This window comes from Pseudoalteromonas piscicida (assembly GCF_002208135.1).
Lineage (GTDB): Bacteria > Pseudomonadota > Gammaproteobacteria > Enterobacterales > Alteromonadaceae > Pseudoalteromonas > Pseudoalteromonas piscicida_A.
This window is the reverse complement of record NZ_CP021647.1, coordinates 934,901-992,571: the sequence shown is the minus strand read 5'-3', so window position 1 is coordinate 992,571 and position 57,671 is coordinate 934,901. Positions and strand designations below refer to the sequence as shown.

General features: G+C 43.3%; 51 protein-coding genes and 4 pseudogenes (1 of these 55 cut by a window edge). 35 read left to right on the top strand and 20 right to left on the bottom strand.

Features of this window, described 5'->3' with window-relative positions; translation table 11 throughout:
- Positions 1 to 194: 194 nt before the first annotated feature.
- The 3 genes from B1L02_RS22865 to B1L02_RS22855 are packed head-to-tail and all read right to left on the bottom strand — an operon-like array spanning position 195 to position 5,587.
- Positions 195 to 1,970: an FAD-binding oxidoreductase gene (locus B1L02_RS22865; protein WP_088533007.1), complete on the bottom strand. Its 1,776-nt coding sequence runs from the start codon at positions 1,968 to 1,970 to the stop codon at positions 195 to 197.
- The gene (locus B1L02_RS22860) at positions 1,963 to 3,726 is read right to left on the bottom strand and encodes an alpha-keto acid decarboxylase family protein (protein WP_088533006.1); all 1,764 of its coding nucleotides are present in this window, start codon (positions 3,724 to 3,726) and stop codon (positions 1,963 to 1,965) included. The genes B1L02_RS22865 and B1L02_RS22860 overlap by 8 nt, the downstream gene beginning before the upstream one ends.
- Positions 3,713 to 5,587: a flavin monoamine oxidase family protein gene (locus B1L02_RS22855; protein ID WP_088533005.1), complete on the bottom strand. Its 1,875-nt coding sequence runs from the start codon at positions 5,585 to 5,587 to the stop codon at positions 3,713 to 3,715. The genes B1L02_RS22860 and B1L02_RS22855 overlap by 14 nt, the downstream gene beginning before the upstream one ends.
- A 635-nt stretch (positions 5,588 to 6,222) precedes the next feature.
- Here B1L02_RS22855 and B1L02_RS22850 point away from each other — a divergent pair.
- Genes B1L02_RS22850 through B1L02_RS22840 form a run of 4 tightly spaced genes read left to right on the top strand, consistent with a single transcriptional unit; the run spans position 6,223 to position 9,693 of the window.
- Positions 6,223 to 7,083 carry a hypothetical protein gene (locus B1L02_RS22850; protein WP_088533004.1) on the top strand — a complete coding sequence of 287 codons (861 nt, stop codon included), beginning with the start codon at positions 6,223 to 6,225 and terminating at the stop codon, positions 7,081 to 7,083.
- A gap of 57 nt (positions 7,084 to 7,140) precedes the next feature.
- Positions 7,141 to 8,349 (top strand): cysteine desulfurase family protein, encoded by a 1,209-nt coding sequence (locus B1L02_RS22845; protein ID WP_088533003.1) that lies wholly within the window; start codon positions 7,141 to 7,143, stop codon positions 8,347 to 8,349.
- A gap of 49 nt (positions 8,350 to 8,398) precedes the next feature.
- A complete protein-coding gene (locus B1L02_RS24860; protein WP_223192135.1) occupies positions 8,399 to 8,638 on the top strand; it encodes a hypothetical protein in 240 nt (79 codons plus the stop codon).
- A complete protein-coding gene (locus B1L02_RS22840; RefSeq protein ID WP_232003202.1) occupies positions 8,614 to 9,693 on the top strand; it encodes a pyridoxal phosphate-dependent aminotransferase in 1,080 nt (359 codons plus the stop codon). Before B1L02_RS24860 ends, B1L02_RS22840 begins: the two co-directional genes overlap by 25 nt.
- Before the next feature lie 78 nt (positions 9,694 to 9,771).
- On the opposite strand, the gene cueR is transcribed toward B1L02_RS22840, so the two are convergent.
- Both cueR and B1L02_RS22830 read right to left on the bottom strand, forming a co-directional pair.
- Positions 9,772 to 10,182 (bottom strand): Cu(I)-responsive transcriptional regulator, encoded by a 411-nt coding sequence (gene cueR, locus B1L02_RS22835; protein ID WP_010369762.1) that lies wholly within the window; start codon positions 10,180 to 10,182, stop codon positions 9,772 to 9,774.
- 5 nt (positions 10,183 to 10,187) lie between these two features.
- Positions 10,188 to 12,566, bottom strand: coding sequence for a heavy metal translocating P-type ATPase (locus B1L02_RS22830; protein ID WP_088533002.1), 2,379 nt, complete (start codon positions 12,564 to 12,566; stop codon positions 10,188 to 10,190).
- 192 nt (positions 12,567 to 12,758) lie between these two features.
- On the opposite strand from B1L02_RS22830, the gene B1L02_RS22825 reads away from it, so the two are divergent.
- The 5 genes and pseudogenes from B1L02_RS22825 to B1L02_RS22805 all read left to right on the top strand — a co-directional run bounded on the left by B1L02_RS22825 (position 12,759) and on the right by B1L02_RS22805 (position 19,798).
- Positions 12,759 to 12,974 (top strand): heavy-metal-associated domain-containing protein, encoded by a 216-nt coding sequence (locus B1L02_RS22825; RefSeq protein ID WP_223192138.1) that lies wholly within the window; start codon positions 12,759 to 12,761, stop codon positions 12,972 to 12,974.
- Positions 12,975 to 13,274: 300 nt separating this feature from the next.
- Positions 13,275 to 14,299, top strand: a pseudogene (locus B1L02_RS22820) (DUF4150 domain-containing protein).
- The gene (locus B1L02_RS22815; RefSeq protein ID WP_232003201.1) at positions 14,296 to 18,141 is read left to right on the top strand and encodes a hypothetical protein; all 3,846 of its coding nucleotides are present in this window, start codon (positions 14,296 to 14,298) and stop codon (positions 18,139 to 18,141) included. The pseudogene B1L02_RS22820 and the gene B1L02_RS22815 overlap by 4 nt, the downstream one beginning before the upstream one ends.
- 73 nt (positions 18,142 to 18,214) lie before the next feature.
- The gene (locus tag B1L02_RS22810) at positions 18,215 to 19,162 is read left to right on the top strand and encodes a hypothetical protein (RefSeq protein ID WP_088533001.1); all 948 of its coding nucleotides are present in this window, start codon (positions 18,215 to 18,217) and stop codon (positions 19,160 to 19,162) included.
- Between the two features lie 33 nt (positions 19,163 to 19,195).
- Complete coding sequence (locus tag B1L02_RS22805; protein ID WP_088533000.1) at positions 19,196 to 19,798, top strand: hypothetical protein; 603 nt, start codon at positions 19,196 to 19,198, stop codon at positions 19,796 to 19,798.
- A 257-nt stretch (positions 19,799 to 20,055) separates the two neighbouring features.
- Here B1L02_RS22805 and B1L02_RS22800 read toward each other — a convergent pair whose 3' ends face one another.
- The gene (locus B1L02_RS22800) at positions 20,056 to 21,315 is read right to left on the bottom strand and encodes a metallophosphoesterase (RefSeq protein ID WP_088532999.1); all 1,260 of its coding nucleotides are present in this window, start codon (positions 21,313 to 21,315) and stop codon (positions 20,056 to 20,058) included.
- Between the two features lie 99 nt (positions 21,316 to 21,414).
- Positions 21,415 to 24,203: pseudogene (locus B1L02_RS22795) on the bottom strand (TonB-dependent receptor).
- A gap of 349 nt (positions 24,204 to 24,552) precedes the next feature.
- Here B1L02_RS22795 and B1L02_RS22790 point away from each other — a divergent pair.
- Both B1L02_RS22790 and B1L02_RS22785 read left to right on the top strand, forming a co-directional pair.
- Entirely contained in the window at positions 24,553 to 25,461 is a 909-nt protein-coding gene (locus B1L02_RS22790; protein WP_088532998.1) for a GGDEF domain-containing protein, read from the top strand.
- Positions 25,461 to 26,453, top strand: a complete 993-nt coding sequence (locus B1L02_RS22785; RefSeq protein WP_088532997.1) for a helix-turn-helix domain-containing protein — start codon at positions 25,461 to 25,463, stop codon at positions 26,451 to 26,453. Before B1L02_RS22790 ends, B1L02_RS22785 begins: the two co-directional genes overlap by 1 nt.
- Before the next feature lie 21 nt (positions 26,454 to 26,474).
- On the opposite strand, the pseudogene B1L02_RS24855 reads toward B1L02_RS22785, so the two are convergent.
- Positions 26,475 to 26,690 (bottom strand): annotated as a pseudogene (locus B1L02_RS24855) (hypothetical protein).
- Positions 26,691 to 26,849: 159 nt separating this feature from the next.
- Between B1L02_RS24855 and B1L02_RS22775 the strand changes: the two are divergent.
- The 14 genes from B1L02_RS22775 (at position 26,850) to B1L02_RS22710 (ending at position 39,481) form a co-directional block, all read left to right on the top strand.
- Positions 26,850 to 27,299 (top strand): hypothetical protein, encoded by a 450-nt coding sequence (locus B1L02_RS22775; RefSeq protein WP_088532996.1) that lies wholly within the window; start codon positions 26,850 to 26,852, stop codon positions 27,297 to 27,299.
- A 146-nt stretch (positions 27,300 to 27,445) separates the two neighbouring features.
- Positions 27,446 to 28,276, top strand: a complete 831-nt coding sequence (locus B1L02_RS22770; RefSeq protein ID WP_088532995.1) for a DUF692 domain-containing protein — start codon at positions 27,446 to 27,448, stop codon at positions 28,274 to 28,276.
- Positions 28,269 to 29,054 (top strand): DNA-binding domain-containing protein, encoded by a 786-nt coding sequence (locus B1L02_RS22765; RefSeq protein WP_088532994.1) that lies wholly within the window; start codon positions 28,269 to 28,271, stop codon positions 29,052 to 29,054. The genes B1L02_RS22770 and B1L02_RS22765 overlap by 8 nt, the downstream gene beginning before the upstream one ends.
- Before the next feature lie 207 nt (positions 29,055 to 29,261).
- Positions 29,262 to 29,462 (top strand): hypothetical protein, encoded by a 201-nt coding sequence (locus tag B1L02_RS24850; RefSeq protein WP_088532993.1) that lies wholly within the window; start codon positions 29,262 to 29,264, stop codon positions 29,460 to 29,462.
- Positions 29,463 to 29,871: 409 nt separating this feature from the next.
- Positions 29,872 to 31,737, top strand: coding sequence for a S8 family serine peptidase (locus B1L02_RS22755; protein ID WP_088532992.1), 1,866 nt, complete (start codon positions 29,872 to 29,874; stop codon positions 31,735 to 31,737).
- 93 nt (positions 31,738 to 31,830) lie between these two features.
- Entirely contained in the window at positions 31,831 to 32,673 is an 843-nt protein-coding gene (locus tag B1L02_RS22750; protein ID WP_088532991.1) for a helix-turn-helix transcriptional regulator, read from the top strand.
- 64 nt (positions 32,674 to 32,737) lie between these two features.
- Complete coding sequence (locus B1L02_RS22745; RefSeq protein WP_088532990.1) at positions 32,738 to 34,843, top strand: TonB-dependent siderophore receptor; 2,106 nt, start codon at positions 32,738 to 32,740, stop codon at positions 34,841 to 34,843.
- A gap of 148 nt (positions 34,844 to 34,991) precedes the next feature.
- Entirely contained in the window at positions 34,992 to 36,125 is a 1,134-nt protein-coding gene (locus tag B1L02_RS22740) for a PepSY-associated TM helix domain-containing protein (protein ID WP_088532989.1), read from the top strand.
- A 63-nt stretch (positions 36,126 to 36,188) separates the two neighbouring features.
- Positions 36,189 to 36,905 carry an aspartate/glutamate racemase family protein gene (locus tag B1L02_RS22735; RefSeq protein ID WP_088532988.1) on the top strand — a complete coding sequence of 239 codons (717 nt, stop codon included), beginning with the start codon at positions 36,189 to 36,191 and terminating at the stop codon, positions 36,903 to 36,905.
- A 374-nt stretch (positions 36,906 to 37,279) separates the two neighbouring features.
- Entirely contained in the window at positions 37,280 to 37,504 is a 225-nt protein-coding gene (locus tag B1L02_RS22730) for a DUF4177 domain-containing protein (RefSeq protein ID WP_010369821.1), read from the top strand.
- Entirely contained in the window at positions 37,497 to 37,721 is a 225-nt protein-coding gene (yidD, locus tag B1L02_RS22725) for a membrane protein insertion efficiency factor YidD (protein ID WP_088532987.1), read from the top strand. Before B1L02_RS22730 ends, yidD begins: the two co-directional genes overlap by 8 nt.
- 13 nt (positions 37,722 to 37,734) lie before the next feature.
- Positions 37,735 to 38,121 (top strand): hypothetical protein, encoded by a 387-nt coding sequence (locus B1L02_RS22720; protein WP_088532986.1) that lies wholly within the window; start codon positions 37,735 to 37,737, stop codon positions 38,119 to 38,121.
- The gene (locus B1L02_RS22715) at positions 38,084 to 38,857 is read left to right on the top strand and encodes a M48 family metallopeptidase (protein WP_088532985.1); all 774 of its coding nucleotides are present in this window, start codon (positions 38,084 to 38,086) and stop codon (positions 38,855 to 38,857) included. Before B1L02_RS22720 ends, B1L02_RS22715 begins: the two co-directional genes overlap by 38 nt.
- A gap of 159 nt (positions 38,858 to 39,016) precedes the next feature.
- Positions 39,017 to 39,481 carry a hypothetical protein gene (locus B1L02_RS22710; protein WP_088532984.1) on the top strand — a complete coding sequence of 155 codons (465 nt, stop codon included), beginning with the start codon at positions 39,017 to 39,019 and terminating at the stop codon, positions 39,479 to 39,481.
- 467 nt (positions 39,482 to 39,948) lie between these two features.
- Here the strand turns inward: B1L02_RS22710 and rsgA are convergent, their stop codons facing one another.
- Positions 39,949 to 40,992 (bottom strand): ribosome small subunit-dependent GTPase A, encoded by a 1,044-nt coding sequence (gene rsgA, locus B1L02_RS22705; RefSeq protein ID WP_088532983.1) that lies wholly within the window; start codon positions 40,990 to 40,992, stop codon positions 39,949 to 39,951.
- 391 nt (positions 40,993 to 41,383) lie between these two features.
- Positions 41,384 to 42,538: an iron-containing alcohol dehydrogenase gene (locus tag B1L02_RS22700; RefSeq protein ID WP_088532982.1), complete on the bottom strand. Its 1,155-nt coding sequence runs from the start codon at positions 42,536 to 42,538 to the stop codon at positions 41,384 to 41,386.
- Positions 42,539 to 42,750: 212 nt separating this feature from the next.
- Here B1L02_RS22700 and B1L02_RS24845 point away from each other — a divergent pair, with 212 nt between their 5' ends.
- From B1L02_RS24845 to B1L02_RS22690, 4 genes are all read left to right on the top strand, one after another.
- Entirely contained in the window at positions 42,751 to 42,918 is a 168-nt protein-coding gene (locus B1L02_RS24845; RefSeq protein ID WP_232003200.1) for a helix-turn-helix domain-containing protein, read from the top strand.
- A 98-nt stretch (positions 42,919 to 43,016) separates the two neighbouring features.
- The gene (locus tag B1L02_RS24840; protein ID WP_232003199.1) at positions 43,017 to 43,229 is read left to right on the top strand and encodes a hypothetical protein; all 213 of its coding nucleotides are present in this window, start codon (positions 43,017 to 43,019) and stop codon (positions 43,227 to 43,229) included.
- 23 nt (positions 43,230 to 43,252) lie between these two features.
- Entirely contained in the window at positions 43,253 to 43,648 is a 396-nt protein-coding gene (locus tag B1L02_RS24835; RefSeq protein ID WP_232003198.1) for a LysR substrate-binding domain-containing protein, read from the top strand.
- Between the two features lie 88 nt (positions 43,649 to 43,736).
- On the top strand, positions 43,737 to 43,970 hold the full coding sequence (locus tag B1L02_RS22690) for a hypothetical protein (protein ID WP_010369844.1): 234 nt from the start codon (positions 43,737 to 43,739) through the stop codon (positions 43,968 to 43,970).
- Between the two features lie 113 nt (positions 43,971 to 44,083).
- Here B1L02_RS22690 and B1L02_RS22685 read toward each other — a convergent pair whose 3' ends face one another.
- From B1L02_RS22685 to B1L02_RS22660, 6 genes and pseudogenes are all read right to left on the bottom strand, one after another.
- Positions 44,084 to 44,950 carry a helix-turn-helix domain-containing protein gene (locus B1L02_RS22685; protein ID WP_088532981.1) on the bottom strand — a complete coding sequence of 289 codons (867 nt, stop codon included), beginning with the start codon at positions 44,948 to 44,950 and terminating at the stop codon, positions 44,084 to 44,086.
- 59 nt (positions 44,951 to 45,009) lie between these two features.
- Complete coding sequence (locus B1L02_RS22680; RefSeq protein ID WP_088532980.1) at positions 45,010 to 45,879, bottom strand: helix-turn-helix domain-containing protein; 870 nt, start codon at positions 45,877 to 45,879, stop codon at positions 45,010 to 45,012.
- Between the two features lie 44 nt (positions 45,880 to 45,923).
- A complete protein-coding gene (locus tag B1L02_RS22675) occupies positions 45,924 to 46,787 on the bottom strand; it encodes a helix-turn-helix domain-containing protein (RefSeq protein WP_088532979.1) in 864 nt (287 codons plus the stop codon).
- A 250-nt stretch (positions 46,788 to 47,037) separates the two neighbouring features.
- Entirely contained in the window at positions 47,038 to 47,658 is a 621-nt protein-coding gene (locus tag B1L02_RS22670; protein WP_088532978.1) for a hypothetical protein, read from the bottom strand.
- Positions 47,659 to 47,971: 313 nt separating this feature from the next.
- Positions 47,972 to 48,244, bottom strand: a pseudogene (locus B1L02_RS22665) (helix-turn-helix domain-containing protein); the annotation flags it as partial.
- A 271-nt stretch (positions 48,245 to 48,515) separates the two neighbouring features.
- Positions 48,516 to 49,391, bottom strand: coding sequence for a helix-turn-helix domain-containing protein (locus B1L02_RS22660; RefSeq protein WP_088532977.1), 876 nt, complete (start codon positions 49,389 to 49,391; stop codon positions 48,516 to 48,518).
- A gap of 467 nt (positions 49,392 to 49,858) precedes the next feature.
- Between B1L02_RS22660 and B1L02_RS22655 the strand changes: the two genes are divergently transcribed.
- The 4 genes from B1L02_RS22655 to corA all read left to right on the top strand — a co-directional run bounded on the left by B1L02_RS22655 (position 49,859) and on the right by corA (position 52,876).
- Positions 49,859 to 50,719, top strand: a complete 861-nt coding sequence (locus B1L02_RS22655; RefSeq protein WP_088532976.1) for an alpha/beta fold hydrolase — start codon at positions 49,859 to 49,861, stop codon at positions 50,717 to 50,719.
- Positions 50,720 to 50,722: 3 nt separating this feature from the next.
- Positions 50,723 to 51,346, top strand: coding sequence for a TetR/AcrR family transcriptional regulator (locus B1L02_RS22650; protein ID WP_029215706.1), 624 nt, complete (start codon positions 50,723 to 50,725; stop codon positions 51,344 to 51,346).
- On the top strand, positions 51,343 to 51,834 hold the full coding sequence (locus tag B1L02_RS22645; RefSeq protein WP_088532975.1) for a GNAT family N-acetyltransferase: 492 nt from the start codon (positions 51,343 to 51,345) through the stop codon (positions 51,832 to 51,834). The genes B1L02_RS22650 and B1L02_RS22645 overlap by 4 nt, the downstream gene beginning before the upstream one ends.
- Before the next feature lie 85 nt (positions 51,835 to 51,919).
- On the top strand, positions 51,920 to 52,876 hold the full coding sequence (gene corA / locus B1L02_RS22640) for a magnesium/cobalt transporter CorA (RefSeq protein WP_010603700.1): 957 nt from the start codon (positions 51,920 to 51,922) through the stop codon (positions 52,874 to 52,876).
- A gap of 12 nt (positions 52,877 to 52,888) precedes the next feature.
- Here corA and B1L02_RS22635 read toward each other — a convergent pair whose 3' ends face one another.
- Positions 52,889 to 53,341 carry a GNAT family N-acetyltransferase gene (locus B1L02_RS22635; protein WP_088532974.1) on the bottom strand — a complete coding sequence of 151 codons (453 nt, stop codon included), beginning with the start codon at positions 53,339 to 53,341 and terminating at the stop codon, positions 52,889 to 52,891.
- A gap of 100 nt (positions 53,342 to 53,441) precedes the next feature.
- Entirely contained in the window at positions 53,442 to 54,794 is a 1,353-nt protein-coding gene (locus B1L02_RS22630; protein WP_088532973.1) for a YncE family protein, read from the bottom strand.
- A gap of 218 nt (positions 54,795 to 55,012) precedes the next feature.
- Here B1L02_RS22630 and B1L02_RS22625 point away from each other — a divergent pair, with 218 nt between their 5' ends.
- The gene (locus B1L02_RS22625) at positions 55,013 to 55,618 is read left to right on the top strand and encodes a LysE family translocator (protein ID WP_088532972.1); all 606 of its coding nucleotides are present in this window, start codon (positions 55,013 to 55,015) and stop codon (positions 55,616 to 55,618) included.
- Between the two features lie 106 nt (positions 55,619 to 55,724).
- On the opposite strand, the gene B1L02_RS22620 is transcribed toward B1L02_RS22625, so the two are convergent.
- Positions 55,725 to 55,883, bottom strand: coding sequence for a YqaE/Pmp3 family membrane protein (locus tag B1L02_RS22620; RefSeq protein ID WP_010369885.1), 159 nt, complete (start codon positions 55,881 to 55,883; stop codon positions 55,725 to 55,727).
- A gap of 102 nt (positions 55,884 to 55,985) precedes the next feature.
- Here B1L02_RS22620 and B1L02_RS22615 point away from each other — a divergent pair, with 102 nt between their 5' ends.
- Positions 55,986 to 56,426: an MgtC/SapB family protein gene (locus B1L02_RS22615; protein WP_088532971.1), complete on the top strand. Its 441-nt coding sequence runs from the start codon at positions 55,986 to 55,988 to the stop codon at positions 56,424 to 56,426.
- A gap of 391 nt (positions 56,427 to 56,817) precedes the next feature.
- On the opposite strand, the gene B1L02_RS22605 is transcribed toward B1L02_RS22615, so the two are convergent.
- Positions 56,818 to 57,671, bottom strand: partial view of an alkaline phosphatase D family protein gene (locus tag B1L02_RS22605; RefSeq protein ID WP_088532969.1) — the 3' portion only. 853 nt of this gene lie beyond the right edge of the window; 854 of the gene's 1,707 nt are visible here — the last part of the coding sequence; its start codon lies off the right edge, out of view; the stop codon is at positions 56,818 to 56,820.

Sequence of the window (57,671 nt, the reverse complement as noted above, 5' to 3'; positions counted from 1 at the left end):
ACACTTGTAGGAGGCGGTTTACCCGCCGAGGGTTTATGTGTTCCGACAAATACTCGTTGAAGAATTTATCCCTCTAACCTAAGCCCAAAGCCCGACATAAAAACAACAAGATCGCTGTGTAAAACAGCTCCTACCTCAAGGTGAAACCAAGCAAAAAGCCGATACTGGCTTTTTGCTCTTCACATTTAACACTGTTAAATAATTGTCTTACGGGTTCTAAGGCGATTAAAGTTGACGTAAACCTCTTCACCACAGTCTAATTTAACTGTGAAACCCGAATACTCCTCTTTGATTTCAATGAGTTTTTCGTAATTCTCTTGGAAGTAGATTTTCGTCGGGATGGATGCGTCTTTAAAGCTGATAAACGCGCCGTATGCACCTTCAATACAGGTGTCGCGGCTTACTTCAATCCAATCAAGTGCACGATTTACATAACGGTATACCGGATTTGCTTGACCAAGGCGTTTGCTATCGTAGCTGCCGTCGTATTGTAACTCGGTATTCCACCAAGTTTGGTATTGAATGGTGTACTGCGCAGTAGTATACGGGAAGGCAACACGGTCTTTCGCCTCATCTCGTGTATCTTCAGCATAAAACTCACCCGCTATCGCTCCTAAGGTGACATAACTAAATAGTCCAAGTGGGGCATTTTGCGCAAACAGTAAAGGCGATGTGAGTGAGCGTAATAGCGCTAACTTGCCTTGTTCGGTAAGGCCTGACTGTCGCACTAACTTTGAGGTAATTTTATGCGGCGCTGGGGCATCAAAATCTGGTGTAAATGGTTTACCATCTACACTTGCGGCAAGCGTCCCTTTTAACCCCAGTTTTTTAAGGTTAGCCAAGGAGTTTCGCGACCAGTCAGACATCAATGCTTCGCTATAATTTTGCTTAGTGTCCGTGCCTGTCACCTGTACTTTAGCTGCAGGAAAATACTGTTTAGCAAACTGAGTTAACTCCGCTTCTGAGCCTTGCCAATAACCATACATAGTGCTTGGATGCGTTAAGGTTTTTTCGTAACCCGGTGACTTTTCACATTCGCTAATATCCGGGATTGCGTTGATTTTTAGGTTAGTCCCAACTAAGTTCTCGGTACCCTTACCCGTGTCGTTAATCGCATCTTCCCACTGGCTGAGTAGCTGCCAAGTGGCTAAGTCCGTAGAGCCAACCGCCTCATTATTCCAGTTAATTTCAAAGCGGTGGATTTCTTCAGGCAGCTTAAAGGCTTTGACTCTAAACTCTGTCACAATCCCATAACTTAACGCCCCGCCTCCGCGCAGTGCCCATAAAATCTCCTTATTTTCGGTTTCAGAGACCTCGACTCTCGAACCATTTTGTAGAATAACGGTCGCACCAACCAGTGACTCACAGCACATCCCTTTCGCTCGCGTCCACGGGCCCCAACCACCGCCTTGAATATAGCCAGCTAACCCGACTGTGGCGCAAGTGCCGTGCGGAATGGTTAACGGCGGAATATCTTTATAGCCAGATGCGGCAAGCTTTGGGACTAATTGGTAAAAGCGATAGCCCGAGCCAATATGGGCAATATAGTCATCGCCTTGTTTCTCGATGGAGAAATCTTTTAAACCGCTTAAATCAAGTAGCACCACATCAGTGCCGGTGCACTCGCCTTCATGATCGTGACCGCCAGATCGCACTCGAATAGGTAAGTTAAATGCTATTGCTTCCTGATAGGCGCGCATTACATCATCGGTATTGTTACACATCACAATCACCGAGGGCGAAAACTGCAATCGTGTGTTAAAGATAAGCGCTTTAGCTTGATATTCTCTAAAGCGCTCCATCGAAGTATCCCCCGTTGGCAATAACGTAAGTAGCTGCTTTTCGGAAAAACCGTGTTTACTTTCTAACGCGAGTATAAATTCTTGTGTCGCACGCCAGTAGCGGTCAATACGCTTTTGTGCTTCGTCTAACTGAGATTCTGGGATAGGTTTATTGGATGGTTTAGGCATTATTGTTTCCTTGCGCTTTATTGTTTCCACATGGACAGTCGTCCACTTTTTTACCGGTAATGGCTTCGGCGAGATCTTGAATCGCAGGTGCGAGATCTTTCTTATCAATATTCACTTTAATGAGGTACGGCTTACATGGGTTTTCATGAAGCGTAGCAAAAACCCCATTTAGATCCGCGACGGTCTCTACATGCAAATATTCGACAAAATACGCATTCGCTAATGATTCATAGTCCCAACGATGAAGATCATCAAATGGTGCAAATGCGCCCGCAGGAGTAAACGCACAGATATCAACAAACGACTGCTCAATTGCATACACTTGGTTACTCATTACAAACACAGCAGTATTGAGTTTGTTATGACTAATGCTAGACAGTGTTTGGCACATCATCATAAACCCACCGTCGCCTGCAACCACAACACTACGTCGATGGTCAGCTAAGGCTGTGCCAAGTGAACAACCGGTTTCATGGCCTAACGACCCCCAAGCAGCATCACTAATAAAGCGGCTCTCTTCAATACCAGTTAAACGCGCCGCCATATAAAGCGATGAGCTTTCGCCCAAAATAAGATTGAAGTCACGCACCTTTTCGCATTGGGCTAGCTGCTTTTGGTATGTGCAAAAGAAGTTTTCGTAGGTGATGGCATCGCAATCTTGTACGGGACTGTTCAAATAGGGGTTTTCCGGCAACGGGCAAAGCGCACGATGCTGCATGGGGTAATGCTCAATATACACCGTTAAATCATCAATGAACTGCGCTAAATCAATACCACTAAAACGCTCGCAGTTACCAATTCTTGCTTCGCCCATATTCACGCGGATCAATTCGTTACCTTGTGTTTTTAACATGGTCAGGTAATCGTCGGTGAATATTGCCCCCAACGCTAAAATGCAATCTCGTTTGCTAACAAAATCAAACGTTTCAGGCCATGAAGCTTCACCCGCATAGGTGCCAACAAACAACGCCTTCCCAAGCCCTTGCGCCTCACTTAATACTGATTTGGCTAGCGTCGTCGTGGTATACGGAATATTGAGATTACAGAGCAAGTTTTCGACTTCCCTTTGTATGCCAAGCCGCGTAATTTCGATCCCTAATAACACCAGTGGCTTCTTAGCCTCTTTGAGTCGGTTGATTACTTTATCTAGTAAACTTGCCATCATCGCAGGATGAGATGCCGGTTTTGGGATCACTAAATGGCCATCTGGTTTATCACAAGCTGCGCCCCACACGTTTTGCCACGCTTCTAGATAAATAGGCCGCTTTTCACTCATGGCAAGGCTTAACGCATTATCAATAATCTCAGGAGCAGAAGCGGGATCCGAAAGAATTTCACTGGCAACAGTGACATTTTCAAACACCTTTTTATCAGCGCTATAGTCGCCGGTAGAGTGATGAAATAACGCGCCTGTTTCTTCAATATCTACACGATTTTCAGCCGACGGGCTTGCCGATATAACGACAACGGGGTTACGCTCGACGTAAGCGCCAGCAATCGCGTTTAATACACTAAACGTGCCCACGCCGTATTGCACCGACACTGCGCCAATTCCTCGGTATCTGGCATACCCTTCCGCTGCGTAGCCTGCTCCCAGTTCGGTTACATCGCCTACTGCGTCAATACCAGGAAAATTATCCAGAGCGGTCATAAATTCTTGCACATAGTCACCAGGCACTTGAAACACCTTATCAAGGCCCAACTGCTTTAGCCGCCACAGTAAATGGTCGGCAACCGTAAAGTTAGCGGTACTCATGATTAATACCTTGATAAGCAAACTCAGTGACTTTGTCTAGTGTCTTTGAACTGGCATTTGGCTGTTGCTCAGAATGTTGACATGAGCATCCACCTTTACGGCAATCTACTGGTAGGTAGTTATGGTGTGACTTAAGCCACTGTTCATACTGGGCTTTGTCTTTAGATAACCACTTAGGTGTAGGTAAAGCAAAAAACTCAGCCAATGTCGATTCAGCCGTATTTAGCGCGCCTTCCACCCAACCTTGTTCATAGGAGTACGCTTCGCCAACAATATAGATTTCTTCACTCGCGACAGGGTGGCGCATTCTGCACATGATCTCATCAAGACGGTAATTGGCTTTCCACTCATGCCAGCCACCACCATAAGGGTCATCTCCCCATTCTTGGTAGATTGCAGAATATGGCATTGGGAGCGCTTTTTGATTATGTAATGCTTGAATTTGGCGATGTGCCGCTTCCACCATCCCCGTGGTAATTTGATACTGATTTTTAGGTACTATCTCGTTTTCGGTATAGCCTTGTGCACCATAGGCTGGCATAAAGCCTGGGTAATGCTCGCCCTTTTCTAACCCTTTCCAGTAAGGGATGGTGCCAATATCATTGTAAGAAGCCATTAGCAGCGAGTTGGTATTAGGCTCACCATAGGTGTGCTCTTTTTTACACACCCGTTTGCCTTCGTCGTCTGTCCCGTATTTAAGGCATTCTTTTTGGTCGCATTCCGTGCCCATGTAATAGGTTTGACGGATTGGTAAGTCAGTGACAGAACGACCTGCAACAAGACCCAAACTGCGCCACCAAGGTTGCTCGTAAGCCATAAACATCTTAATCGCCTTTTGGATAAGTACAGACGGAATGTTTTCTTTTAACCAAGGGTCATCAAAGAACGGCGATTCAATTAGCTCAAGCGAGCGTCTTGGCATAGCCAAAATAAGCCGCTTCACTTTGACGCTATATGCGGGGGCATCTTTATCAACCACTTTCCCACTGCTATTCACTTGTGTTGGTTGAAAAGTGAGTACATAACGATACTCGCCACAATCATGCAGCTCAATTTTTGCGAGTCGATTTAGCATATTAACGCGTTTACTGCTTTCAAGGCAGCCTGGTGCCGCGGCAAACTCTTCACATAACTTCAGCGGTAACGCCTGAAAACCATCTTTGAGAGTCTTAAATACCGTATCATCGCTATATTCAGTAGCTGGCAACTGAGTAACCGCGCTGGCATTCGCGACATTAGCATCGTAGCCACCTGCTTCTTTCATAAAGAGGTATGCTTCATTACTCAATACATGCTCAAGCAGGTTCCAAAAGCCAAAGCGCCAAATTTCCTTGCCGAATACTTTGACTTTCATCTGCTCTGCAAGTGACATATCGGCAAAGCCCGGGCAGATGAGGTTCATGACTTTAACTTGAAGATCTTCGGGTCCATAACCTCGCTCTGATTCTTCAAGCTGGTATGGGATTTTGTCTGGGCATTCGGCGAAATCACGATATCTAAAATATTGCCCGCGTAGATAAAATAGGTTGTTTTCACTGCCCGCTTCAGGGGAGCATTCTCCATTTGATGGGTACAACGGCAGCTTTGAGCCCATTGGAAAGTCTTTGGTTTGGAGGTTTAGCTCCTCCACCAGCGTACTCACCATCACATGATCGTCCGGAATAAAGCGCATTCCGCCTAGCTCAGCCACAACGTTGGGTAACCCCGGAAGTGTACGACTATACAAGCGACCACCGATACGGTCACTATATTCAAATAAGCCTATGCGATGGGTATCGCCAAGTTCTTGTTGAAGGCGCCATGCACTATACACGCCCGATACACCGCCACCCACAATGGCAATATCTAGTTCTTTATTCATTTTACTATGCTCCTTTAGGCTATTACTCAAAAGCATATGTAAGGGTGATGATTTTAGCTATTACACCGAGTTACAACGGATTACAGAGACATTACAGCGAGTACAAAAACCACGTTTCACTAAATCAACATAGATATGTAACTCAAATGTTTTTAGCCAAAAACGCTTAGCTAATCGCGTTTGTTTTAATTAACGCAAATGCCGTGCAAACGGCAATGACTCAACTCGGTGAAGAAATCGGCATAGTCCTTCTGATTTCTTATTCCGCCTAAAAGATGTTTATTAATTAAACAAGCCACTTAGCATGATCTTGGTTTTCTTTTTCACCAATTAGCGCTGACTCGATTAAAACAATTGAAATGAATGATTCACAAAAAAACTTCTAAAAAACTCAACTTTTGCGAAAACAAACATTGACCTTACCACCGTGGCAATCTTTACAGTTATTTAACTTGGCAGATTCATCCTTAAGGTGAAGTTGACTTTTTATTAACCTCACTTTGTTAGTAGGGCATGGAAATTAATTACTTCGTGCGTTACCGCTTTGGCACATGCTTGTCGGTAAACAAACTAATTAGGCCGTTACTCAAAGGTATTAAACACCTTTAACACAACTACAGATAGAGACTAACGAAATGAAATTAAAAGAAAAAATGGTTGGAAAAGTAGAGCAAAAACTTCTAGAGATGATCCGCATGGATGTCGCTGAACACTATCCGACTGTCTCCGCCTTTTATCTAGAAGGTGGGCATTTTGATCCGCGTTATTCCGCTACTGAATTCTCAATCGATTCAATGGTAAAGGTGTTAAGTGTCGCGAACAACGCGATTCTAGAGCACAAGAAAAAACTTAAAGTAGTGCTTGGCGTGTTGATAGACGATCTAGGTTTGCAGTGTGGTAGTGAATCTTGTGATATTTCTGCATCCCCAGCAATGACCACCGACAGTCAAGGACTTGCGCCATTACCTGACGAGCTAGAAGTCGTATTAAGTGATTACAGCATTGTAAAGCGCGACCGCTTAGTACTTCAGGGGGAGCGCAATTGTAAAAACCGTGGTATCCAATCGTTACGTAAAATCATCTCGCAAGATTTAGCAAGTTTCCCACAATTGTCACTCGCAACGAGCAACGGTGTGACCAAAATTCTCTTCGAAAACAGTAAGGGAGTAGACATCGTTTTAGCTGAATCAAAAGATAAGGATATATGGACTGCAAAATGCCCGCTTATCATGGCGCAGCACTATAAAGATACATATCAAAAAGCACTGAAAATGAACCCTCAGGCAGGGGTATTCCACATTATGGACTTCTCTGAAATGGATGACTTTCACAAGGTCATGAATGGTACTGAAGTGGCGTTAGGACTTTTCCTACAAGACGAAAGCCTAGGCGACAATATCGTTAAGATCTCCAATATCTTCTTGTCTGACTTTGATATGGAAGATTATTCCATTAACACCCAAACCAGCACCCTAGCCGGAGCTTGCGAAGCGTAACGCAAGCACCTATCCGCTTCAATTTGCCTGTTGCCCCAATTTTATACGGAGATTTTTATGTCACTCATTACAGCACTAGAGAGTAAGTCCACCACTGAAGCGTCGCTACGCTTTCCTATCTATTTAGATCACAACGCCACAACGCCGTGCGACGAAGCAGTGTTACAAGCCATGTTACCTTACTTTTGTAACGACTTTGGTAATGCTGCGAGCATGTATGGTTTACATGGCTGGAACGCCCATAAAGCGGTCGAACAAGCCCGTGAAAAAATTGCAGACGCCCTTGGCGCACAACCTGAAAATTTTATCTTTACTTCTGGCGCGACTGAAAGCAACAACTTAGGGATCCGCGGCGTGTTTCGTGCTTGTAATCACAAAGGCAAGCACATTATTACTTCGTCGATTGAGCACCCTGCAACGCTTGCAACACTTAGAGATCTAGAACAGGAAGGCGCTCGCGTTTCTTATCTTGAGCCGTTACCTGATGGCAGCTTTGATATCGACGCAATGAAGGCCACAATCACGCCTGAAACAATTTTAATCACCGTGATGTACGCAAATAACGAAATTGGCACCATTAATCCAATCGAACACATTGCCTTTATTGCAAAGCAACATGGCATTCTATTTATGTCTGACGCCACACAAGCGCTTGGCAAGGTTGATATCAATCTAACCACTTGCCCTATTGATATTTTAACTTGCTCAGCACACAAAATTTATGGCCCTAAAGGGGTTGGCGGCCTGTATTTAAGACATCAGCATGGCAATAGAGTGGTTGATATTAGGCCGCAGATCACCGGTGGTGGAAGCGAGCAAGGGCTACGCGGTGGCACGTTAAATGTACCTGGCATTGTTGGTTTTGCCAAGGCAGTGGAACTTGCACAGCGAGAACTAAGCAATGGCGCAATTGACAAAGTTGAACAGCTAAGGGACAAGCTAGAAGATGGTTTATTGGAGCTACAACAGGTGCAAGTCAATGGCATGAGCGAAGAAAGACTCCCGCATGTTTGTAATGTCTCTTTTCATGACACCGACGGTAAAAAAATGCTGAGCTTATTAAAGAAGAGCATTTCGGTCAGTACTGGCTCAGCTTGTTCGTCAAGCAACCTATCGCCAAGCCACGTATTAACCGCACTTGGGCTATCGGATGAACTGGCACAGGCAACCATACGCTTTAGCCTAGGCAGGCATACTACAGAAGCCGAAATTGACTTCGCACTCAACAAGGTTAGAGAAGTCGCGGCGCTCACTTTACTTCTCTAAATAATACTAAATTATTCCCAATTAGATACTTAAGGAGAAAAATATAACAATGGAAAACTTATCGAATTTAGCCAATGCACTTGATTACTCGGACATTATTCACCTTGAGTTTTACGTGCAGGAGCAGCTTGCAAAGGGGAAGGTAATTTGTGATTTGATCATTGGAGATTTTGACACGCAACAATTTCCGATGCCCGACTACCTTACCGCACAGATCCAGCAAGCTTACGAGAATAAGCATAACGATTACCCCCACTTGAGGGGGTGTTATCACTTCGCGATGAAGTAGCAAAACAAACTAAAAAGCACTTTGACGTCAGCTACAACCCAGACACAGAGATGCTGATCTCTGGCGGTGCAAGGCCTTTGCTGTATTCTGCGATGCTCGCTACAGTGAGCGCAGATGACAAGGTGATCTACCCTGTTCCTTCTTGGAATAACATGTTTTACACCACTATGTGTGGTGGCAAGCACGTGCCAATTGAAACCAGCGTAGCAAATCAGTTTTTACCTACAGCGGAACAGCTTCAAGCGCATATATCTGACGCGCGCCTTATCACCTTATGCTCACCACAAAACCCGAACGGCTCTATGTTTTCAAAGCAACAGCTCAGTGAAATCTGCGACATGGTTGTCGCAGAAAACGCGCGCCGCAGAACTATAAACGCCAAACCACTCTATGTGATCTACGACCAAGTGTACTGGATGCTGACAATGCAAGAGGTTGAGCATTATCATCCAGCGTCGCTTTGCCCAGATATCAAGCCTTACTTAATAGTGGTTGATGCCGGCACCAAAGCTTTTGCCGCAACAGGTATTCGAGTTGGGTGGGCGACAGGCCCACACGAAGTGATAGCAAAAATGCAGGTGATCCAAGAACATATAGGTGCAATGGCCCCGACGGCAGAGCAACTTGCCACTGCGGTGTTATTTCAAAATGAAGCCTACCTACAAAGTTATTTAGCCGGCTTTAAAGAAAAAATACTAGCCTCAATGGCGGTACTGCATCAGGGTGTTCAGGATATGAAAAGCGCAGGCATGGCAATCGATTCATTTATACCAAATGCCGGCATTTATATGACCTTGAAGATCGACGCCATCAATATGGAAACACCCAACGGAAACGTACTCGAAAATGCAGATCAAGTTAGTCGTTATTTAATTGATAGCGCAGGGTTAGCACTGGTGCCATTCGCCAGCTTTGGCTGTCGCTCTAAAGCGTCACAGCTTTGGTATCGCGCTGCCGTTTGTACTATTTCACCGAGTGAAATTGAAACGGCGCTGCCAAGATTACAAAGTGCACTGCTCGCACTTACCCAGTCAAGACTATTACTTGAGGCTTAGCGCTATTCTGCACAACAAAAAAGCCAGTCTTCTTAATTGAAGACTGGCTTTTTAACGTTTGGTTATTCTAACCTTCAGCTATTTTAGGCTATTTTGGCAAAGCCCATCTAAAATTGGACAGTTTGCATTTTCGTCACCACTACAGTTGTCCGACAGTTGTTTCAAGGTCTCACGCATTTGCTGAAGTTCATTGATTTTATGCTCAATCTCATTCAAATGATGCTGCGCTATCGATTTGACTTCACGGCTAGTACGGTCTGGATTTTGTAACAAATCGAGTAAAGATTGGATCTGCGCAATAGGAAACCCTAGTTTTCGTGCTTGCTTTATCACACCTAGTAATTGTAATTGTTGCGAGTCGTACAGCCTGTAACCCGCTTCACTTCTTTTGCTGCACTTTAGTAGCCCGCTTGCCTCATAATGGCGGATCATTTTTGCAGAGAGTCCTGTACGCTGCGCGGCTTCACCGATTGTGATCAGTTTTTCCATGACGTTTACTCCTTTGGTTGCCAACGTTGCAATAACAACGCATTGCTAATGACTAGTAAACTACTGGCCGCCATCGCCGCACCTGCAAAAATAGGGTTAAGGTAACCCAGTGCTGCCAATGGAATGCCAATGACATTAAAGATAAATGCCCAAAATAGATTTTGCTTGATTTTGCGATAGGTTAATTTTGCCATCGCTAAAGCAGATGCCACTAAGCTTGGCTCGCCGCGCATCAGCGTCATTGCCGACGCGCTTACCGCCACTTCCGTACCGGTTGCCATTGCGATACCCAGATCAGCCTGTGCCAGCGCTGGGGCGTCATTGATCCCGTCGCCGACCATTGCCACACAGTAACCTTGCTGTTGGGCATTAGCAATATACTCAGCTTTGTGCTCTGGCAGTACTTGCGCTTTATAATCGTCCAGCTCCAGCAATTTAGCATTGTACTGTGCACTACTTTGGCTGTCTCCGGTCAACATTGCAACTTTAATTCCTTGCTGCTTAAGCTGTTTGACCGCGGTATAGGCATGAGCTTTAAGCTCGTCAGTAAAGTAGAATAGCGCCAAAAACTCGCAACTCAGTTCACTATTTTGGCTCACTAACCAAGATAAAGAAGCGCCGGGTATTTCTTCTGGTAGCGCAGGCAAGGTTAAGCCTAACTCTTGCATCCAAAAACCGCTCCCCAAATAGACTGTTTTATCTTGGTATTGTGCTTTAACGCCTCTACCCGCCACCACTTTAAAGTCGCTTACAGGAAGTAATGACAATTGCTTTTCTTGTGCCTTATTGACCACAGCCTTGGCAAGCGGGTGTTCGCTGTATTGCTGTAACGATGCCGCTAGCTGTAACACGTCGTTTTGATGATACGTAAAAGTGTGCATATTGCTAAGCTCAGGTTTGCCCACCGTAAGCGTGCCGGTTTTATCAAAAATTACCATATCGATGGTAGTTGCTTGCTCCAGTGCACCAGCATCTTTTACTAAGATCCCATAGCGCGCGGCAGTGCCAGTACCTGCCATAATCGCGGCTGGTGTTGCTAAACCAAGCGCACACGGGCAAGCAATAACAAGAACGGCCACTGCATTAAGAATACCCGTTGGCCAATCTCCCGTGCTGAGGCCCCATGCAAAAAATGTAATAAGCGCAATCACTAGTACTGCTGGTACAAATACCGCACTCACTTTATCCACCAACGCTTGCACTGGTGCTTTCGCGCCTTGTGCTTGCTCTACCAAGCGAATAATTTTGGCTAGGGTCGATTCCGCGCCAACACTGGTTGCATCCACTTCAAGCACGCCATCAAGATTCACCGAACCACCAGTCACTTTATCTGTTTGTGCTTTATAAACAGGCACGCTTTCACCGCTGATAAGCGCTTCATCTACCTGTGAGTGACCTTCAACTACAACGCCATCAACCGGTATACGCTCACCAGGTTTGATCAATAGTCGTTCGCCACTTTTTACTGCCCCAGCTGGGACTTCTCGCCAACTGTTATCACGCCAGACCATAGCCGATGTTGGCCTTAAGCTTTCAAGCGCTTTAAGGGCGCTGGTTGTACGCAGCTTGGCTCTGTGTTCAAGATACTTACCCAGCAGTACCAAGCTCAACACGGCACTGCTGCTTTCGAAGTATAAATGCGGAGCGCCATGCTCACCGCTGAATGTCCACCACAAATACACTGACAGACCATACGCTGCACTGGTGCCGATGGCCACCAGCAAATCCATATTCCCCGTTCCCGCTTTTATTGCTCCCCATCCAGCACGATAAAAACGCGCACCAAAATAAAACTGAACAGGTGTTGCCAGTGCCCATTGCATCCATGCAGGGAGCATCCAGTTTTGGTTAAACAACATGGCAAACATGGGTAACACCATAGGTAGAGTGAGCGTCAGTGACGCCACTGCCGGGAACCAATCAGCGCGATAAAAGGGAGTTGCTGCAACTTGTTCGTTTAACTCATCCGAGCCTGCTTGTGGCTGCACCACGGTGTAACCGGCGTCGTTAAGCTTGGCTTCTATTTCAGCGAACGGTAATTCTGCCACTAAAGTTAAGGTAAGCTTTTCAGTCGCTAAATTGACCTCGGCTTTAATTACCTGCGGTAATGCTTGCGCCGCCTTTTCCACTCGGTTCACACAAGACGCGCAAGTCATGCCTTTAACTTGATATTGCACTTCACTGGTATTGACCTTGTAACCTGCATCTTTTACCGCACTCACCAATGCCGACACTTCCGCACTGCCTTCAACAGACACCGCTTCCAAAGCTAAGTTAACACTGGCACTGACAACGCCAGACACTTTCTCTAAGGCTTTCTCAACTCGGCCAACGCACGAGGCGCATGTCATGCCCGATACATTAAATTTTATTACCTTGTCCATTTCTATCTCCGCAAACGCGTTAATTCTCATTGTTGGACACTAACCCTTACCCTCATGGTAAGGTCAAACAAGTTAGCGTTAAAACTGGCTGCTAGAGAGATATTAATTATCTGAAGCTCAGGTTAAATATTAGTTGACCTTACCATCAAGGGAAGCTTCACAGTGCAAACTCTTTAATCTACAAAGGAAATAATGATGTTAAGACTAAGAGTAGAAAAAATGGTCTGCGGTCACTGCGTAAAAGCAATCACAGAAGCAATGCAAGCGGCTGATAGCCAAGCGCAAGTGAATGTCCGCCTAGATGATAAAATCGTTGAAATTTCAAGCACCAAAGGAGAAGACGACGTTATCGCCATTATTCGTAATGCAGGCTATAGCGCAGAACTCATCAACGAAAGCTTTGCCTAACTCCCAGAAGTTATCAATCCAAGTCGACCCAAACCACTTTGCATTAGTAAGGTGGTTTATCCACTCACTTCCACCTTCATTGCCACTCGCACTTGCTTTATACAGCTCACGTTAATAAACGCTCACAATAATTCACACTTTGACAAAGCGCAGACAATGCGCAGACAATGCGCAGACAATGCGCAGACAATGCGCAGACAATGCGCAGACAATGCGCAGACAATGCGCAGACAATTACGCCGTTTGTATTAGATAAAGTCAATACAACTGCGACTAAAGGAATAATTTAAGGACAACACAATGAGCTTTATCGGCGCCGGTGCAGGCAACAAAGCCCAGAGCGTGCAATACAATGTCGACGCGCAAACTGCCAAATTACGAACCTCAGGTTCTGCTTCTTGGCGACACAACAATCCAGCCCTACTGCCATTAAATATCAGTGCAAAGCGAAATCAAGCGCTGGGACAAGCCTATCGTATTGCGATATTTCCCGACCGTGCTGCGGGAGAGCAAGCCTTTTTAGAAGAGATCGAAAGAGCTAAATACGGCGATTTAACTTAGGCCAAATGGTCAATGCGTTTATTCCTGACTACATAATCGACCCACCACAGTGGGATGAACAAAACCAAACGGCTGTTCTACCGCATATTGAGCCAATACCGGGGATGGATGTTAATCTGCCTATTAGCGACCCACAAGCATTCTTAGACTTAGTAACCCTTAAACTGGGTTGGCAAGTAGGAACTGAGAGTGATGTTGCCAGAGATTTTGAAGCCGAAGCCAGACAAGCGTCTATCGTGTCAAACGCGAACGTTCTCATTAACGGTAGAACCGCTGTGCATAGTGGCAGCGGCGGTGTGTTAAGCACAGTAGACGTTTGTTTGACTAAGATAGGCAAAGTGGTTTTGCCTATTCCCTACGGTAACATTGCTCGCTCATCAGACGCCGCAAGCGTTGCCAGCTCAGTAAAAATTCAAGGTAACGGTGCGGCCAATATCAAGTCTAACTTTTCAAAAAGTACGGGAGACCAACCCGGTAATAAAAAAGGTATCGCTAGTCGAACATTGGGTAAAAAAGCAGAGTTTCTGCAAGGCAGCTTTGATGTTTACATAGAGGGAAAACCGGCGGTTAGGCAGGGAGATTTAATGGTATCTAATAATAAAAATACGCCCCCTGCACCATTGAGCCAGCCCGGCGGTGCGACTCCTGCAGGCCTTGATGTAGTGCTTGGCGCAGAGCCATTAAACCAAGACGGTACGAATAAAATCAATATAAAAGTGTCGGGTAGTAGCAAACCTAGCGATGAAGAGGTGAAGATAGGATGAGCCACACTTTACCAACCAAAACCAATGCTAACAGTAATTTTAGAGAACTTGTTTTTGAGGGCTATGCAAGCGACAAAGAAGTGGTCTCTTTGATGCTCAAAGACACCTCGGTTGATGGCACAAAAGAAGGCTATTATAAGGTTCCCCTCTACACTTCAAACACGGTAGACCAACAAAGCAGCGATGCCGACATTGAGCTGGTACACATTTATCCATTTTTATACGACACGCCAGAGCAGCAACTACAATCAGCCTCTCCAGTAACCAGCGGATTTATCTATATTTATGTCGATGGCTATTTATGGCGTGAGCTACAAGTTATCGAACCTGAAGACTTTGACGCTCCGGCGCTATTCTCAGATGTGAATTTGTATTGGCAAAAAGGTTTTTTAAGTTGGAAAAAGTCGGCCAATAAGCCAAACTCACGACCGCAAGGCACGCGTGCAGCAACCTGTAAGCCAACCAGCAGCATTCTCGTCCCGCATAAACTAAATGGTAACGAAGTAAGCGTAGAAATTGCATGGTCTGAAGTGCAGTGGTCATGGGAGCAGATCTTGTTGTTTGGTGGTTTTAATGAACAGGATCCACGTTTAAATACCGGCACGCCACTCGCTGACGAAGAAAGACATTGCCCCACCCCAGGAGATGCAGCTGCGCTCAGAGCACAGCGCATGACTAAGCTGGATAACTTAGGGCAATTTGCTACAGGCTTTAACGACCAAGGCAAAGTAGTTAACACCCCCACACTTCATCAAAAACTGCACCTGCCAGAGCGCGATAAAATTGCCCAAGTGCCGATTTTTGACGGGATCCATGTGGCTCGAATGTATGTGGTGAAAATTCAAAGTTTGGTGGTTGAAATTGAAGCGCTTATGAACCACCTCTCTGGTGTAAACAGCGAAACAGGTGAAATCGACTATCAGCAACGTAATAAATACGAGCTTGCAGTTTACATGCTGCAAACTTTCTATCTGCAAACGGACGCCGTTTTAGATAAAGACATAGAAATACAGTCATCTGATGAAAAGCTAGTCGAATCGGATGAAGACGCCATCGACTTTGCCAACAAACTTAAAGAATGGCGAACAGAATGCTTAGATGAAGAGGCTTTTTTTGAGTTTTTGCAGGAAAAAACATTTCGAGAACTTGCTGAAAATATAGCGGAGCTCACTGATGAACTCATTAACTTTCTCGATCAAGAATCGTTAGCCGCTGGATTTACCGAGTGCTTTAAAGATTATGCGCATCAAACTGACTTAAGGTTTTTTGAAGCCTATGACTTACTCACCGATCTATTTTTGGTTTTGAAGCCCCACCCAGCAGCGCAAATAGCTCAAATTAACAGAGACAAAGAGTTTTGGCACATGCTAAGTAGCGGCCACCGAGGACAAGACTTTATTCTGCAATGTCTAGATCAACATCCAAGCAAACCAGGAAAAGAAATTGCGCAGTTTTTATTTCCAAAACCTACGGGAAATAAGCTAAGTGAATACGAAAAGCGTGACTTTAACCGCTTTGAGCTTAAGCTTACGAGCGCAAAAATCAAAAAGATCCATAAACAAGAGGAATTAATAGATTGGAATGAAGGAGAGCAATTAGGCAGGCGGCTTTCTCAGGTGATTTTTGGTTTAGCCGTTAGTGTATTTGAGATCCCCGATATCGCCCATAAACTTTCGAGTCACAAAGGGACGTTAGGTCAACAAAAATCTGCGACACAAGCAGCAACAAACGCAACTCAACAGCAGTATGAACAAACTCAAAAGGCACTGAAAGAGGCCGAACTTGCAAGAGATGAAGCGCTTGATGAGCTGACAAAAAAAGAAGCTGAGTATGAACAACGAAAGTCTGAACTATCGCGTTTGACTCCTGAAGAACATCAACTCAAAGCTGCAGAATTAGACGCAAAGATACAAGTTGAAAGAGCACGATTACAACGCCTTGAGACCAAGTTTGCAGCAGCAAAAGCGTCGGTTACACGAGCTCAAAGACAAGTTTCGACCTTCGTAAAGCTCAATAATGCATGGCACAAATACCCTTTTGCAAAATTGATTGATGCAAAAGCGGATGTATTACAGCCACTGATGCGATTAGTAGATATCTCAACACCCGGGCACCTTGTTGAAGTCGAAATGAGGGTCTCCGATTATATAAATGGTAACTTTCCTAAAGGTTACATGCCGCTTGACCCCAAATCTCGCCAGCTTTCTGCCGAGAAGCAAGTGAAAGAATTAAATCAGGTGATACGAGCGAACAGAAAGCGAAACGTCAATATAAAATACGGCGGCGCCAGCCATAAGGTGTCTCTGGAAGATGTTTTGAACTTGAATAAACGCCTTGAACTCCTAACCCAATCGTTAGACAGAGCGCAAACAACCACCTTTATTGAAAGTAAAGAGAAAGTCATTGCCTATTTGGTTAAAGCAACCGGCGCCGATTTGTCTGCTGAAGCCTCAGCAGCAAGGGCAAAACAAATTTATGATGACACGGTACAAAATGCAAAACACTATTCAACTGAGTTAGAAACCCAACACACCACTATCAAAAATCTCGCAGAGCGCACAGCAAACCTAGAGAAATGGCAAAATAAAGTTGTTACCGAGGCCGCATCCAGCCAGTCGCTAAAAAGAGGAATGGTGGGTGTATTAGGTGCTTTATATATCTTTGAAATTGCAAATGTGAGGCAGGTCGTTTCAAGTTATGATTTTAAATTTGATAGAAAATTTGCAGACTTAGTTGGAACCGCTTCTGATTTAGCTGCAATTCATTATTCAGTGCATTCTGCAATTACACAAATGCGGTCCGGTTTGCTAAGTCCACGACAATATGCCGCCTTTGAACACCATAGGCGTGTTTTTGGAAGTAATAGCGCACAACAAAAATATGGGCCAACCTTTTCGAGTAAAGCGTCGTTAATGAAATGGACGAGTAGATTAAATTTACTTGCCTCAGCATACAGTGCGACCATATCTGCTTTTGATGCTTACTATGCCTATAAGCGGGGCGATGTGTGGGCAACCACAGGAAACTTACTTGTGACAGCTGGTTTTGCGGGAATGGCAATAGATAGCCTACCTATGGTGTTGGCCAAATATTCTCGTGCTGCAGTTATGTTACAATTTGGCAGGTTGAGTATCTATGGTCTAATAGCAGTACTTATAGGCTACGGTGTACTCTATTTAATCCATAAAGATCCGCTCGAAAACTGGTTAACCGTCTGCCCTTGGGGTAAAAATGCCTTTGAAGGTGGCGAAAAAAAGCTACTAGCAGACAACCCAACCTATTCTTGGCAGGCTCACCCAGAATATGCTCTGCATGCACTTTATGACGCGCTATTTGCCCCATCTATTATGGCTGAATCCCAGGTGATGCAGCTCAACACCTTTTCACGTGTTGCTGATAAAATATCAAAACGTGGTAAATTTCATATCGTAAACTTTAATATGCAGGTTCCAGGGCATATTCCTGCATCTCAACTGGGTTATTTAGACCTAGAGTTCGATATTAAACCCGTAGCTTCCAATAAACCATGGCAATCTTTGCTAAGTACAGCGGCAAAGGGGCAAGCCTCCACCGCAATCGATCACTTCTGGGAACATGTCAAAATTACCGTTAGTCCTCAGTTTACCGGGTTTCAGTTACAATTCGACGAAACTGCGCTGTACCCTTATTTTGACAAGCTAAACTGCACAAAGTTAAAACTGCGTATGCGTTGTACAAAATACCCCTTGGTAAGGGGCAAACCATTAGCCCAAACTCGAGTCAAGAGTTTAGGCTACCAGCTCCAGAGCGCGATCAAGATGGCAATATTTCAGAAGCACGGCTTTGGAGTGAACAAACCGTAGAGGTAGAGATCGATGATTATGGTTTAAGTGCAGCTGGGTTGCTACAAAGGCTATTAAACTAAAAGGCCAAATAATGAGAGAAAAATTAAATCTAAAAACGTTTACAGTCCTATCTGCTATTTTACTCAAAAAAATAGTAAGTAAGGTAATGGAAACCGACGTAGCGCCCAAAGCACCGCTAGAGATAAAAGAGCATACGGAGGACAATTTACCACCCATTGATTTTGGTCGACCGGTGGAAGAGACCCCGTTACTACCAATAGCAGACTCTGTACCAAGACGTAAAAAAGTAAAGGGGGGATTTGAGCGAGTACCAGCTCAGTTAAACAGTCGATTCTTACTGTCGCAAAATAGCCTTATGGCCTCAAACAAAAGTATTAAGTTAGTGAGTGTTGACCTTGATCGTATCGATAAGCTTTCAAATGCAGCTTTTGCTTATATGGCAATATTAGTTGTGGCGATCTGCTATTGGAGTTATTTTCATAATCCTGATCCAAGATTTCTCTGGTTAGGTGGTACGCTCAGCGTACTCGCTACACTTATATTCATTCGTACTTCTCATATAAGACGCACTTCAGCTGAAGTACTCCGTGTTGATTTCTTTCGCCATAGTGGCCTTGTTACCTTTCCCATTGGTAACAATGTTAGTACCTTTTCGTTAGCGTTAGATGAGGTTGATTTGTATATCGGTAAAGTTTCCGCAGGTCGAGGGGTGCAGTTTAATATGGCCTATTTGGTACCAAAGCGCTACCCCAAACATCTTCGCCATCAACCTATGTACCCTGTCGACTGGGAGCCAAGAGACTTAGAAGATAGCATGGAGCTGTGGAGTGAAATCCATCGTTTTATGGATAACACACAAACTATACCTGCATCCTTTTACAAAGGCTGGCAAGAGGTAATCGAAAGCAGTGACTTTACGGAGCAAGATAAAATAATCATATTAGGTGAAGATTTAGTAAAACAAGCCCCCTTTTACGACCTAAAAAATAACCGCCCACTAGACAAAGAGTTTTGGTGATACTCGAATTAATCTCTATAACAAGGAGTTTTTGTGACAATAAAAAAGTTAATTAAGAAATGCGTTGAGCATATTCTAGATGAAGGAACGCCCACTCGTGCAATCAGTGATGTGAGTGCACCAAATCAACAACCCAAATATGGTCAAGCTTATCAACAACAGCCGCAACAAGTAATACGGAATGGTCAGCAAGTTACAATGACAAGATCTCAAGTTTCAATAACGCGAGAGCCCAACCCAGTCGCTGAATTTTTGATTAAAGCCATTGTTATTTTGATAAGCACCTTTGCAGTTGGTGCTTTATGTTTTGATGCATATTATTTAAATAAACGAGGCGACAATGCAGCAGTCGGCTTAATGATGGCAGCCGTTGGTGTGATGTATGGGTATCACTTTATTATGGCAAAGCTTGGCGATTACACTCAGCTTGTAAAGACATCCCGTTTTGTAGGATGGGGCTTAAATATAGCAGGTACGTTTTATAGCCTATTTATCTTTGCTGATTTGCTGTCTGACTTTCGCGGGCACTCAGAGGATCAAGTAGCCCTTATCATGGCTTTCATCAATATCGTTTTTATAGGATTTTTGTTCTTTCTAATCCATAAAATAAAGCAACCCACAAAGCAAAATGATTAAACCCTTTGCAATAGTAAGCCACCGCTTAAATCGGTGGCTTACTATTTTGAGCCTGTGCACATTCAGGAAACCTGATTTACTGACTCTTTTGCATTAACTTTAAATAGTTATTGTAAATATGGCTTACTTGCATTGTTGATTTACCTACACTTATATCATGGTAACTCAAGTTACTAATTACCTACCATTACATTTTGCACGTTAGTTCCACACTTTTCTAAGCGCTTAACAGCGTATGTTTATCGCCTATTGATTTGTCACTCGCTACGGTGAGAAAAACTAAAGCTTTGCTCTGGCACCAGCTGACCGCTTAAATCGTTTGGCGTTGAGTAAAACGACACATTTAGCATGTCTTTTTGGTTGTCTAATTCGATATGCGCAAAGCCCCAAGTAAAAGCTTTATTCCAGACTAGGTCGTACTCTGGGTAACGCTTTTCTTGATAGTTAGCAAGCGGTGTATGCGTGCCACGCATTTTTGACGCGGCGCCACTGATAATAAGTGGTAACTTAGGCTTTGTATTTGCGGGGAGTACACGCGAGCAGTCGTCCGTTAACAGTTCCAAATCATGCTCATGGCCTGCGATATATGCATCTGCGTACTCACATAATTCGGGTAAGATTAAGCGGCGTAATACATGCGCTTCGTCATACTTGGTGCCTCCAATAGACCAAAGTACATGGTGTCCATACACAATTTTCCATTTTGCGGTTGAGTTTTTCAGTCCATTTGCAAGCCACGCCAATTGTCTGTGATCTTCACCATTAACGGGTTGCTCATGTTTTTCAATGTCTTCGACTTCGGCTTGTCCGCTTGCCAGTGCACTCGCCAGTCCCTGCTCACTACCGTCCGGTTTTAGTGGAATTTCGTAATAATGCTGACCTGAGAGCAACATATTGGTATCAAGCACAAAAAATTCGACATCATTGCCTTTTTCACCTTGGATGTAGCTGTAATAACCTTTGCCATCCATATGAAAATTAGTTTGCTTAGCCATCCACTCGGTCTGTAGTTTCACGCCGCGACGAGATGTCTTCCAGTCGTGATTGCCTAATGCTGAGTACACGACCAACTTTGGATTTTGAATAAGCAGCGGCTTTAGCGGCCCTAAAATCAAGTCATCCATACGCTTTTGGTCATCTTTGCCATCGTTAGCCGCCGCACCGTCAGGATAGATATTATCACCAAGCTGAATGGCAAAGTCGCATTGCTTTTTATCACACAAAGAGGCCATTGCCTGTCCAACCACCAACGCACCGGTTTCCTCCGTTGCGGTTTCGGTTCCCGGATAAACATAGATAGGCGCATGATTAAACTCTTCGAGTGGGCGATGTTCTTCTAGCCAATCCGCATTTTCAGCAGCAATAAACTCAGCCTTATTTTTAGGCGATTTTATGTGCTTTGTTTTTGGATAATCGGGGTGATAGCCGCCATCACCAAAGGCCAAAAAGTTAATATTTTCTGCGGCCTGCGCTGCGCCACTAAGCGCAAATAGTATAGCTACTGATGTTATTTTCATTGTTACCGACACAGTGTTACCACTGCATCCTCCTGTATATAAATAAGGTGGGTGTCCTTTTAAAATGCTTTTACAAGGACACCCACTATTACTTCTCCCTTAGAAGGAGGTTACCGTTACTCCAAGCTCAAATGAACGACCATAGGTTTCGTATTGGTAGTTGTAACGAGTGTCGCCTTGATAAATGCTCATCGGCTCGTCAGTTAAATTAATCGCGTTGAAGTAAAGCTGAGTTTGCTCGGTATAAAAGTACTTCATGCTTAAATCGAGTTGCAGATGGTCGTCTTGGAAAACGCGCTGCTTGTTCTCTTCAAACAAAAAGCTTTTGCTCTTGTACGACGCACTTAACCTTGCGCTTATTTGGCTATTTTCATAACCAAACATCAGGTTGCCCACCGTGTCGGATTGGTTTGGTAAGTTATCATCAGCATCAATAAATGTGCCGTTGGCTGAGAGCATCAAACCATTTTTAAAGTTCTTCGTGTATGCAAGCTCTACCCCTGTCAGTTCAGCGGCGCCGCCATTAACACTTTGAATAACTTCTTTATAGCCTTGCCACTGACCATTATCTTGCACCTCGGCTTTGGCAATAAAATTATCGATGTTTTTGTGAAAAACGCCTGCGGATAACACGCCAATCGCGCCGGGATAATATTCTACCGAGAGGTCATAGTTTGTTGATTTGTAAGGGTCTAAGTCAGGATTGCCGACTTCGGCTTTACGCTCAATTTCAATTTCGTCATCATCTTCTGTGGTCTCTGTTTCTATGATTTGAAATGCTGCTGCATCTTCAAAGCTTGGACGCGCAAGAGTCTGTGTATAGGCAAAACGAGTGATCAGTTTGTCGCTGATTTCATAGCGTAATGTTAAGTTTGGTAATAAATGGTCGTAGCTATCTTCAACTTGCCATTGGTTGATCTCGACGCGTTCAACGTCATTCACTTCATCATTAATGAGTTCAACACGATTACCACTCGTTGCATAATCGGTGTCTTCGTATCTAAAACCTGCAATAACATTGAGTTTATCAATTTCGACCGTCAGCATGGCATAGAGCGCGGTGACGGTTTCTTCACTGGTGTATGAGCGACCTTGTGTTTCAATGTCAGTTTCAAGCGAGTTTAGCTCAAGGGCACTACGGTTGCTGTAGAAGTAGTCGCGGATCTGGCTGCGACTTAACCCCGGACCAAAGGCCCCAAGATCATATTCAGGCTCATTGGCCGTAAAGTCTTTCGCCGTTAGGTCATCAAAGCCACCGTCATATAGCTTGGCGTCAACGCGGTTAAACTTTTCACGGTCGGCATATTTACCACCAAATTTAATTTGCGCATTGTGACCAAGTAAGATGAAGTCTTTGGTTAAGTCCAGTCTAAAGCTGGTATTTTCATCTTCACTTAGGTTGTTCTCCCAGACAATTTCGTCGATTTCAAAATTGCTAAGCTGCTGGGAAGCTTCATCCGCCGCAAGCGAAGGTGTCTTACCATCAAGTACATACCCTAGCGCAAAATCTTCTCCAGCAAATGAGGTATCCAAGCGATTTGGTTCGCTTTCATCTGATTTTGAATAACCGATGCTGTATTCAATAAACCAATCCTGCACTAAGTTTTCGCCGCCCAAAACCACAGATAAAATGCTTTGCTCTTCATATCTGTCCTTGGTGTCTCTATCCATTTTCGTACCTGAGAAATAGGCCGCATTTTGACTTAGCTCATCGGCAAATACATCGCCTTTGTCAAACTTGTACTCATTGCGTTGACGAAATTCATCGTCAGAAAACTTGCTGTAGAGCGTGCGTAAGTAGTATTTGTTAAACCCTTTGTGATGCACATCAAGGTTCAACGCCGCCCCTAAACGCTCTCGCGTAATACGATAGTGGCGCTGCTCCATTTCCTCAGCACCAAAGAAGCTCACTGCTTCTACTGAGCTCACATCGTCCATTTCTAGTTCCATCCAGCCGCCATCGGTTTCCATATTATGAGAACCAAACTCACGCTCAAACCAAGATACCGCCGTTGCAACCCCAACCTCCAACTCTTTGCCTGCGGCATAAACATCGGTAAAACTAAACGACGCTTTTGGGCTGGTCTCGCTTACCTGTTCATTGTGTGAGGCTTGCAGCGTCACGCTGTAGCTCTGCCCTTCTCGGTCAAACGCACTGAGGCTTTTTACTTCGATGCTACCCCCACAGCTGATGCGTCCATATCCGGTGTTACCGTTTTGCTCACCTCTAGGCTTTGCACTAACTCACTTGGGATGACATCCATCGCCACCGAACGCACACCCGCTTCAGGAGAAGGCACGTTGGCCCCGTTGATGGTCACGTTGTTGAGATTTGGGTCGATCCCGCGAATTGCCACAAAACGTCCTTCGCCTTGATCTCGTTGAATTGAAAGTCCGGGCAAACGTTGCAGTGCTTCTGCAGCGTTTTGATCCGGCAACTGACCGATGGAATCCGCGCTGACGATGGACTTAAGTGAAAGGGCATTTTTTTGTCGGTTTAATGCACCGGCTTGTCCGGCTCTTTGCCCCACAACAATAATATCGTCCATTTGGCCCGATTGAGAACCAAGCTGTACTTGAACATCGGTGACTTGGTTATCAGTAATTGTGATGCTTTTAGTCACGGTTTCAGCGCCAAGATAACTTATCTCAAGCGTATAATTACCCGCTGGAAGATTCGTTGCCATAAAGCGGCCATCTCGCTCCGAGATAAGGGTTTTGTCTAATTCTTTGATCACCACTTTTGCCCCTTGAAAGTGGCTCTTTTGCGAAACTGAACTGACTTGTCCAGTTAGGGTATTAGCAGTTGCAGCTGAGCTTAACGTCAGTCCAGCGCAGATCATCGCAACGGCAGAAAGCGTAAAGCTTGTCGGTATATTTTTTTTCATTATTTGCTCGCACAGGTTGAGTAGAATTTTAGCGCCCCGCTAAAACGTCGCGGCTACCCTAGTGCGAAAACGTGACGCGTTTATTTCACTTGAGTGCACTGCAGCCTATAACAGGGCGTTTATGCCAGCCGAACGCGTGAATTTGAGCCGATATGACCCCCACTCCTTTGGTTTTTGACAACAATATTCAACCTGAACTCTGAATAACAACTGGTTTCCTCGCTGCTGTTATTCAAAAATGTTGCGGTTTCTGTCATAAAAACATCGCCTTTGCTGAGCTAAATTGACCCTATCAGCACCAAGCACAAATTTTTACTATATCGCTCTAAATTTTGACCAGGCAACAAACATGAAACTTCAGCCTTTTTTACTTCATCAATCGCGGTGGTTGCTACTGGTGGGACTCACACTGGTTGCAATTACCATCACGGCCTATACCTCAGTACTGCGACCACTATCGGACGTCAATTGGCTCGATAGCATTGGTGAAGGTGGCCTCACGCTGATGACACTGATTTGGATTGCGGTGACCTTGCTCACTCGACCAAAAGGGCTCGTCACTAACCTACTGTTTGCAGGGTTGAGTGCCATGTATGTTTCTATGTTGTGGGATTTTTTGGATGAGATGGTGGTATTCACGCCCCATTATTTAACTAGTTTTGAAGCGATCCCTGCTTGCTTTGGCATGGTGCTGATGAGTATTTCAGCCTATTACTGGTATAAAGAACAAAGCATATTCAATCAAACCTTAATGAAAAAAGAGCGTTTTTATCGTGACCACAGCATGACCGACTTTGTCACCGGCCTTTACAGCGTTGAGTATATGCAAAACCAAGTCAGCCACGAACAATCTCGCCTTGCCAATGGCAATAGCCCATTTTGCTTAACGCTATTCGATATATGTGATTTTGCCGTTTATTCTCGCCAGCATGGTATGCAAAAAAGTAATCAGTTACTACGCGATATTGCCGATATGCTCTCTTTGAGCATGCGAGAGAGTGACCTGCTTTGTCGTTTTGCAGCGGATAAATTTGTGGTCATTCACCCACAAACCAACGATGTCCAAGCCCAAGCTTTTGCCAATCGTGCAGCCAAATTTATCGCCCGTCATGCCAACCATGATGACGGTCAAAACCAGCCACAATATAGTGCAGTGAGATGGAGCTGTATCGAAGTGAATGACAAATACTGTGGATTTGAACCTCTGATTGCAAAGCTTGTGAACCAGCTGAATCAGACCAAGGTCGCTACGACTTAATGTCCTATTTTGAGTGCCAGACAAAACAACTTGCGAGTCGCTACTTTGCGCTCCCCTTGGTGGAGTTGGCTTCCCAGCGTGGTGTACATGCAGACGTCATTTTGAAAGGCAGTAAGCTGTTTTATACCGATCTGCACTCCAGTTCAACCTCCATTAGTTATGAGCAGTTTGAAACAATAGTAAGCAACCTTGTCAGTCAGGCGAGCTGTCAGGAAGTCAGTTTTATTTACGGTCAATACCTACTTAATACGCTAATCAGTCACCATGCCGAGCTGTTATTTAATTGCCACAACATACAGCAATTACTCAAAGTACTACTGCTTAAAGGTTTGAATATATTGCCTTTTTACCACGTTAGAAAACTCCAGTCAGAAACAAGCTGCCATTTACTGTTTTCACCCGCCATTGCAGAAGGTAAGCCTGCGGTCACGCGATTTTTATGCGAAGCAATGGCAAGCCTTTGTTGTGGCTACCTTAAGTGGCGCAGCCCTGAAACCACATTGACGTTGCAGTTTCCTTACACAAAGCCAAAAGAAGTCGCGCAATACCTTAGCCATATACACCTAGCTTACAGCTTTGATCACAGTGATTTCTCCGTTGTAATGAGTAACCAAGCTTTAGCGCAGCAACAAGTTGGCACTTTCCCCTATTTGGTGGCTCGACAGTTAAAAGCCTTGCCCTCACCACAGCGTGGGTTTCTCGCTCAGCTGCACCGCTTACAGTTAAAGTATCCTAAATATCATAGTGAGCAAATCGCCGAAATGATGGGCATGAGTGCCGCAACCTTTAAACGCAAACTCAAGCTACATCAAACTACTTTTATCAACGAAAAAGACAGGCTGCATCGTCAACAAGCCATGTTTTACGTAACCGAGCAAGGCTATTCCAATGAACAAATTGCAACCGCTTTACAATTTAGCGACATCACTAATTTTCGCCGTGCATTTAAGCGTTGGACGGGATTAACGCCTTCCTATTTTCGTAAGATTTAACTTTACCCTGCATTTTTTCTTCTACACTGAAATGGATCTTGCGGTTACTAGGTCTTTTATAACGTGACTGCGTTTCGATAATCCCAGGGGCTGCTTACCTTTGCTGTTTGATTTTTGTTCTCCTGAGTGAGTTTTGATCGCGGCGCTCGACTTGCCGCATAGTGGGCTAAGCTAAAGTTGAGCAACAAAGAACGAAGCACACTCAGGTGAACCCGAAGGGCAGCGCTTGATTGGCATTTCTACTGTGTTATCGCCAGACTTACATAGAACAACTATGCTACGCTGGCTCAGCCTTGTATAAATGGCAATCAAACTGCTGCAAAAACAAACTTGAAAGATAAGCAGCCCCTTGGCCGAAGCTAAGCACGTTAATAGATAACAATGAGGATTAAAAACATGAAAGCATTAACGGGCGCTGCAATGGCGATGATGGTAGCAGGTTTAGTGGGTTGTAATAGCACAGAAAATAACTCCACGAGTGCGCAAGCCGCGGCAGCTGAAACAGATTTAGTGCATTGTTATGACGTCAATATTTGCGGTGGACATAACGATTGTAAAACAGCGAGCAATGCCTGCTCAGGGCAAGCTTCTTGCAAAGGCACAGGCTTTGTTGCCATGCCGAGCAAAGCGTGTAGCGATGTCGGTGGTAATCAGAAGGACGCTTGGGTTGGCAGTGTCGCAAAATCAGACCTAGTGCACTGTCACGATGTCAACGTGTGCGGGGGCCATAACGATTGTAAAACCGCAAGCAATGCATGTGCAGGACACGCTTCTTGCAAAGGGACTGGATTTGTCAGCATGCCAGCAAAAGCTTGTGCTGATATCGGCGGCAAAGCGAAAAGCTAATACGCTTCAACATAATCAATGTGAGAATTCATTCTCACTATCGATCATGTAAATTAAGCCGGCTGCTTTAACCTCAGCGCGTGTTTATCTATCAAGATTAATGTTGCAAAAGATAAACACGCACTATGCATTAAAAGAGCGAAACTATGTCAGTACCCTTTCTGGGCTTTGGTCTTGGCCTACGCACGTGTTATTTTGACTCTATTATCGACACTCGACCGCAAGTGGACTGGTTTGAGATTATCTCTGAGAATTACTTTGTCGACGGCGGCAAGCCTTGGTATTACCTATCGCAGATTAAAGAGCACTACCCCATTGTGATGCATGGGGTGTCGATGTCGATAGGCAGCACCTCACCTCTTGATATGAATTACCTCGCTCAACTTAAACGCACCATAGCACGGGTCGAACCCGAATGGGTGTCAGATCACGTTTGCTTTAGTAGCTTAGGCGAATTTAGTAGCCATGATTTATTGCCTCTTCCCTACACTGAAGAAGCGCTGATACACCTCTGCACAAGAATCAAACAAGTGCAAGATTACCTTGAGCGTCCAATGATCTTTGAAAATGTCTCAAGTTATCTAAACTACAAACAATCTGAGCTGACTGAATGGGAATTTTTGAAGGAGTTACATCTCCGTACAGGATGTCAGCTATTGCTCGACATCAACAATGTGTATGTAAGCTCGCGCAACCATCAATTCGATCCAATGACTTACCTAAACGCCATACCAACGCAAGCGGTCGCACAAATCCACTTGGCCGGCCATAGCGATTTTGGGACGCATATTATAGATACACATGACCAACCAATTTGTGAAGCGGTGTGGAGTTTATATCGACAATACACCCAAAACAGATCCCCCATTAATACCATGATTGAACGTGACGATAATTTTCCTAAACTCGCGGGGTTGTTACAAGAGCTAAACTTGGCCAAAGGAATAGCCCCGAGCAGTTGGAGAACATATGGCTGATCTCGCCGCGCTGCAACACGCCTTTATTGCGATGCTTAAAGGCGATGACAGCCAATTAATGACTGAAATTGCATATCAAAACGGCCTCAATGTCGCGCAACGTGCACAAATATACACTAACGCTTACCACATCAGATTAAAAAAGGTATTAGAACAAGATCATGAAATACTTGGTTTTTATTTGGGTGATGCGCTGTTTGACGAAATGTTTGCAGGCTATCTGCAGCACTTTCCTTCGCGCTCGACTTCATTACGCCAATTTGGCGATGCGCTTCCTGAGTATTTAAGTCAATTTGAGCCATTTAAGCACTACCCAATCCTTACTGAAATCGCACAATTTGAACGTACATTACTCAGTGCTTTTGACGCAGAAGATGCGCCTCAGTTGGGACTTGTGCATCTACAAAAAATCGCAGCAGCACAATTTCCAAACTTGCAGTTTACCTTTCACCCCAGCGTTCACTTATTGGGATTTACACGTAATGCGGTCGACAGCTGGCAAGCGTTAAAAAACAGTACACCAGTCCCAGAAGTGTCCACTAAACCGAACTATTGGATACTCGCCCGAGAGCGCGATATGCGCACTGGGTATCACTCGTTAACGGAAGCCGAATTTACTTGTCTACAAAGCATGATGAATGCGCTGCCGTTTAGTTTTGTCTGTGAATACGCTGCCGAGCAAAGTGATGATTTAGCAAAAGGCACAGCAGTGGTGATGCAGTTACTGCAAAAAGGGCTTAACTTGGGATGGTTTAGTGGCTTTAAAGTTGCTATATAACCTGAGCTGCTGATAATTAATGCCTTTCTAGCAGCCAGTTTTAGCGCTAACTGCGTTGAATTCACTTCCAATAGCCAGCTATTGGTGCGTAAATTCGCCTTGCCTACAGGATGTAGGTACCTTAGCGAGAGCAGGACGCGGAAGCGGTGTTTTCCCTAAAACTCTCTGGCTAGACAAGGAAGAAAACTAAGTTATTCTTTAGAAACAATGAGTTGGAACATTCCTTATCCAAACCTCAGGTTATATAACCGCGATATTCAACAAAGCGGCATAGAAAATGAGGATCAAAGAGAAGTTAATGCTGTCTCAACCAAGTTTAATAATAAGCATGGTTTTCACCTTGATTGGCTTTGTCCTTGTTTAGAATTCAAAAGTCAAAAGCCAAGCTTAAACGTAAAGATAAATTAACAAAAACAACATATCCTATACTCATTTGGAATTTTTCCAGCCTATTTACCCCACTTTCCCTGTATCGTTACCTCTCTCTAAAATCAACACTAACCAACTGTATTTATTGATAATATATATAGAATAAGAATAAACCTCTTGCTTATTTGGCCAGCTAATCTATGCATTTAAAAACACATTGTAAATTTTTTTTGTATTTTTTGTTTATTTTTTAAGCTTTGCTTCTATCCTAGTGTAACCAGTCGAAATTATGTGCAATTTTTATTTAGCTGGCGTTGTTCATTATCTTAAAACAAACGCAACCAAGCGTTGAACTTTGGTGGATAACGCATCTACAGCAGCTAGGTAAGTTCATAACCTTGAGACTGGTAAACACAATTAAACAAAACAACATGCAAGGAACAACAAAATGCGTAAATTAAGTGCTATTAGTTTTGCAGTATTAGCAGGCTTGACTTCAGTCAACGCACAAGCCGCTAAAATTCTTAGCGTAGAGTCAAACAAAGCAATCGAAGATCAATATATTGTGGTGTTCACAACACCTTCTGTCTTAAATGTCAAAGACAGCAAAGCGGTTGCAGCCTTCGCTAATAAGCAAGCTAAAGCGTTACAGAACAAACACAACGTGAGTATTACAAAAGAGTTTGGTGGTGTGCTAAACGGTGTGGTGATTAACGCGTCTGCAAAACAACTAAAAGGGCTTCTTAATAATCCAAATATTGACTATATCGAACAAGACCAAGTGGTTACAGTAACCCCAGCTATCACGGCAAGTGGCGACCAAGCTAATCCAACTTGGGGTCTAGATCGTGTGGATCAACGTAACTTACCACTAAACTCAAACTATCATTATGACTTTGATGGTACTGGCGTAACGGCTTATGTTATCGATACCGGTGTTCGCATCAGTCACAATGAATTTGGTAACCGTGCATCACATGGTTATGACTTTGTTGATAATGACAATGATGCAACAGACTGTAACGGTCACGGCACCCATGTTGCTGGCACAATTGGTGGTGGTGAATATGGTGTAGCGAAGAACGTCAACATCGTTGGGGTTAGAGTATTAGGTTGTAACGGTTCTGGTTCGTATTCAGGCGTTATCTCTGGTATTGATTGGGTTAAAAACAATGCATCAGGCCCGTCAGTTGCCAACATGAGTTTGGGTGGTGGCGTTTCTCAAGCGGTTGATGATGCAGTAAACAACGCAGTTGCTTCAGGCGTTAGCTTTGTTGTTGCAGCGGGGAATGACAATAGCAACGCCTGTAACTACTCACCTGCGCGTGCAGCCAATGCAATCACGGTTGGCTCAACCACCAGCAGCGATGCACGCTCTAGCTTCTCAAACTATGGTAACTGCTTAGACATTTATGCACCGGGCTCAAGCATTACTTCTGCTTGGTATAACTCAGATACATCAACCAATACCATCAGCGGTACTTCGATGGCCGCACCGCACGTTGCGGGTGCTGTCGCGCTATATTTGGATGAAAATCCAAGTCTAAGCCCGTCACAAATTGATAGCTTGCTGAGCCAACGCTCATCAAAAGGTAAAGTGTCTAACCCGCAAAGCGGCTCGCCTAATGAACTACTTTACACGCTAGCTGGTGGTACTGATCCGGACCCAGATCCAGATCCAATAACAGAGCTAGTTAACGGCCAAGGTGTCAGTGCATCTGGTGCATCTGGTCAGCAAACCTTCTATAAGCTGGTGGTTCCAGCAGGGGCTAGCGCGCTGAACTTCTCGCTAGCTGGTGGTACTGGCGATGCCGACCTTTATGTACAGCAAGGCACTCAACCAACACTAAATAGCTATGCGTGTCGCCCTTTCCAAAATGGTAATAATGAATCATGCGATTTCACCAATCCAACTGCTGGTGATTGGTATGTGATGCTAAATGGCTACGCTGCGTATGCAAATGCGACCCTCACTGGTACTTACTCATCTGATCCAGGTGGCTGTGGTAGCAACTGCTTAGAAAATGGCATCCCAGTAAGTGGCTTAGCTGGTGCATCTGGCCAAGAGTTGCTGTACACCATTGATGTTCCAGCAAATGTAACCTTGACAGTAGCAAGCTCTGGCGGCTCTGGCGATGCAGACTTATATGTTCGAAAAGGTGCGGCACCTACGACATCAACCTATGACTGTCGTCCGTTCTTAAATGGTAATAATGAATCTTGCAGCTTAAATTCAGGCCAAGGTGCAACTTATTACATCAAGTTGCGAGGCTACTCAAGCTTCTCAGGTGTAACACTCGTTGCTAGCTACTAATTAGATTTATTACAAATAAATCTAATTTCGTTTGGGATTTATTGAAAAAACAAGTACAGTGGTGGCTCGTTTGAGCCGCCATTTTTGTTTTTAATGAGTATTGTACTAGATCTCTATAGCCAATTATTACATCAAGGGTTTTATGACCATGTGTCTGACGGTGAACTACACACAGAAGTGCCGCTCATCTTCAGTAGCATCTCGCAAGTAAAGCTCGATGGCATTATTTACCATCGCACTACGCAAACAGCGGCGATGATGCCTGAAAACTATGGTAGTCTCATTCTTATCACGGAAGGAAATGGTTGGTGGCTGACTAAGCAATCCTTGCAGCGTGCTGATCTAACGCAATTAATCTATCTTGAAGCAAATCAAAAACATGTGTTTCACCTTCCTACACAATACCACGCCGTTAGTTTCAATTTTCCAATCAATTGGTTAGCATCTCGAACCGGCAAGCGGCTTTTGCATGGACAAGCACTGACTATTCCCCCAAGCTTACCAGCGTTATTCAAAAGCGCTTTAACCGCCACAGCGTTAAATTCAACAGCGGCAAAATGGCTTGAAGATGAAATTGTACTGCATCTAAGTACTTGCCAACCGACCCAATTGCCAACGTCGCCACTAGCGGAGTTAAAACGGCTCATCTCTACACATGCAAGTGATGAAGCATTTTGTATCGACATGCTATGTGAGTATTCTGGCTGGTCTAAACGTTATATCCACAAATTATTTGCTTCGTCTGATCTGAGTGCCAGTGAATATCTGATCCGCACCAGACTCACTCGCGCTTATTTTGAGTTACTCAATAGCTCCGCATCATTAAATCAAATCGCTATTGATAGCGGATTTAAAAATCAGGCACACTTTAGCCGTCGTTTTAAGCAATTATTTTCTCTTTCACCCAAGCAAATTTCGCAACGAGTGCACTCTTAGACAAAACTGAATCGTGCAACTATATATAATAAGAATCACTCTCATTATCCATAGTAATAGTACAATGAAAATTAACACGCTCTATGCCGCAGTGTGCCTGTCACTGCTTTCTCAAACCACGAGTGCCAATGAAAACAAAATAGATGAGTTAGAACGAATAGCAGTTCAGGGCAGCCAATATAAAAGTACCGGAACCAAGTCGTCTTTAGCACCAATCAACGCGCCCTTTTCTATTTCTCATATAGATCAAGATACCCTGCAGCTACGCCAGGCAGACTCGGTCAATGCTGCGTTACGCTATGTTTCTGGTATCACTCCAGAGAGCCGCAGTACGGTCACCATTTTTGATCAATACACAATTCGAGGTTTTGAGTCTTATCGAAATTATTACGATGGCCTAGAACTGCAATCTAACAATCTTTGGAATTTATATCCTCAAGTTGATGCCTTTGCCACCGAAACCATTGAGGTGCTAAAAGGCCCAGCGTCAGTACTTTATGGCTCAGCACCGCCAGGCGGCATGGTTAACCAAATCGCAAAGCTTGCCAATGGCACTGAGCAAACCCAGGTTCGCCTAAGACTCGGTAGCAGAGCACTCAAAGAAATCGGCGTTGATCATGGAGGTGTGATCACCGATGAATTAAGCTATCGCGCCATTGCGATATCAAGAACAAGTGATGGTCAACAAAAAACAACGGAAGAAGAACGCACTGTGTTTGCGCCTTCACTGCGCTGGCAACCTAACCATGATACGGCGCTAACCGCACAGCTTTATTACCAAGACGATCCCAAAGCCATACCGTCCACTCCCTTACATAGTGTTGGTACACTCACGCGTGCAAGTTACGGTTATCTAGATACCGATGCATTTGCAGGCGATATCAATTGGTCTAATTTTGATAGAACAACGCTAATGGCCGGGCTAAAGCTGGAGCATAATTTATCCGACGATTGGTCTTTATTTGCCAACTGGCGTTACACCGATGCAGAAGGCCTGCAGCAAAATACCTACAACCAAAACTTAATTGCTGATAGTGATACCATACTTGCCCGTGCAGCATATAAAACCGATGAAACGCAACATGGCTATGTTTTAGACAACCAATTGTCTACTAACTTTACGGTTGGTGGCTCATCACATCACTTGCTCTTGGGTTTTGAATACAAAACCTTAAGCTCAACCGTAGGATATTGGGATACACTCGGGACAGGCACACCAAGCATTAATCTAGCAGCGCCCAATTATGCAGCGTTTGATGTCAGCGCTTTGCCACTTAACTTCTATACCGAAGCGCACGATATTGAACAAAGTAACCGTGCGTTTTACATCCAAGACGAAGTAACAATATCAGCGTTGACCCTTTTGGCAGGTATTAGATACGACAGTTTCACCAGTGAAGTTACTGCCGACAAAAACTACGCTGGCACCGAGTGGCAAACGGAATCAAATATTGATGACACCCAACTCACCGGAAGAATTGCCGCACTTTATCAGCTGGATTCTGGTTGGCGACCTTACGTAAGCTATAGCCAGTCATTTGAACCCGTTGCAGGAGAAGATAGCGTCACTCAACAAGCCTTCAAGCCAACAGAAGCAGAACAATGGGAACTTGGCGTTAAATATCAATCTCGCGATACACAACTCACATTTGCGGTATTTGATCTCACCAAACAAAACGAAATCATTAACAGCAAAGATTTTGTCACGAAAACCCAAGCCGGTGAAATCCTGTCCAAGGGTATTGAACTTGAGGCTTCTCACACCGTTAACGAACAACTCAATGTGCAGTTCAACGCAACGCATTTAGACCAAAAGGTCACTAAAAACGAATTAGACCAAGATTTGATAGGAAAACGCCTAGTATGGGTTGCAGATAACACCGCATCGCTTTGGTTAAACTATTATCCAAGCCTGTTAAGCGCACTTAAAGTGAGTGTTGGTGCTCGGTATGTTGGCGAGAGTTATGTTGGCAAATACAACTCAGATACCGTGCCATCCTATACCTTATTCGACATCGCCTTTGATTATGAACTCAGCGAACAAGCCAGGATCACTTTTAGCATCAGCAACCTCAGTGACAAGCGATACGTTGGCGCATGCTATGACGAAAGCAACTGCTGGATGGGGGCTGAGCGCAAAGCCGATGTTGGTCTCCACTATCGCTTTTAGTCACTCACCAAGGAGAGCATACGGAAGGATTTAAACGGACATCCACCTTAACGCTTCAGCAAGCATTGAGGTGGGTGTCCTTGTTAATTCATCCCTTTATTCATTCTCATTTAGCTTTAACTCAATAGCTTTAACTCAAAGGAAAACAATGCGTAAAACACTATTTAAATGGCACAGTGCAATGGCATTAATAGCGATGCTGCCGCTCGCCATTATGTCTGTCACAGGTAGCATGTTGGTGTTTAAATTCGAGATCGATAGCCTATTGCTTCCAGAGCAAGCAACATTAACTTATCAGGACCAAGACATCCAACGTCAGCCCATGAATGCGCTCATCAACTATGTCGCAGACACCCATCCAAATTATGAGATTGGTAGCTGGGAAATATTCGATGACGGCTATGAAGCTGATAGAGTCTATTTATTAAAGCATGGTACAGACACTTGGTTTAAAACGTATCTAGATCCTTACGCAGGCAAAATGCTTAGCGAGCCTGTGGGTATTCACAGCGACTTTACTGATTTTATTCTGCACCTACATTACACCTTACTGCTTGATGACGTGAGTGAAACCTTTCCACACATGGGCGTCGTTATCGGTTTAGTTGTGGCCATACTTTTTACCTTGCTTGGTGTTTCCGGCTTAGTTATATATCGGCGCTTTTGGCGACGATTTTTTAGTTTTAGACGACATGCTCCTCGGCTCGTCATTATGAGTGACCTGCATAAAGTCATTGGCATTTGGAGTGCGCCGGTATTGCTCGCACTCGGCATTACTGGCGTTTATTTTAATGCGGTAGAGTATTATCACGAGGCTTTTGAACACCAAGAAGATGAGCACCATATTGTCAGCCAGGCAATGTTTAACCACTCTCTAGACTTTGATGCCATGATGGCCCAAAGCCATCGTGCGGTTGACGGACTTAGACCAACCTACTGGCTATTTCCATTTGAGCCAGAGCAAACCAACATCACCATTTTTGGCAGCGTGGCTGATGCCAATCCGTTCATTAGTAACTATGCGGCAACGGTTAGCTTTGATGCGCAATCTGGTACACAAACTTTTGCCTACGATATTCGAACGGCGTCTACTTTAGATAGAGTGATCGACAGTTTTAGAAAACTCCACTTTGGCCACTTTGCAGGGCTTACCAGTAAAATAATTTGGTGCATTATGGGACTCGCCCCCGTATTACTTGGTTTTACTGGACTATATTTATGGTGGCAAAGAAAGCGTAAAAAACTCAAGAGTAAGAAAAACCGTCAACTCGCCTTAAGCTGACTGTTCAAGTTTCAATCCAGATCCGTTATTGTCGTTATTATCAGCAAATAACGAGCAATCACTATGAAACAACTTGGGCTAATTGGCGGTATGAGTTGGGAGTCAACACAAAGCTACTACCAGCTTATCAATCAAACAGTGAAAGCAAAGCTTGGCGGGCTACACAGTGCCAAGCTTTGCTTGTTTAGCGTCGACTTTGCCGAAATTGCAAAGCTTCAAGCAGCTGGTGATTGGCAAAAAATGACGACCATTTTAGCGAGCGCTGCTACTTCGTTGAAACTTGCAGGCTCTGATGCCATTGTGATCTGTACCAACACCATGCATAAAATCTCAGGTGAAATTAGCGCAGCGTCAGGATTGCCAGTACTGCATATTGCCGACGCAACCGCGAAGCGACTTAAAGATGACGGCGTAAAACGCATCGCACTATTAGGTACGAGATTTACGATGCAGCAAGACTTTTATAAAGCACGATTGCAAGACCTTCACGGCATTGAGGTAATAACTCCCAATAACGACCAGCAAGCTTTGGTTCACGACATAATTTATGACGAATTATGTTGCGGTGAAGTCAACGCAAGCTCAAGGCAAACTTATCTAGACATCATCGACGCGCTCTATCAACAAGGGGCTGAAGGGGTAATTTTAGGTTGCACCGAAATTGGTTTACTCGTTCAACAAGTTCATACTCAAATCCCTCTTTACGACACTACCAAGCTTCATGCTAAAGCCGTTGTAGAGTGGTCACTCGGGGCTACATCTTGCTTTATTCATGAGTAATACCAAACTTTGTTGTAATTAAAAAATAACAACGAAATCGCTATTGTCGCGATTACTTGGCTACTATAGAATAAAATCTCACTTACTCTAGGGCCTGTTGACCTTTGCTGTTTGATTTTTGTTCTCCTGAGTGTGTTTTGATCGCGACGCTCGACTTGTCGCCTAGTAATCTAGGCAAAAGTTGAGCAACAATGAACAAAGCGCACTCAGGGGAACCCAAAGGGCAGCGCTTGATTGGCATTTCTACTGTGTTATCGCCTAACTTACATAGAATAACTATGCTACGCAGGCTCTGCCTTGTATAAATACCAATCAAACTGCTGCAAAAACAAACTTGAAAGGTCAACAGGCCCTAATTAAATCAGGGATGTATTATGACCCAATACGACGAATATAAAGTTATCCATGTGGTTGAAGGTGGCTGCGGCACACTATTACTTGGCTCTAGTGGATTACCGTTAAAAAAGCTTGAAGCAACTTTAAATATGGAAGCACAAGATGGCTGGCAGCTTGTTTTCCAAGTTATCGAAAACAAACGTTTTATGCTATTTTGGAGCCGCGAAGCCGTGATCTTAACACTTGGTCGTAAACGTGCTTAAACGTTTTGCTTTGTCTGCCATTCGCCGCTATCAAGCGAATGGTGGAGCAAAAGCCCACTTCAATATAAGTTGTAACTTTACGCCGTCATGTTCTGAATATACCTATCAAGCAATCGAAAAATACGGCTTCTTTAAAGGCGTGCGTATTGGCTATTGCCGTATCAGGCGTTGCAATGACCCCGACTGTATTGAAGTAAAGCCAGATCCTCTACCGTAACCTAGGAGTTTACATGGACGAAATAGCATTAAGAGAACAAGAAGAGGCGTTGAGGAACCAAGTTGCTCAGCTAAGTCCTGAAGCGCGCAAGCAGTACTACCAACTGGAAGAACAGCTAGTAAAAGATCCTGATACTTACGCCGTACTCAATTACTTTTTTGCCGCTGGTTTACATCACTTTTATCTGGGTAAAACCGCACGTGGTGCAATTAACCTCACCTTGATGCTAATAGGGCTTGCGCTTATTCTCTTTTATGGCTGGATACTGCTAATTTTAGTGTTTTTAATTGAGCTACCTCAGCTATTTAATAGCCAAAAAATAGTCAGAAAATACAACATCGATGTGATGCGAGAAGTACTAGATGAGCTCAAAGATACACAACAGAATCAAACAATCTAAAGAAACGCAGTGGCTTTGGATTATAGCGGCCACGGTTGTGGTCGTTTTATTTAGTGGTTATCAGTTTTACACCAAAGGTGTACCTTACTTCGCTGAAGAGATCTCAGCCTCATTGCCCAAACAAATCTACCAAATTATCGACGAAGGTAGCCTAAATGAGCTAGATAATTCGGAATTTTCTGAATCAAAACTAAGTGAAATCAAACAGCAAGAGACTCGCGCTTTATTTGTCTCATTGCTTGGCGCCAATGCATCGAGTAAACGTGAATTTAAACTTGAATTTAGGCAGTGGAAAGAGAAAGCCAACGCCATGGCATTGGCCAATGGTAGCATTGTGATCACCGATAACATGGTCGAACTGGCATCTACTCAGCAAGAGCTTAGCGCAGTGTTACTCCACGAGATTGGTCATGTCGAGCATAATCACGTCATGGAATCCCTGGTGAGCTCGTCTATCGTATTTGTCAGTTTGAGTGTCGTATTGGGTGACATCTCTGCGCTCTCAGATCTTATGATGCAGGGCGCAATGTTAGGTATCAACCAAAATTACTCTCAACAAGCTGAGCTCGAGGCTGATTTGTACGCCCACAACAAGCTAATGACGCTGTATGGCAATAGTGATGCGATGATCGCTATATTCGAAAAACTCGCCAAGGAAAGCGATGAGCAGCATAATTGGTTAAGCACACACCCAAGCTTTGAACAACGAATTGAACTGCTGCGACAAAAGCCATGATCCTTAAAAAACAGTACTAATACACTAAAAGTTTGTTAAATACCCCAAACCATTAACATTAATTATTTCATTATGCCGTACAAGCTCTTTACATTTTTTAACTTGTAATCCCTGTTTCTAAATTGGAGAATCTGTTTTTAAATGAATCACGGGTAAAAAATGAAACCAGTCAAACTTTATCTGCTACCTATAACTGTAGCCAGTATCAGCACATTTCTCACGGCCTGCACATCTGAAACAGAATCTGATCTGTTGAAAACAAATGCAATTAGTGCGGATATATCAATAAATTCAAATGGAGAAAGAGCCCGAATTGTGGCCGAGTTAAATGTTGGGGACTCGTTCGGCTCTAATGTAAACTTAAGCGAAGGCGATACACTAAGAGCGATCGTAAATGATCAGACGATCCAATTGATTAAGGATACTGACATTCTAGATATTGATTACGAGGGCAGATCCTCTGTTGTAACTGGTAACAGCCTATATACTATCCAGTTTAATCGGAAGAAAGAAGAAAATGCTTCAGCGTCAGTTGAGCTTCCTTTAGGCTTTCTAATACTTACCCCGAAGCAGAAAAAACTTTTCGATATGATGAAGATATTGAAATTCATATTGATGGAATAGACTCAGCGAGTGAGACATCTCTTATCGTTAACTATGCATGTTCAAATAAAACGGGCGGGTTAGTGACAGGCTCTTTCTCAACACAATATGGAAACTCGACAAGCAAGACATTCAATGCACAAAGCGCTAGCCTCATAGATCTAGACCAGATTGCAACTTCAAAACCATGTGAATTTGATCTAGAAGTTCAAAGAGTTAGAACAGGCAGCTTTTCCGGTGCACTTAAAGACAATAGTTTAATTAGGGGTATCCAATCGAGAGTTATTAAAGATCTAGAATTTACTTTTTAGTTTACATAGCTTTTGAGTGATCACAGCGTTAAGTGCCTCACCCCCTATTTTTTCTAATTTAAATGGGTGTCTTTTTAGCCGCTTTTCGCTTTAGCCGTACTTTAGTGTAGAAAAGCAAAAACCAAAGTGGAGCGAGTCCACTTTGGTTTAAGATAAAACAGAACTAGCTAGTACTGCTCAGTAGCCCTTTTTTAGTCTTCTAGTATCGCTTTGTACAAAACGATACTTCTTTGCAAGTGCTCTTTCCTTGTCTCTCTTATCTTTCAGGCTGGCGTTGTTTCTTTGATTTTCACTTCTTAGTTTTATGAAGTTGTTGAAGCGCCTAACTTCAAGTTCTCCACTCTCTATCGCTTGCTGAACAGCACATCCGGGCTCATTTTGATGTGAGCAATCACTGAAACGGCAGGCACTTTCTAACACTTCAATTTCTGCAAATGTTTTACTGAGCCCTTGTTGGCAGTCGGCGAGTTGGATCTCCCTCATTCCTGGCGTATCGAGCAACACTGAGCCATTGTCCATAAAATGTAACGAGCGAGCGGTTGTCGTGTGCCGCCCTTTTGCATCATCTTCACGGATTGAGCCGGTGAGCTGCTCTCTACACTCTAACAGCGTGTTCACCAAGCTGGATTTACCCACACCAGATGAACCTACAAATGACAACGTTTTTCCCGTGCTACACCAAGCTTTTAGACACTCAACGGAGCTCGTCTCCAACGCATTTATCGCTTCGACTGTCAAAAATGGGTCCAACTCCTGAACGAGTTGTACTTGCTGTTGCCAACCGTCAACCAAATCCTTCTTGGTCAAAACAACAATTGGCTCCACTTGCGCTTCGTTAGCCAGTGCTAAGTAACGTTCGATCCGGTTTAGATTAAAATCCTGATTTAGCGAGCAAACAATAAACAGACTATCAATATTTGCGGCTATCAATTGCTCGGCAACTTTACTGCCCGCAGCTTTCCTTGAAATAACCGATTTGCGGGATAATAGCCTAATAAATTGATAATTTTCATCTAACAAAACCCAATCACCAACCGTCATACTAGGCAGTGATACATGAGTAGCTAAAGAAATTTGCCGAGATTGCAACTGGATTAAATAATTACTTCTGTGGTGCGCTATCACGCGGCCAAGAATTGATGATTCCAATTCTGTTAGTGTCAGTTGCTGTTGAAAAAATGCTTGCCAACCAAGCTGTGTTGGCGAATAAGATGTATTCATTATAAAATCTCAAAAATGCAGAAAGACTGCAAAAATCAAGCAGGGTTAATGAATATCATTGACCCGGAGAAGCCTGTTAGGCATCACACCGGGTAAAAGGAGTAAAAATTTAGAAGAGACGAAAGTTAGAGTCTACTAATCACACCTAGCTACAACTTTTACCGGGTGGTTCAATAAAACAATCATCAAATTCTCCTTAAACTTTTTTGAATACTGCCGTAGATTAGCACTGAAGATAGGCGAGGTAAACCAAGTATTTCACTCAACTAATTTCAATAATAGATAAAAGTTTTGTGTTTAAAGCGATATCAATCACGCAATTTTTGCGTATGTTATCTGGGCTAAAACAGGAGCAGACGCTGATCCGCCTGCTCTTGTGATTTTAATAAGCTTACAACGCCAACATTAAAATTTCTTTCGCCTTCGCTAAATCAATATCGCCGTGCTCACCTAATGCCGTCATGCCGTTCTTTTCTAGATTAGCGATAACTTCTTGTACTGCTTTTTCGTCTAATTGGTAATCAGCTAAACGCGTTTGCACCGCCATCGATTCAAAAAAGTCTTGAACTGCTTTTATCGTTTGGTCAATTTGCTGTGCTTCGTCTGCGGCTGTAATACCAAATACACGCTCACCAAGTTGCTTGATTTTCTCGGCTTTTTTGTCTCGTTGCACATACATCACCGCAGGTAATACAATCGCAAGCGTTTGCGCGTGGTCAAGGTTATACAATGCCGTTAGCTCGTGACCAATCATATGCGTTGACCAATCCTGTGGCACACCTTGACCAATAAGACCATTTAGCGCCATAGTTGCAGACCACATAACGTTTGCTCTTACATCATAATTGTTAGGCTCGCTTAACGCCTTTGGCCCTTCGCTGATAAGCGTTTGTAAAATACCTTCTGCAAATCTGTCTTGCAGTGGCGCATTTACTGGATACGTTAAATACTGCTCAATCACGTGAACAAACGCATCCACTACTCCATTACTCACTTGGCGAGGCGGTAGTGAATAGGTGTATTCTGGGTCAAGTACCGCAAACTGCGGCTGTACCGTCGGTGACGAAAACGCACGCTTTTGCGAAGTTTCCTTTTTAGTAACTACTGAGTTGCCGTTACTCTCAGAGCCTGTCGCAGGTAAAGTAAGCACAGCACCAATCGGTAACGGGTTGCTAAAGCTTGCACCTTTTACCAAAATGTCCCAAGGCTCACCATCAAAATTAAAAGCTGCCGCAACAAACTTTGCGCCGTCAATCACACTGCCGCCGCCAACCGCAAGAATAAAGTTCACATTGTTTTGCTTTGCCGTCGCGACCGCTTGCATTAGTGTTTCGTATGTTGGATTTGGCTCCACACCACCAAATTCCACAACCTCAACACCAGTCAATGCGCTCATGGCTTGGTCGTATACACCATTGTTTTTAATCGAGCCGCCGCCGTACAGTAGCAGCACCTTTGCAGCCTCCGGTAATCGTGAGGTGATTTCACTCATTTGGCCTTTACCAAAAAGAATTTCGGTTTGATTTTTAAATACAAAATTAAGCATGCTCAATTCCTTACTGTTTAATATTCGGTAGATAGGTGATCAGAGCTTAGGATATTCAATAGTGGTAACCTCCGCCATCGTATTTTCTATTCCTTTTCGCTTTCTAGTTCCGTGTACCGGCTCAATGTCGAATAGCTTAGGCGATTTGCGGACATGGGAGAATTCGGATAAATTGGTAGGAGCAATCAGAATATTTATGGCTCGAGTGTTTTATGTCTCATCTCACCCAACTAAAAACCTTTGTGGAAGTATACCGCTGCAAAAATATCACCAAGGCAGCGGCCAACTTGGGGATGTCGCAGCCAGCTGTCACTGCACATATTCAAACCATGGAAGCGGTAGTAGGAAAAGCCCTGTTTGAACGCCAAGCAAGAGGGTAAAGCCAACGCCAACAGCACATGACTTAGCGCTGCAGGTATCTGGTCATATCGATATTTTAGAGCAGAAGATCACCTCAATTCGAGCACGCTCCAACGCGGTGTTTGGCACACTAAATATTGCTGGCCCCGCGGAGTATTTAAGCTTTGTCTCCGGTCCACAAATCGCCAACTTATTGCAAGCAGGCAACATTAACGTGGTACTTCATATTGGCAATAAAATTAACATTTTCGACGCACTAATAAACGACACCGCCGACATCGCCATTGCCGCCTCTGCGCCAGACCCACAACCTTTGACTATCTCGTTCTAGATAAAGAACAACTGTGGCTAGTGATGAACCGTTTAGAGGGCCGAGAAATTCAAGACAGCGATATTACCGCCGACTTACTCTCAAGCTATAACGTCGTCACGTACGACCAAGACTTACCTTTGATTAGACAATACTTTGACCGTGTATTTAATGCGAGCTGCAACTCTAATGTGATCGCTATTTGTCCAGACATTAGAGCAATTGCTAACATCATTCGCTCTGGAATAGGTTACTCCGTCCTTCCCGATTATCTCTGCCGAGATCTCATAAAAGCAGGTGAACTGATCCAACTTGGCCCTGTAGGCCCCGAAAACAATATCTATTTGGTATGGAAAAAGGGCGCGTTAAAACACCCTCGCATTGCTTTTGCGAAAGATGTGATCTCCGCCTTTGCTAATATTAATTATCTTTCGAATTAAAAAGTTGTAAAAAAAATATTTTCCGCAGATTTCTGCTGAGAATTCCTGTTACCTTGCTGTAAATTAAAAGAGACGGGTTGGAACAACAATGGACTATCAAAGCCAATATCGTGACTTAACTATTTATTACGACGCACTAAAAAAAGCAACAAAGCAAAGTGAAGCGGTACCAGACACCACAGAAAAATGGCTGGCACTCGTAGAAACGACCTTATTTGAACTACAAGAGCTTGCCCATATGGAAAAGGCTTATATGCAAAAATCAAGAACGATGAATAACCTAATTGAGTTGGTGTATTCCAGCGCCCCAAGCATGGACTAGCAACTAAAGGTTATTGCTGTTGAGTTTTGCATTGACAAGAGTGCTACTACTAGCACTCTTTTTTCGCTAGAAATAAAGTGTACTCAGTTGTAGCTTCCACTTTTCATACACTGTTACAGGACATTTTCAGCTGCTCGCGATGTTTGATTACGTGCGATATAACCGATATAAAGTACCGTGACACACAGCAACATGGGCACCGATTTTAAGTAAGCAAAATAGTCATAAAAAAAGGTTACTTCCCAGAACACCTTTGCGGTTTCTTCGTTTATACCCATTCTATCTAGGTTACGGAGAAAGTTTTCCATCAAGGCCAGAAAGTCTACGAGAGCTAAAACAATTGCCAGGAAATATAATGGCCCTTCAGCATAGTTTTTCTCAAAGACAGAAGCCGATTTTCCCCGAGTTAAAATAACAGCTATCTCGATACGACGCTTGAGTAAAAAGAGCAATAGTAGGCTGAGAGAAAACTGAATTGAAAACGCAAATATATTTTCTATAAAGTAGCTTTCCACAACAGGGAAGATCGCGATGTGAAGCGTATATATCGCTACAATTGCAAGAAAGTAAGGCACGGCAAAACATAGCGTCAGTAGCTGACTATTTTTGTCTTTGTAAGAGTAAAAGAACAAAACTAACAATAAGATAAATAAAGTAGATTCAAAAATAATGACGCCAAAAGCCGATCCCAAGATAAGCGTAAGAATACTGCCTTTGTCCTTCATATTGTCAGGATATAGTCGTGAGAGTGCTTCGGTATCATCTAAAATATCGGCAAGCTTGACTCTGCAGAGATCGGCAAACTTCATTAACGTACCAAGCTTAAAAGAACTAACACCATTGAGGTAGTTGTCTAGCGTTCGCATGCTAATCCCGAGGTGCCGGCATATATCTTCTCGAGACATCCCACGTTTATGCTTTAGACCTTTTATTAATAGTCCTATGCGCTGGCTTACTTCGTACTCTTCTGGCGTTTGCATCGCCTCACTATCCTTTTATATTAAACTATCAATTAGTACTGAACCTGTTATTACTAAAGTTACAGTGTAACTCTAACATGTAGCGGAGCATTTCTTCGCGCGATAAACCCAACATAGAGTAAAGCAATGCAGAGAAAAATTGGGATTGCCTTGAGGTATTCGAAATAATCATAAAAGAATCTCACCTCCCAAAATACCTTTGCTGTTTCCTCATTAACCCCCAAGCGCTCTAAATTTCGAATAAAGTTTTCCATTAGAGCCAAAAAATCGATAAGTGCTAACGTCATTGCCAAAAGATAAATTGGGGCTTCTATACCATTTTTTTCGAATACAGGTGCAGATTTTCCCTGAGTTAAAAATACACTAATCGTCATTCTATGTTTAAGCAAAAACAGTAACATGAGACTAAGAGTTAACTGCAGTCCAAAAGCATAAATATTCTCGATATAATAGCTTTCAACCGCTGGGAAAATAATGAACTTCAAGAGATATGCGACAGCGACCTCAAGTGCATAAATAAAAAGGAAAATGCCTGTGATAGTTTGACTATTCTTATCTTTGTAACAGCAAAAAAACAAAAATAATAGAAGGAGGAATACGATAGATTCGAAAATAAGAAAATACCCAGCAATAGATCCCAAGATAAGCGTAAGAATACTGCCTTTGTCTTTCATATTGTCTGGATATAGTCGTGAGAGCGCTTCGGTATCATCCAAAATATCGGCGAGTTTAACTCTGCAGAGATCGGCAAACTTCATTAACGTACCAAGCTTGAAGGAACTAACACCATTAAGGTAGTTGTCTAGCGTTCGCATGCCAATCCCGAGGTGGCGGCATATATCTTCTCGCGACATCCCGCGTTTATGCTTTAGACCTTTTATTAGTAGCCCTATGCGCTGGCTTACTTCGTACTCTTCTGGCGTTTGCATCGCCCGCCACCTCCTTATTCCGTGATTTACTTATCGACTTATTTCTACGCGCTTTGGGGCTGCTGCGTATTTCTTTTCCGTGCGAGTATTCCTGCATAGAGGAGTACTAAACTAAGCAATAATGGTGCAGCCTTGAGATATCCAAAGTAATCATAAAAAAAGGTTAACTCCCAGAATAATTTAGCTTTTTCCTCATCCACTCCTAACCGATCTAGATTACGAATAAAGTTCTCTATTAACGCCAAAAAGTCTATAGCAACTAGCAGCGTAGCCAAAAAGTAGAGAGGAGTTTCAATAAGGCTTTTTTCGAAAACAGCTGCCGATTTGCCTCGAGTAATCAATACCGAGAACATCAGCCTGTACTTGAGCAGAAAGAGTAGTAACAGACTTAATGATAGGTGCTGTGAAAATGCATATACATTTTGCATATAATAGTTTTCAGCTGCAGGAAAAACGACATAGTTTAGCCAGTAGCCACCGATATTAGTTAGCACGTAGACCACAACAAAAATAGCAACTATGCATTGATTATTTTTATCTTTATGTGAGTAGCAAAGCAGTAAAATTAGTAAAACTAAGAAAACGGATTCAAAGAGCATAACGGAAGCGAAAGAACCCAAAAGCAATGTAAGAATACTGCCTTTGTCCTTCATATTGTCTGGATATAGTCGTGAGAGCGCTTCGGTATCATCTAAAATATCGGCAAGCTTGACTCTACAGAGGTCAGCAAACTTCATTAACGTACCAAGCTTGAAGGAACTAACACCATTGAGGTAGTTGTCTAGCGTTCGCATGCCAATCCCGAGGTGGCGGCATATATCTTCTCGCGACATCCCGCGTTTATGCTTTAGACCTTTTATTAGCAGCCCTATGCGTTGGCTTACCTCGTACTCTTCTGGCGTTTGCATCGCCCTACACTTCCCTTTAACCAAATCAAAAAATTAACCCAAACATTACATTTTGTTTAATATAAAGACAAGTGGAATCACACTTCTGTTATGAAATAGCGCACATATTCAAATAGGTAGCGACGATACACCTGTCACAATTACGCTTAAGATGATGAGGTAACATAATGTATTCTTTATCGTAAGGAGAAGTTAGAATATAGAAATAAGCGCAATATCGGAGATATATTACGCTTACTCAGATATCAGACTAGTTTTGAATTGGTTGTCTCTTGGTTCTTACGATTAAACCAATATAAAGAAGGAGCACACATAAAAATATTGGAACAGCCTTTAAATAAGCAAAGTAATCGAAGAAGAAGGTTACTTCCCAAAACACCTTTGCAGTTTCCTCATTAAGACCAAGTAGCTCTAAGTTACGAAGGAAGTTTTCCATTAATGCAGCGAAATCAATAAAAACCATTGTAAGAACCAGAAAATAAAGTGGCCCCTCTGCATAATTCTTTTCAAATACAGAAGCTGATTTTCCTTTGGTTAGTATCACAGCAATTGTCATTCTGTGCTTTAGTAGAAAAAGCATTAATAAACTAAGTGTAAGCTGAATAGAAAATGCGTAAATATTTTGTATAAAATAGCTTTCAACAAGCTGAAAAACCACTGTTTTAAGTATAAATAACGCCACAGCTGACACGGTAAATACAAATGTAAAACACAAAGTCAATAATTGACTATTTACATCATCCTTTGATAAAAGAACTAAGATAATTAATGCAATCGGAATCAAAAGTTCAAGGATCGTTACACTTACAAACGACACAGATACTGTGGCTACAATGCTAGTTAGCAAAGCTAAATTAAATAAACTTTTCATAACAAACCCTACACTTTAGGCTTTTCTTGTGTTGCAGAAGCCTGTTCATTCTTTGGACCGTTTCCCGTGCTCATGCCCGACCCTCCAAAAACTTGTTTACAGAGTGAACGTTTAAGTGTTGAGGTTTTGGGCTTCTTTCGACCCGTTGACAAAATCAGGCTAAATAAACTTTTCAAGATACACCTCAGCAATTCAACTTTTCTGGTGGAGAGGCTTTATGCTATCCCCTTTCCTCAAGCCCAAACCACCATAAACTTGTTTACACAATAAGTGACTAAGGGCTATTTTTATTGGCTTTTTCTGTGCAGCCTTCATTGTTCTTTTCCTCATGTTTTTCTCCATACAGGCCAGAGAGCTTATCTGTATCTTCTAAAATGTCTGATAACTTTACTTTACAGATTTCAGCAAACCGAAGCAATGTCCCTAGCTTAAAGGAGCTAGAGCCATTTAAATAGTTATCAAGGGTCCTGTCACCCACACCCAAACGCCGGCTAACCTCTTCTCGGGTCATCCCTTTCTTGCGCTTTAGCCCCCGTATCAGTCGGCCGATACGTTGGCTTACCTCGTATTCTTCTGGCGTCTGCATCGCCCCACCATATCTCTCAATCACCCCAACCAAGTTAACCAAAAGTTTACATCCAGTTAAATATAAAGACAAGTAGATGACAGTACTATTTTTAGGTGCACACTCGCAAAACAACCCAAAACAGAAACAAATTTATCATTATATTTGAATTTTTGGTATCAATCGATTTAAGCAACCCTCGCTAAATCTGCTTATTTGTTGTTTTGCAGACCATTAAAATCAATAATTAAAAACACACAGACTTCTCTATTTTTATGGGAAAATCTTCACATTATTGTGTAGGCGCAGCATTTGCTTTGTTTAAAACCTGCTTACGGCGCGCTGTTATTCCTGCGTATAAAACAAACATGCAGAGCAGATAAGGCACGGCCTTGATATAAGCAAAGTAATCATAAATAAAGGTCAGCTCCCAAAATGGTTTGGCAACTTCTTCATTTATACCTAAACACTCTAGGTTACGGATAAAGTTTTCCATCAATGCAGCAAAATCAATCAAAGCTAAAGTGCATGCGAGTGCATAAAGCGGCGCATCTACTTGGTTCTTCTCAAAAATGCTGGCTGAATTCCCTTTGGTAAACCACGCACCTAAAAACATTCTGTATTTGATCATTAGCGCCAACAGCAAACTCAGTAAAAGTTGAGTTGCAAAAGCATAGATATTTTCAATGTAATAGCTTTCAATAGCTGGGAAGACGACATAATTCAACCAGTACGCAACAACGATTTCTAACGAAAAAGCAAATATAAAAATTGCAACAATGCTTTGGCTATTCTTGTCATTACGCGCATAAAACAATAACAAAATAAGAAAAGCAAATAAGGTAAATTCAAGCACCATAACGCCGACAAAATAGCCCGTAAATAACAAAAAGATATTGCCTTTGTCTTTAATATTCTCTGGATACAAACGCTTCAGCGCCTCGGTATCATCCAAAATATCAGCCAGCTTTACCTTGCAAAGATCTGCAAACTTTAACAATGTCCCAAGTTTAAAAGAGCTCACTCCGTTTAAGTAATTGTCTAACGTGCGCGAGCCTATACCTAAACGTTTACAGACATCTTCTCGGGTCATACCTCTGATACGCTTTAACCCAAGTATTAACCTACCTATCCGCTGGCTTACCTCATATTCCTCTGGCGTTTGCATCTGTCCACCATTGCTTTACGTTAGCTCCCTTGAAATTAACCCAAACATTACATTTAGTTAAATATAAAGACAAGCTTCTCTCGATAAATTGCAATGAAAAAACAATAAAACACTCAATACTTCACCAACTTTACGTAATTTGAAACATTTTCATCGTTTTTCACGTTTAACCGCTCTTTAAAGACAAACCTTATTGAGGGTATGCCCCTCATAGCCGTGAGTAATCCGCAGCCGGCGTTTTAAAAAGATCGCTGGGTGTATCGCTGGGTAAACCAGCTCCTACGCGAGGTGTATCGCTGGGTAAACCAGCTCCTACGAGGAGGTGTATCGCTGGGTAAACCAGCTCCTACGCGGAGGTGTCGCAGGGTAAACCAGCTGCAACATTAAAAGGTGATTGTTATGCTTTACAAAAAAGTACAACTGTTCTATTTTAATAAAAGTACAAGTGTTCTTTTTTAGAGGTCAGGATGAAATTCAGCTACTTTAATGACAAAGACGGGTCGCTTATTACCAAGATAAGTCGGGGTGTCACAGGGCTTATGTGCACGCTTGCGCCACCTATTACTTCGAGGTTAGGTCAGGTACTACTGATGAGCCCGCATGGTAAGCGTCAATATCAGTTTAAAAATAAAAAACCCAATGGTGAGTTCAATATTCTTACCTCGCTCGGTCGCGTTCATGTAAACGTGTTTGGCCTTGGCCCGAAGACCGTCGTATTAAGTCATGGTTGGGCCGATAACAGCAGTTGCTTTGATACTTTGATCCCAGAACTCGTTGCAGCGGGATTTTGTGTTGTGGCGGTTGATCATGTTGGGCATGGACAATCTCATGGTAAGCAAGCCCATTTGCTGGCTTTTGTTGAGGCACTGGATACTTTGATTGAGAAGCTAGAAGCCGATCGCCATGATATCGTAGCTTTGGTGGGACATTCTATGGGCGCTGTGGCGCTGATGAACTTACCGGATTATCGCCTAGAAAATCGCGTGGTTATTAATGTTGCAACTCCCGTGCAGTTTTTTGAGCTGATGTTTGAGCGGGTCGCGCGGGCGGGCATTTCTGAAAAAATGCTACACCAAGTATTGGGCGCTATCACCACAAGATATGGCACGCATTGGCATTTGATCCGAGATAAATTCCACGACGGTGTACGTAAGTTTGAGCCGACATTTATTCACGATACCGAGGACCGATTTGCGCCATTTGAACACGTAGAGTCGCTTATCGCAGCCACTCCTGAACGTTTAATCCAAACCTCAGGCCTTGGACATCGCCGCATTTTAGGCGATACTGGCGTTATTCAACGTATTACTCAAAGAATAACTGCATAAGTGATGAACAAAGGCGAGAGAACGAGACAAACCATTTTAGAGCAAGGTATGCGCTTTAGTAGCCAATATGGCTTGATAGAAGTCACTATTGGTTCTATGGCAAAGCTTTGTGGCTTGTCTCGCAGCGGGCTTATCTCGCATTTTGACAGTAAAGAAGATATGCAGTTGGCGATCCTCGATTACTGTGAAGATCAATTTATGCTGCATGTCGTCGCACCGGCACGACACCAAGACCCCCTAGTACAACTCAAAATGCTCTTTTCTATATGGGCCGACTGGACTCGTGAACTATTTAATGAGCCACATTCAACTTGCCCGTTTATCAAAGCGTTGGTTGAGTTTAATTGCCATACAGACAGCCCTATTCATACCAAAGTTACCGAGCAACATAACCGATTATTTAGCTATATTAAGCATAAAATCGTGCAAGGGATAGAAAGCGGTATTTTTCATCCTGAGCTTGATGCGCAGTGCGCGGCGTATGAGCTATACAACTTGTATCTAGGCCATGCGATAGCGAAAAATACGGTACTAACAGAACATGCCAGCGAGTTGTTTAAACGTAATATTGAGCACTTACTTGAAAGTTACCAAGCTGATCCAAAAACACGGAGCGTATCTGCATGATTGAAATAATCTCTACTCCAACCCGCGATATTGTTGAGCAGCTTACTGAGCTATACATCGCGACCTTTTCAGCGCCACCACGCAATGAAGAAATAGACCAAGCAGCCATTCACTTGCTTATGAAAAAGGAAATCGAAGAAGGCGAAGTGCGTGTTATTTTTGATGACTCAACAAAGCAACTTATAGGCAGTTTGTCGCTAGTGCCAATCGCCCATTTTAAAGATAAGGCGCGCTTTGATCTTACGTCAGGCCTATATATTTCGAACTTTATGGTTGATGCGAATATTCGCGGCAAAGGAATTGGCAAGCAATTACTGCAAGACACCTTAGCCGCTACTCGCCAACCTATCCACACTCGTTGTCGAGTAGATGCCTTAGCAGTGAATCATTTATTTCAGCGCCATGGCTTTAAATTGATTGCTAATTATACAACAATCATGAATAACTCGGTTGCGGCGCGTAATATCTACACCTATCAAGCTGAATAATCTGCGGATAATACTTGGATTGTCATTGTTGATTAATACATTCACTCTTATACTTTGCCAAAGAGTCGTCGTGTAGAGTAATGAGATGCTGAGGTTTTTTTCGATTGAACACGGTGTAATTTCCGAAATGGAACCAAGCGCCGACACCCCGATTGAAATAGCAATCAAAAACGCCCATTGGATAGATACTATTAATCCCACTGAGGAGGAGCGAGTTGCCCTGGCAAACACGCTAAATATTACCCTTCCTGGTGCGGATGATGTAGAGGAAATTGAAGCCTCTTCGCGCTGTTTTATCGACAGCGAAGGTCTGCATGTACACGCTTTGTTTATGTCTCCCAATGACGGGCGTTTTAATACGGTGACCGTCGCCTGCTTATTACAAAAGAACTGCTTATTAACCATTCGCGATGACGAACTTGCAGATTTTAGATTGCTGCGACTGCGTGCGCGTAAAGGGCAAGTGGCGTGCGATAACCCAAAACAGCTATTAGTGACTTTGTTCGACCAAAAAGTCGAAAACCATGCGGATATGCTTGAGGATATGCACCACCAGCTTGAAAAGCTCAGTGCCTATGTGCTTGAGGAAGAAGACTCAGATCTAGAAGAAGCTGTTAGTCGTATTTCAAGGCTAGAAGATGCCAACGGTAAAGTGCGCTTATGTTTGATGGATACGCAGCGCAATATCTCGTTTTTAATGCGCCATGTGGGGGTGCAATCTGAGGAGCGAGAAACGCTACGGGAAGTCACACGAGATATCGAAACCCTAATGTCGCACTGCGCCTTTCTCTTCGATAAAGTGAATTTTTTGATGGACTCTACGCAGGGTTTTATCAATATCGAACAAAACCAAATTATTAAAACCTTCTCCATTGCCTCTGTCGTATTTTTGCCACCCACTGTGGTTGCCAGTGTGTATGGGATGAATTTTAATAATATGCCAGAGCTAAATTGGGCATGGGGCTATCCTTTTGCCATTGCTATTATGCTGCTCTCTGGTTTTGCTCCTTATTTATTCTTTAAACACAAAGGTTGGCTGTGATCTTTGGTCAATCTAGAGGTGTAGCTTCATTTCAAGCAGGCAAGGTGTAAATCCCGCTTTTTCATAAGCACGAATTGCAGCGGCGTTACTACTGTATACGTCAAGGTAAAAGTCGTTGACGTTATGGGTTTTACACCAAGCGATTAAGTGCTCCATGATCTCTTGATTCAAACCTTTACCACGATGCTCTGGTGTTACATACATAAAACCAAGATAACCATGCTGCGTATGCTGTAACTGCTGTTTAGATGCTCTTATCTGCACATATCCTGTAGCCACTATTTGCTCTGACACTTCACCGACAACCACTAACGTATTTGAACAGGTGAGTAATTTTTCAAGATCATAGTATTTGGCGTCTTGTGATTTGATTGTTGGGTTATAGGGTCGCTCCGCTTCAATCACTCGCTGTTCTAAGTCTAGAAGCGTGGTTAGGTCGTCGATAGTGGCCGGTCTAATTCTCATATTTTTTCCTTAAAAAAAAGCCACCTTAGCTTAACTAAGGTGGCAAAGCCACTATCTACAGTGTTAAAAATTGTCAGGGACTACATGAGTTAGCTAAGTATTAATGCTCGTGGGCTTCCTCCGCTGCAATACCAAGCCATACTAGTTTTTCTGGTACGTAATCTAGTTCAAACGTGTCTACCAGTTTGGCTTCTTCTAAATCAAACTTTTTAATTTGTTTTGCGATTGGGTCGCTCACATATACCGCTTGCTCTGAATGAGAAAATGTAATTTGGAAGCCGTGACCTTCTGGCATCGTAGTTAAATCAGCATCACTAACTTGTACTTCTCCTGCGGCTTCAAAATGGTGCTCGCCATCATGATCATGACCGGCAAAAATGCTGAGCTTACCTGCGGTATCCATCACCACAACATGCTCACCCGCAAAGCTAAATCCAAAGCTCGCAATGCGATAGTTATCACTTACTTGCCATTCAAGCTTCTCTATATGGCCATGCTCTGGATCAACCATCAGCACATCATTACCTGCTGATGCGATAAACTGCTCTGCATCATGGTGGCCTTTAAGGGTGCCAATTCGCTGCCCTTCAGCAAAGTAATCTGGATTGGCTAGTTTTACTGCACTAAAGCTTTCGCCTTGCTGAGTGATAAGCGCAACACCATCACCGCAACCAAATGCCACTGCTTCTTCATTTTGTGCACTGCCGTGAAGTGCTGGACAGCTTACGTTAAATACCTGCTCTTGATGAAAATGATCACCATGCGCATGATATAAACCAATTTGCGAAGGTAGAGAGGTTTCGGTTTGAGGATCTCTGATCGTGCTAATTAGAAATTCGCCTCGAGCTTGCGCCGCACCGTGCATGTATGTGTCGTAATGTAACGCAGCGACTTCGCTTTGCTCGCCGCTAATATGCGCTTCAGTGAACATTGCAGCACTGGCATTCTGTTGGCTGTCTTTGTCGCCATCTGAGAATACGGCAATACCAGACTCACCCACTGTAACGTGTGTTGGCTTCACTGATTCTAAATGAAACGAAGCAAGTGCAGGCGCCTCTTCATGAGTATGGTGATGGTCGCCATGCTCCTCTTCATATAAACCACCATCAATAAATTCTACTAAACCTTGGTCACGTTGTACCAAGACAGCAAAGCGGTGATTTTCAGAGCTATATACATATTTCGGATAGTGTGTAACGCCAATCGAGTCGAGAAGCGATTTATCCGCCGTTGAGTACACATTCACAACGTTACTTTCTGCGCTAGTGACTAATAGGCGACCATTTGCGTCTGTGATCGCATCTCCATGATCGTGATCATCATGACCATCGTCATCATTGCCATTATCTTGTGCTGGCGGGTCTACTTTTACGATTGTGTGTTCAGTACCACCACATGCAGAAAGAAGAATTGCGGAAATGGCAACTGCCAAAAGTTTACCTTTTAATACCATGAGAGAGATCCTATTTTTATTTATGTTATACCATAACTTTAGGTATGTTATCTTATAACAAAACTAAAAACAACACCTCGACTAATCACCTATTGACTATTTTGCACGCAAACTCAATAGTAAGGTATTAAATCCAATTGGCACTATCAGACAGAGGCTAAACTGCAGATAGTAAATGCCTTGATATAACACTCCGGCTGCATAAAAAGGACTACTTAATGGACTATTTGGTTGCTATCACTTTATTTGCAATTGCGTCTTCCGTAACACCTGGACCAAACAATATTATGGTAATGACGTCCGGTGTTAATTTTGGCTTAAAGAGGAGCATTCCGCTGTTAAGCGGTATTTGTGTGGGCTTTTCGATTATGCTTTTGCTGGTCGGCTTGGGTTTTGCGCAGCTTTTTGAGTTATTTCCTAGTTTGCACTTTATTTTAAAGTGCATTGGCGTCATTTATCTTCTATACCTTGCCTACCTTGTCGCAATGTCCTCGCCCACAGCAGATGCAGACTCAACCCCCCAACCTTTTTCGTTTTTAAAAGGCGCGCTATTTCAGTGGGTAAACGCAAAAGCATGGATTGTGGCAATAGGGGCCATTTCAACTTATACCTCCGCTGGCGCAGACTTTATGAGTCAAAACTTGATGATCACCACCGTCTTTCTACTGGTGTCATTTCCTTGTGTTGGTGTTTGGCTGGTGTTTGGTTCTTCACTTAAGCATGTGTTAAAAAATGAGCAAAGTCGTAGATGGTTTAATTTTGTGATGGCGGCATTACTTGTGCTTTCAGTAATGCCGATTGTGTTAGAGATCTTTGCAGGATAATACCTGTTGACTTAATTAAGTGACCACTTTTTAACGATTAAATCAAATAGATATTAGTACATACCCTGCAAAGTTTACCGTGTTATTGTTACTTGTTGTGTGCTTTTTACCGACGGGCGATCACCCACACTGCATGCACAATTCCCGGTATATAACCCAACAATGTCAGCAAAATATTTAACCAAAAAGCCCCGCCAAGACCGACTTGTAAGAACACGCCAAGTGGTGGAAGCAGAATTGCGATGATGATCCTCAATAAATCCATTGTTCTCTCCTAAAAGTTATAGACGCTTTTATTCTGCATGGGTTATGCCAACTCAAAGGAATGCCTTTTGCATTAACCCAATAACAGTATAGGAGATAAATAATGCCAGATTGGATTAATCTTGATTTAGCACTCATTTGGTATCACTTTTACCAAATTATTTTTGCGTTTTTACTTACGTTACCCTTAGCAATTAATAGAGAAAGTCGCTCCGATAGCGCTGGGCTTAGGACATTCCCTTTGGTCGCCATTTCCTGTTGTGCATTTATCTTAACAAGTATGGATGTCTTTGAGTCACATGAAGCGCAAGCGAGAGTAATGTATGGTGTCATTACTGGAATTGGTTTTATTGGTGGCGGCTCAATTGTAAAAAACGATAATTCCACACATGGTACGGCAACCGCAGCGGGTATTTGGTTAACCGGGGCAATAGGGATCTCAAGCGCATATCAACGATATGAAATCGCAATTGTATTGAGCGCGGTCGGCTTTATGGTATTTCGCTTACTTGAACCTTATAAAAAGCCTTCAAGCTCACAATAAACTTACATTGAACCCTTAGTTCTTTTGCTCGATACTTGGCGCTTGAGCTCCAACTTTTCGCCGAAGAAGTACTCATAAACTAAAACAGCGATAAAATAAAAGAATCCAAAAACGCTGATATCAATGAGCAATTTACCAAAATTGAAGGGGTCATCGAATAAAAAATATTCAAAATCAGTAAGATAAAAAACTAATTTAGTCAAAAAAAGTGCGGGTAAAAGTGAAATAACAAATTTCAAATTAATGTCCTTTTAATTTGCCTGAGGTACTATCCGAGGTGCAGTTTACCTGCTTTCTTCCTAGATTGCACGTAATATACATTTTATTTTGATAGTTTACAAAGAGTTACTACCTTATCAGCTAAGCACTTCGCTCAGCTGATAACGAAACATCAAAATTTGATAATAGTCGAAACCGCTTCCTCGTTTGCCGTTTCAATAGACATTTTCAGTTCACGATTTTGCCAATCAATATCTATCAAGCCGTAATTACTTCCCGATTTATTAATCAAATGGCGGTTAGATGTTGTCAACCTTGCGATGTCTTTGCTTATCACGCCAACTCGTCCGGTTGGAATACTGGCACCAGCTGGCGCGCAATTGCCCCACTCACCTTCGATGCCTTTTTGGCTATCATCCACTTGGGTATAACACCAAGGTTTATCGTTGTCTCGGGTGATACAACCTTGATAAGTTACACCTGCATATTTGAATGGTAATTGACATGCTTTGGCAAAATTGCCATCCCCTTTGTCGTCTGCGTAAATCGGCAACCTTAATGGATTTTCAATATGATAAGGCCAGTTTTGACCAAACCCCGATGCCGTCACTTCATAGACATTAACCGCTTGACCATATGTACTGCTTGCTGGAATTGTCTTTTGCAGAAGCTCTCCCCAATGCTGATCGCCAGACAAAAACACAACGGCTTTAGTCTTCCCTTCGTTCACCGATTTTTGTACTAACCTTAGCAAGCGCTCTCTTTGCGCAGGCATTTCAGCCCAAGACTCATAACTTGTCCCGGACATATTTGTCTCTTCTAATGACGCGATGGCAGCATTAAATGTTTTGCCGTCTCCATAAGCACAGTAGTTAGTTTTACTTCTGCCTTGATGTAGCGGGGGCAGCACTTGAATGCCGCTTGCAATAAGCTTGATTTCCGAAGGTTTTTGTAACTCTTGCTCAAGCCATTGCCACTGCGCCTCTCCCAATATGGTGCTACTTTCACCTTCACACGCACCGTAAC

What these genes read in the sequence shown, in the direction of transcription:
- B1L02_RS22635 (WP_088532974.1), bottom strand. Translation starts at nt 53,341, where the DNA reads ATGAGAATTAGACCGGCCACTATCGACGACCTAACCACGCTTCTAGAC.
- B1L02_RS22860 (WP_088533006.1), bottom strand. Translation starts at nt 3,726, where the DNA reads ATGAGTACCGCTAACTTTACGGTTGCCGACCATTTACTGTGGCGGCTA.
- B1L02_RS22745 (WP_088532990.1), top strand. Translation starts at nt 32,738, where the DNA reads ATGAAAATTAACACGCTCTATGCCGCAGTGTGCCTGTCACTGCTTTCT.
- rsgA (WP_088532983.1), bottom strand. Translation starts at nt 40,992, where the DNA reads ATGAATACATCTTATTCGCCAACACAGCTTGGTTGGCAAGCATTTTTT.
- B1L02_RS22660 (WP_088532977.1), bottom strand. Translation starts at nt 49,391, where the DNA reads ATGCAAACGCCAGAGGAATATGAGGTAAGCCAGCGGATAGGTAGGTTA.
- B1L02_RS22810 (WP_088533001.1), top strand. Translation starts at nt 18,215, where the DNA reads ATGAGAGAAAAATTAAATCTAAAAACGTTTACAGTCCTATCTGCTATT.
- B1L02_RS22765 (WP_088532994.1), top strand. Translation starts at nt 28,269, where the DNA reads ATGGCTGATCTCGCCGCGCTGCAACACGCCTTTATTGCGATGCTTAAA.
- B1L02_RS22830 (WP_088533002.1), bottom strand. Translation starts at nt 12,566, where the DNA reads ATGGACAAGGTAATAAAATTTAATGTATCGGGCATGACATGCGCCTCG.
- B1L02_RS22770 (WP_088532995.1), top strand. Translation starts at nt 27,446, where the DNA reads ATGTCAGTACCCTTTCTGGGCTTTGGTCTTGGCCTACGCACGTGTTAT.
- B1L02_RS22735 (WP_088532988.1), top strand. Translation starts at nt 36,189, where the DNA reads ATGAAACAACTTGGGCTAATTGGCGGTATGAGTTGGGAGTCAACACAA.
- B1L02_RS22855 (WP_088533005.1), bottom strand. Translation starts at nt 5,587, where the DNA reads ATGAATAAAGAACTAGATATTGCCATTGTGGGTGGCGGTGTATCGGGC.
- B1L02_RS22680 (WP_088532980.1), bottom strand. Translation starts at nt 45,879, where the DNA reads ATGCAAACGCCAGAAGAGTACGAAGTAAGCCAGCGCATAGGGCTACTA.
- B1L02_RS24850 (WP_088532993.1), top strand. Translation starts at nt 29,262, where the DNA reads ATGAGTTGGAACATTCCTTATCCAAACCTCAGGTTATATAACCGCGAT.
- B1L02_RS22715 (WP_088532985.1), top strand. Translation starts at nt 38,084, where the DNA reads ATGAGCTCAAAGATACACAACAGAATCAAACAATCTAAAGAAACGCAG.
- B1L02_RS22845 (WP_088533003.1), top strand. Translation starts at nt 7,141, where the DNA reads ATGTCACTCATTACAGCACTAGAGAGTAAGTCCACCACTGAAGCGTCG.
- B1L02_RS24845 (WP_232003200.1), top strand. Translation starts at nt 42,751, where the DNA reads ATGTCTCATCTCACCCAACTAAAAACCTTTGTGGAAGTATACCGCTGC.
- B1L02_RS22775 (WP_088532996.1), top strand. Translation starts at nt 26,850, where the DNA reads ATGAAAGCATTAACGGGCGCTGCAATGGCGATGATGGTAGCAGGTTTA.
- B1L02_RS24860 (WP_223192135.1), top strand. Translation starts at nt 8,399, where the DNA reads ATGGAAAACTTATCGAATTTAGCCAATGCACTTGATTACTCGGACATT.
- B1L02_RS22730 (WP_010369821.1), top strand. Translation starts at nt 37,280, where the DNA reads ATGACCCAATACGACGAATATAAAGTTATCCATGTGGTTGAAGGTGGC.
- B1L02_RS22740 (WP_088532989.1), top strand. Translation starts at nt 34,992, where the DNA reads ATGCGTAAAACACTATTTAAATGGCACAGTGCAATGGCATTAATAGCG.
- B1L02_RS22685 (WP_088532981.1), bottom strand. Translation starts at nt 44,950, where the DNA reads ATGCAAACGCCAGAAGAGTACGAAGTAAGCCAGCGCATAGGACTATTA.
- B1L02_RS22850 (WP_088533004.1), top strand. Translation starts at nt 6,223, where the DNA reads ATGAAATTAAAAGAAAAAATGGTTGGAAAAGTAGAGCAAAAACTTCTA.
- B1L02_RS22700 (WP_088532982.1), bottom strand. Translation starts at nt 42,538, where the DNA reads ATGCTTAATTTTGTATTTAAAAATCAAACCGAAATTCTTTTTGGTAAA.
- B1L02_RS22620 (WP_010369885.1), bottom strand. Translation starts at nt 55,883, where the DNA reads ATGGATTTATTGAGGATCATCATCGCAATTCTGCTTCCACCACTTGGC.
- B1L02_RS22815 (WP_232003201.1), top strand. Translation starts at nt 14,296, where the DNA reads ATGAGCCACACTTTACCAACCAAAACCAATGCTAACAGTAATTTTAGA.
- cueR (WP_010369762.1), bottom strand. Translation starts at nt 10,182, where the DNA reads ATGGAAAAACTGATCACAATCGGTGAAGCCGCGCAGCGTACAGGACTC.
- B1L02_RS22800 (WP_088532999.1), bottom strand. Translation starts at nt 21,315, where the DNA reads ATGAAAATAACATCAGTAGCTATACTATTTGCGCTTAGTGGCGCAGCG.
- B1L02_RS22670 (WP_088532978.1), bottom strand. Translation starts at nt 47,658, where the DNA reads ATGAAAAGTTTATTTAATTTAGCTTTGCTAACTAGCATTGTAGCCACA.
- B1L02_RS22785 (WP_088532997.1), top strand. Translation starts at nt 25,461, where the DNA reads ATGTCCTATTTTGAGTGCCAGACAAAACAACTTGCGAGTCGCTACTTT.
- B1L02_RS22675 (WP_088532979.1), bottom strand. Translation starts at nt 46,787, where the DNA reads ATGCAAACGCCAGAAGAGTACGAGGTAAGCCAACGCATAGGGCTGCTA.
- B1L02_RS22625 (WP_088532972.1), top strand. Translation starts at nt 55,013, where the DNA reads ATGGACTATTTGGTTGCTATCACTTTATTTGCAATTGCGTCTTCCGTA.
- B1L02_RS22720 (WP_088532986.1), top strand. Translation starts at nt 37,735, where the DNA reads ATGGACGAAATAGCATTAAGAGAACAAGAAGAGGCGTTGAGGAACCAA.
- B1L02_RS22690 (WP_010369844.1), top strand. Translation starts at nt 43,737, where the DNA reads ATGGACTATCAAAGCCAATATCGTGACTTAACTATTTATTACGACGCA.
- B1L02_RS22615 (WP_088532971.1), top strand. Translation starts at nt 55,986, where the DNA reads ATGCCAGATTGGATTAATCTTGATTTAGCACTCATTTGGTATCACTTT.
- B1L02_RS22650 (WP_029215706.1), top strand. Translation starts at nt 50,723, where the DNA reads ATGAACAAAGGCGAGAGAACGAGACAAACCATTTTAGAGCAAGGTATG.
- B1L02_RS22755 (WP_088532992.1), top strand. Translation starts at nt 29,872, where the DNA reads ATGCGTAAATTAAGTGCTATTAGTTTTGCAGTATTAGCAGGCTTGACT.
- B1L02_RS22790 (WP_088532998.1), top strand. Translation starts at nt 24,553, where the DNA reads ATGAAACTTCAGCCTTTTTTACTTCATCAATCGCGGTGGTTGCTACTG.
- B1L02_RS22825 (WP_223192138.1), top strand. Translation starts at nt 12,759, where the DNA reads ATGATGTTAAGACTAAGAGTAGAAAAAATGGTCTGCGGTCACTGCGTA.
- B1L02_RS22655 (WP_088532976.1), top strand. Translation starts at nt 49,859, where the DNA reads ATGAAATTCAGCTACTTTAATGACAAAGACGGGTCGCTTATTACCAAG.
- B1L02_RS22865 (WP_088533007.1), bottom strand. Translation starts at nt 1,970, where the DNA reads ATGCCTAAACCATCCAATAAACCTATCCCAGAATCTCAGTTAGACGAA.
- B1L02_RS22645 (WP_088532975.1), top strand. Translation starts at nt 51,343, where the DNA reads ATGATTGAAATAATCTCTACTCCAACCCGCGATATTGTTGAGCAGCTT.
- B1L02_RS24835 (WP_232003198.1), top strand. Translation starts at nt 43,253, where the DNA reads ATGAACCGTTTAGAGGGCCGAGAAATTCAAGACAGCGATATTACCGCC.
- B1L02_RS22710 (WP_088532984.1), top strand. Translation starts at nt 39,017, where the DNA reads ATGAAACCAGTCAAACTTTATCTGCTACCTATAACTGTAGCCAGTATC.
- B1L02_RS22750 (WP_088532991.1), top strand. Translation starts at nt 31,831, where the DNA reads ATGAGTATTGTACTAGATCTCTATAGCCAATTATTACATCAAGGGTTT.
- B1L02_RS22630 (WP_088532973.1), bottom strand. Translation starts at nt 54,794, where the DNA reads ATGGTATTAAAAGGTAAACTTTTGGCAGTTGCCATTTCCGCAATTCTT.
- corA (WP_010603700.1), top strand. Translation starts at nt 51,920, where the DNA reads ATGCTGAGGTTTTTTTCGATTGAACACGGTGTAATTTCCGAAATGGAA.